The sequence below is a fragment of the Micromonospora sp. CPCC 206171 genome, from assembly GCF_036906755.1.
GTDB classification, from domain to species: domain Bacteria; phylum Actinomycetota; class Actinomycetes; order Mycobacteriales; family Micromonosporaceae; genus Micromonospora; species Micromonospora purpureochromogenes.
Genome location: NZ_JBAKHT010000033.1, coordinates 1 through 56,225, shown reverse-complemented (window position 1 = coordinate 56,225; position 56,225 = coordinate 1). Strand labels below are relative to the sequence as shown.

Here is a 56,225-nt window from a genome sequence, read left to right as displayed (position 1 = left end):
GTCGGTGACCGTCTTCAACCGGGGGGTGCACGGTGCGGTGCCGCCGGGCGTACACCGGTTGCGGGGTGACCGGACGGCGCCGGACGGCCTGGCGGCGCTAGCGGGCGGCGAGTGGGACCTGGTGGTGGACACCTGGGACGGCGCGCCGCGGGCGGTGGGGGACGCGGCCCGGGCGCTGGTCGGGTCGGTGCCGCACTACGTCTACGTCTCCAGCGGTTCCGTCTACGCCCACCCGCTGCCGGCTGGTGCCGGGGAGGAGGCACCCGTGGTGGACGCGGAGCCGGACGCGGGCGAGGGGGACTACGCGCACAACAAGGCGGGCGGGGAGCGGGCCGTACGGGAGGTGTTCGGGGACGCGGCGCTGCTCGTCCGGGCCGGGCTGATCCTCGGTCCCGGGGAGGACATCGGTCGGCTGCCCTGGTGGTTGGAGCGGGTCGCCCGGGGCGGGGACGTGCTGGCGCCGGGTCCGGAGGACCTGCCGATCCAGTACGTGGACGTGCGGGACCTGGCGGCCTGGATGCTGGACCGGGGCGCGGAGCGCGTCGGCGGGGCGTACAACGTGATCAGCCGCAGCGGGCACGCGACGATGGGGGAACTCTTGGCGGCGGTCGTCGCGGCGACCGGGTCGAACGCGCGGCTGTGCTGGACGGATCCGGAGCGGATCCTGGCGGCCGGGGTGGTGCCCTGGAACGATCTGCCGGTCTGGGTGCCGCGCGGGCACGAGTTCCGCTGGTTGCAGGAGCGGGGCGTGGAGAAGGCGTACGCGTCGGGGCTGACCTGCCGGCCGGTGGCCGAGACGGTTGCCGACACCTGGCGGTGGCTGCGGCAGGTCGGGTCGGTGCCGGCGCGGGCCGGTCGGCCGGCGCGCGCGCCGGTGGGGCTGGACCCGGAGCGGGAGGCGGCCCTGCTCGGCAGCCCCGCCTGACACCCGACGGTTCAGGCCGACACCACGGGCAGGTCGAGCACGTCGTCGACGCTGCGCCGGGGGGTGGCCGCCCCGGGCTGGCCGTAGCCGATCCGCATCACCATCTGGGGTGTGCCGAACCGGCCCAGCGACAACCGCAGCGCCTCGCGCGCTCCCTGCACCTCGATCGGCTGGGACAGCAGGGAGACGCTCAGCCCGGCGTCGGTCGCGGTGAGCAGCACCCGTTGCAGGGCCTGCCCGGCCAGGATCTGGTCGGCGGAGGTGTTGCCCGCGGAGCCGAGGACGGCGACCAGCGGCTCCGGCTCGAAGTCGCGGCCGGGGGCCCGGTTGCGGCCGCCGAAGCCGCGCATCGGCAGCAGGTCCTGCGGTTCGCCCTGCGGACCGCCGGCGGCGGCGGGCACCCCGTCGGGCGCGGGCTCGCGACGGATCCACTCCGTCCGCTCCCGCCGGTAGTCGGGGTCGCGCTCCAGCACCCGGTGGGCGCTGCGGGCGACCTCGGCGAGGGCGTTGACGGCGCTGGTGCCGATGACCAGTTCCAGCCAGCACTGCTCGGCGCGGGCCGCCTCGCCGAGGCGCCACCGGGTGTCGGCCGGCACCGGGTCGGGCCAGAACGGCGCGCGGTTGCTGAACCGGTGCGGGATCGCCCCGTGCAGGCTGCGGTCGGCGGGGGTGGCGGGCCGGGGCGCGTCCGGGGCCAGCCGGGCCAGCACGTCCGGTTCGGTCGGGTACGGCCGCAGCCGCACCGTGGCCGGGGTGCCGGCGACGGCGAGGGCGAGCCGCAGGTTGAACAGGGCCGCTCCGCAGGAGATGCGGGCACCCCAGCCGCTCGGGTCGGTGGCGGGCAGCCGGCGGGTCGGGTCGACCGACAGTTCGATGCCGCCGTCGCGGAGCCGGAACCGCCAGGGCTGGGTGTTGTGCAGGGAGGGTGCCCGGACGGCGTCCGCGGCGGCCGCTCGCAACTGCGCGACCGTGAAGCCGGTGTCCATGGTGATGCTCCTTCCGTGGCAGGTCGGGCCGCCTCCCGCTGGTTCACCTCCACCGTGCGTCACCGGCCGGGAAGCCGGGCAGGGCCGGATGTCCCGTCCGCCCGGGTCCCCCTTCCCGCCGTGACGCAGCAGGTAGGGGACCTTCGGCCCGTGCGGTGGGCGGGCGGGGCGGGTAGAAACGAGGGATGATCCGGGTGTTCCTCCTCGACGACCACGAGGTCGTCCGTCGTGGCCTTGCCGACCTGCTGCAGAGCAGCGGCGACATCGAAGTGGTCGGCGAGTCCGGCTCCGCGCAGGAGGCGGCCCGCCGCATCCCGGCGCTCCGGCCGGACGTGGCGATCCTCGACGCCCGGCTGCCCGACGGCAACGGCATCGACGTGTGCCGGGACATCCGGGCCGTGGACTCCTCGATCAAGGGTCTGATCCTCACCTCGTACGAGGACGACGAGGCGCTCTTCGCCGCGATCATGGCGGGGGCGGCCGGCTACGTGCTCAAGCAGATCCGCGGCACCGACCTGGTGGACGCGGTGCACCGGGTGGCCGCCGGCCAGTCCCTGCTCGACCCGGCGATCACCACCCGGGTGCTGGAGCGCATCCGCAGCGGCGTCGAGCAGCCCCGCGAGCTCAAGACGCTCACCGAGCAGGAGCGCCGCATCCTGGAGTACGTGGCCGAGGGGCTGACCAACCGGGAGATCGCCGGCAAGATGTTCCTGGCCGAGAAGACCGTGAAGAACTACGTCTCCAGCGTGCTGGCGAAGCTCGGTCTGGAGCGGCGGACCCAGGCGGCGGTGCTCGCCACCCGCCTGCTCGGCAAGACCCACTGAGCGCCCACGCCGCGCCGGGAACGCCTGGCGCTGGGCGCCGTGGCGCCAGGGACGCCCGGGTCAGTCCCGCAGCGGGACGCACCAGAACAGCTCGGTGCCGTGCGGCTGTGCCGGGCGTACCTGGAACTCGCCGCCGTGCCGCTCGGCGCGCTCGCGCAGGTTGACCAGCCCGCCGCGCGCGGCGGCGGGGTCGCAGCCGACGCCGTCGTCGGTGACGGTGAGCGCGACCCGCCCGGCGTCGACCCGGATGGCGACCGCGACGCGGCTGGCCTCGGCGTGCCGGACGGCGTTGGACAGCGCCTCGCGGAGCACGGCGGTGAGGTCGGGGCGGACCGATTCCGGCACGGCGCTGTCGATCGGCCCGTCCAGTTCCACGGCGGGGCGGAAGCCGAGCGACTCGGTGGCCAGGTCGATGGCCTCCCGGATCTCGGTGCGCAGCGCGGCGCTCATCGGGGTGCGCAGCTCGAAGATGGTCCGCCGGATGTCCCGGATGGTGGCGTCGAGGTCGTCGACGGCCGCGTTGATCCGCTTGGCGACCTCGGGCCGGGTGTTCATCGGGGCGGCGCTCTGTAGTTGCAGGCCGGTGGCGAAGAGCCGTTGGATCACCACGTCGTGCAGATCGCGGGCGATCCGTTCGCGGTCCTCCAGGACCACCAGCAGCTCCCGTTCCTCCTGGCCGCGGGCCCGCTCCATGGCGAGCGCGGCCTGGCCGGCGAAGCTGCCCAGCAGCCGCACGTCGTCGTCGACGGTCCGCGCGGAGTCCGGTCGGTGCGCGATCACCAGCACGCCGTGCAGGGTGTCCGCCGCGGCGAGCGGGGACACCACGGCGGGGCCGGCGACCACCGGCGCCGGCCAGGGGGCGGCCTGGGCGAGGTTGTCCACCAGCTCGTGCCGGTGCTCGGTGACCGGGCCGGCGAAGCTGGTCTCGGCGGCCGGCAGCACGGCGCCGACCAGTTGCCGGTCGGCGCCGTCGGCCGAGTCGACCACCTCGACGGTGAACTGCCCGGCGTCCTCGTCGTAGAGCAGCACCAGGGCCAGCTCCGCCTCGGCGACCTCCCGGGCCCGCCGGGCGACCAGGGTCAGCGCGTCGGTGCGGCGGACCTCGCCGAGCAGCACCGAGGTGATTTCGGCGGTGGCGGCCAGCCAGCGTTCCCGCCGGTGGGCCAGCGCGTAGAGGCGGGCGTTCTCGATCGCCACGCCGGCCGCGGCGGCGAGCGCGACCACGATCTCCTCGTCGTCCTCGGTGAACTCCGACGCGCCCTGCTTCTCGGCCAGGTAGAGGTTGCCGAAGACCTGGTCGCGGATGCGGACCGGCACGCCGAGGAAGCTGTGCATCGGCGGGTGGTGCGGCGGGAAGCCGTACGACTTCGGGTGCTGGGTGATGTCGGGCATCCGGACCGGGCGCGGTTCGTCGATGAGCAGGCCGAGCACGCCGCGCCCGTGCGGCAGGTCGCCGATCTTGGCGTGCAGTTCGTCGTCGATGCCGTGGATGATGAAGTCGTGCAGCAGCCGGTCCGGCCCGATCACGCCGAGCGCGCCGTAGCGGGCGCCGACCAGCTCGCAGGCCGACCGCACGATCCGTTGCAGGGTGCTGCGCAGGTCGAGGTCGGAGCCGATGCCCACCACCGCGTCCAGCAGGGCGCGCAGCCGCTCCCGGCTGGTGACCACCTCGCCGACCCGGTCGAGCATCTCCTGGAGCAGCTCGTCGAGGCGTACCCGGGACAGCGGGCTCAGCCCCAGCGAGGGGGCGAGCGGCTCGTTGCGGGGCGTCGGTGTGCTGGCGGCCACGCAGGCGATGCTATCGCCCGCGCGGCCGCCGGCACGAGATCGTCATCAGCGCTGGTCGCGGACCGCCGAGGTGTCGACCACCTGCTCGGTGGGGAGCCGCGGGGTGTGCGGCGGCCCCGCGTGCGCCGGGTCGGCGATCCCCAGCCGCACCACGAGGTACGGGAAGCCGAGCCCGCTGAGCAGTTGGCGCAGCGTCTGCCGGGTGCCGGGCACCTCCACCACACCGGAGAGCGGGACCACGGACACGCCGAGGCGGGTGGCGGTGAGCCAGAGCGCGGAGAGCGCCTCGCCGGCGCGCAGCCAGCTGTCCGGCTCGTCCTCGTCGCCGTTGATCAGGCCGTACACGGCGGCCTTGTCGTGGCCGGGGCCGATCGGCAGGGTGCCGGCGCGGCCGAAGTCGCGGCCGGGGACGGTGGTCTGCGGCTGCTGCTCGGGCAGCACCTCCGGCGGGAGCCCGGCGCCGCCGCCGGCCCGGCTGGTCCAGTACTCCAGCTCCTCGCGCAGCTGCGGGTCCTCCGCCTCGACCGCGCCGGCGTGCGAGGCGGCGGCGGCCAGCTCCATCACCTGGTCGGAGTCGAGGATCTGCAGGTTGGCCCCCTCGGCGGCGACCGCCCGGGTGATCTCACCGATCGCGGCGGTCGGGACCGGTTCGTCGCTGACCGGTCGACGGTCGGTGTGCCGTACCCGCATGCACTGCACCATGCGCATGGCGTCGGCGTCCGCGCCGGAGGAGTCCAGCCCGGTCAGTCGGGCCAGCAGGTCCGGCTGCGTCGGGTCGGGCAGCCGCTCCACCACGGCCGTCCAACCCTCGGCGGCCAGCGCGAGCCGGGCGTGGTGCAGCGCGGCGCCGCAGCTGATCGCCAGCAGCCGCCCCTCCGGGTCAGTGGCGGTCAGCTGGCGCTCCCGGACGATCCGTAGTTCCAGGGCGTCGGGCAGCACCAGCCAGCGCCACGGTTGCGTGTTGTGCACCGAGGGGGCGTAGCCGGCGGTCGCGGCGGCCTCCGCGAGGGCGGTGGTCAGTGGGCGGTCCTGTCCCGGCGTCTCGTGGCTCATCGTCACGACCTTTCCGTTTCTCCATCGTGCCCCACCTTGGGGTTGCGGTGGTGGGGTCACGGCTCCATCCTTCGTCATGCCCGGATCCGGCGCAGCCCACAGGCCCAGCGCGGTCACCGTTCCCGGGCGACCACGACCGGGCAGGACGAGTGCTGGAGCAGTTGCTGGCTGACCGAGCCGAGCAGCATCCCGCGCAGCCCGCCCAGGCCCCGGCTGCCCACCACCACGAGCTGGGCGACCCGGCTGGCCTCGACCAGGGCGGCGGCCGGGTTGCCGGGCGCCACCTCGATGTCGACGTCGACGTCGGGGAAGGTGTGCCGCCACGGGGCGAGGGACTCCTCGACCGCGGCCCGTTCCTCGGCGACGGCGGCCTGCTCGTCCTGGTCCGAGGGCCGCCGTGCCGGCGGCGCGAAGACCCGTACCACCCGCAGCGGCACGCTGCGCTGCCCGGCGCTCTCGACCGCGAAGCCGAGCGCCACCCGGGCGGACTCGGAGCCGTCGACGCCGACCACCACCGGACCGGCCCCGGTGGCCTGCCCGGCGCGGACCACCACCACCGGGCAGTGCGCGTGGGCGGTCACCGCAACGGCGGTCGAGCCGGCGAGCAGGCCGGTGAAGCCGCCGTGTCCGCGACTGCCCAGCACCAGCAGCCCGGCGTCGGCGGAGCGCTCCTGCAGCACCAGGGCGGGCGGCCCGTCGAACACCTCGCCGTGCACGGTGGTGCCCGGGCGCTGGGCCACGGCGTCGGCCGCGGCCTTGTGGACCAGTTCCTCGACCTGCCGTCGGGCGGTCTCGTCGGGCCAGATCCCCGGGGCCACCCCGGGCCCGATCCAGCCGGTCACGGCCAGCCACTCGAAGACGTACGCCAGGCGGACCGGCCGCCCGCTGCGCTGCGCCTCGTCCAACGCCCAGTCCAGCGCCAGGGTGGCGTCGGTGGAACCGTCGTAGCCGACCAGGATCTCGTCGCCGCTCATCGCGTTCACCTTCCCCCGCCGGCCGGCCGGTTCACTGCCCGCCGCGCAGGGCGGGGTCGGTCTCGCGGATCCAGCGCCACTCGGCGACCCGGGGATCGTCCTCGCCGTACCGGCGGGTGTAATCGCGGCAGGCCTGCCGGGCGTCGACCATCTCCTGGCGCAGGTGGGCGGCGCGCGAGGCGAGCCCGGGCACCCGGTCGATCACGTCGATGACGAGGTGGAAGCGGTCCAGGTCGTTGAGCATCACCATGTCGAAGGGCGTGGTGGTGGTGCCCTCCTCCTTGTATCCGCGTACGTGCAGGTTGTCGTGGTTGGTCCGGCGGTAGGTGAGCCGGTGGATCAGCCACGGATAGCCGTGGTACGCGAAGATGATCTGCTTGTCGCGGGTGAAGATGGTGTCGAACTCGCTGTCGGGCAGGCCGTGCGGGTGCTCCGACGGCGGTTGGAGCCGCATCAGGTCGACCACGTTGACCACCCGCACCTTCAGTGCGGGCAGGTGCTGGCGCAGCAGGTCCGCCGCGGCGAGGGTCTCCAGGGTGGGCACGTCGCCGGCGCAGGCCAGCACCACGTCCGGCTCGCTGCCGTCGTCGGTGCTGGCCCAGTCCCAGATGCCCAGGCCGCGCCGGCAGTGCTGGATCGCCTCCTCCATGGCCAGCCAGTTCGGCGCCGGCTGCTTCCCGGCGACCACCACGTTGATGTAGTGCCGGCTGCGCAGGCAGTGGTCCATGGTGGAGAGCAGCGTGTTGCCGTCCGGCGGCAGGTAGACCCGCACCACCTCGGCCTTCTTGTTCATCACGTGGTCGATGAAGCCCGGATCCTGGTGTGAGAAGCCGTTGTGGTCCTGCCGCCACACGTGGCTGGAGAGCAGGTAGTTCAGCGACGCCAGCGGCTCCCGCCAGGGGATGGCCCGGGTGACCTTGAGCCACTTGGCGTGCTGGTTGACCATCGAGTCGACGATGTGGATGAACGCTTCGTAGCTGGTGAAGATGCCGTGTCGGCCGGTGAGCAGGTAGCCCTCCAACCAGCCCTGGCATAGGTGCTCGGAGAGCACCTCCATCACCCGGCCGTCGGGGGAGAGGTGGTCGTCGCCATCGGAGGTGTCGGCGACGAACGTCCGGTCGGTGACCTCGAAGGCGGCGCCGAGCCGGTTGGAGGCGACCTCGTCGGGGCCGAAGAGGCGGAAGGTCTGCGGGTTGGCGGCGATCACGTCGCGCACCCACGGGCCCAGCGCGCCGGTCGCCCCGACCATCGGCGTACCCGGTTGCTTGACGTCGACCGCGTAGTCCCGGAAGTCCGGCAGCTCCAGCTCGCGCAGCACCCGGCCGCCGTTGGTCACCGGGTTGGCGCTCATCCGCCGGTCGCCCCGGGGCGGCAGGGCGGCCAGTTCGGCGACCGGACCGCCGGTGGCGTCGAAGAGCTCCTCCGGCCGGTAGCTGCGCAGCCAGCGCTCCAGCTCGGCGAGGTGCTCCGGGTTCGTGCGCACCTCGGAGACGGGTACCTGGTGGGCTCGATAGGTCCCCTCGACCCGCTTGCCGTCGACCTCGCGGGGGCCGGTCCAGCCCTTCGGCGTCCGGAGGATGATCATCGGCCAGCGGGGACGCTCGACGGCGCCGCCGGAGCGGGCCCGCCGCTGGATCTCGGCGATCTCGTCGACCGCCCGGTCCAGCGTGGCGGCGAGGGCCTGGTGCACGGTGGCCGGGTCGTCGCCGGCGACGACGTACGGCTGGTGGCCGTAGCCGTGCATCAGCTCCAGCAGGTCGTCGGTGGGGATCCGGTCCAGCACCGTCGGGTTGGCGATCTTGTAGCCGTTGAGGTGCAGGATGGGCAGCACCGCCCCGTCGCGGGCCGGGTTCAGGAAGACGTTGGACTGCCAGCTGCCGGCCAGCGGCCCGGTCTCCGCCTCGCCGTCGCCGATGACGCAGGCGACCAGCAGGTCCGGGTTGTCGAAGGCGGCACCGTACGCGTGGCTCAGCGCGTACCCCAGCTCACCGCCCTCGTGGATCGAACCCGGCACCTCCGGTGCCACGTGGCTCGGGATGCCGCCGGGGAAGGAGAACTGGCGGAACAGCCGGGCCATGCCCCGCTCGTCCTGGCTCACCGAGTGGTAGAGCTCGCTGTAGGTCCCCTCCAGCCAGGTGTTCGCCACCAGGGCCGGGCCGCCGTGGCCGGGGCCGGTGATGAAGATGGCCGACAGGTCACGGTTGACGATGACCCGGTTGAGGTGGGCGTAGAGCAGGTTGAGACCCGGGCTGGTGCCCCAGTGGCCGAGCAGCCGCGGCTTGACGTGCTCGGGCCGCAACGGCTCGCGGAGCAGAGGGTTGTCGAGCAGGTAGATCTGCCCGACGGTGAGATAGTTAGCCGCCCGCCAGTAGGCGTCCAGCCGGCGCAGCTCGTCTTCGGTCAGTGGGCTGTGCAGGTCGAGAGCGGTGTCCATGCTGCAATAGCCTCTCGCGCGTCGGGGACTTCTGCAGCCCGAAGGCGGATATCACCCGGGGCCTGTCCAGCTTGACCCGGCCGGGTGCGAGTGGATCAGGGCCGTTGGTCCCGGGACCGGGGGCGTCACGGCCCGTCCGGTGGCGTGGCGGTCAGACCGCGGACCACGATGACCGGCGACGGCGCGTGGTAGAGCAGGGTCTGGCTCACCGCGCCCAGCATGCCGCGCCACGGCTCGTCGCCCCGGGCGCCGACCAGCGCCAGTTGGGCCGACCGCGACTGCTCGACCAGGACGCTGCCCGGGTCGCCGCGGACGGTGTGGCACTCCGCCGCGACGCCCGGGTACCGCCGTCCGACCTCGGCCACCGCCTCGATGAGCACATCGTCGCCGTCGTCGGCCCGTCCCGGCTCGACGACCCGCACCGCGAGCAGCCGGGCCTCCCGGCGGGCGGTGCAGTCGAAGGCGAAGTCGAGCGCCGTCCGCGAGCTCGCCGACCCGTCCACCCCGACCAGCACCGGCCCGGCGACGGGCGGCTCGCGGCGGACCACCAGCACCGGGCAGCCGGCGCGGGCGGCGAGCTGCACCGCCGGCGCGTCGGCGGGTACGCAGTCCCCGCACGTGGTCATGCCGCCGTCGCCGACGGCCACCAGGAACGCCGTCTCGGAGCGGCGGATCAGCGCGTCCAGTGGGGGGCCCTCGACGATCTCGCCGCTGACCGACACCGCCGCCTCGATCTCGGCGGCGGCCGCGGCGGCCTGGGCGATCATCTCTTCGGCCTCGGCGCGGGGCTCGGCGACCGAGGGCGCCTCGAACGCCGCCTGCCAGTTGAAGGCGTGCAGCAGGACGAGGTCCCGGCGGTGCGCGGCGGCCGCCCGGGTCGCCTCCCGGACGACCTCCATGGCCTGCGGCAACACGCTGATGCCGGCGACCACCGGCGCGCCGGCGGATCCGGTCATCCGGCTCACCTCCCGGGCGCCCCGCACGGTACGGCCACGCCGACCCCACCGACGCTAGTCGCGCCGCCGCCCGGGCGGGCCGGGATCGGCACACCCGGACGCCGGGCGTCCGGCGTGCCGGTCGGCGCACCGGGCGACGGCGCGCCGGCCGGGCCGCCGGCGGCTCAGCGGAACTGGAGCCGGGCGACCGTGTCGAAGACCCGCGCGCCGAGCAGCCGGCGGGTGTGCACCATCGCCCAGGCGGCGGCGGTGACCAGGTAGCGGGTGCGGGGGCGGCGGGCGGTGACCGCCCGCTCGATCACCCGGGCCACCGTCTCGGGCGTCGCGGCCAGCATCGGGTTGGCGTAGGACTTCGCCATCGCCGCGTCGACCGAGGCGACCATCGTCCGGTACGGCCCGGCCGCGGCGGCACCCGCGCCGAGCGACTTCGCGGCCACCGCGCCGAACCCGGTCCGGATCAGACCGGGCTCGACGACCACCACGTCGATGCCGAACGGCCGCACCTCCTGGCGCAGCGCGTCGGAGATCGCCTCCACCGCGTACTTGCTGGCGTGGTAGTAGCCGCCGCCGGGGAAGACCAGCCGGCCGCCCATCGAGCTGACGTTGACGATCCGGCCCCGGCCGGCCCGGCGCATGCCGGGCAGCACGAGCTGGGTGAGCCGGCTGAGCCCGAAGACGTTGGTCTCGAACTGGGCCCGGACCCGGTCCAGCGGGGCCTGTTCGATCGGCCCGTACTCGCCGTAGCCGGCGTTGTTGACCAGCACGTCGACCTGGCCGTGCGCGGCCTCGACGGCGGCCACGGCGGCCCGCATGGACTCCTCGTCGGTGACGTCGAGGGGGAGCAGCCGGGCGCCGCTGTCGGCGAGGTCGGCGATCGCCTCGACGTTGCGGGCGGTGGCGTAGACGGTGAACTCCGGGCGGCGGGCGAGTTGGCGGACGGTGGCGCGGCCGATGCCGGAGGAGGTGCCGGTGATCAGGACGGAGGTGGTCATGCGGGGGCTCCCGGGTGGGTGAGGCCGGCGACGAGGAGCGCGACACCCTCGCGCAGCCGTCGCCGGGGCAGGTCGGGGTCGGTGAGGTCGGCCTCCAGGCCGCGGGTGAGCGCGACCAGCACGTCGGCGACCGCGCGGGCGCGCGGCCCGGCGGCCTCGGCGAGCGCCCCGGCGACCACGTCGGTCAGCTCCCGGGTGTACGCCTCAACGAGGTCGCCGGTCAGCCGGGTGCTGGTGTCGAGGAGTTCGGCGGCGTGCCGGCTCTCCCGGTGCAGCCGGAGGGTGAGTTCGAGCTTGGCGGCGAGCACGTCGTGCAGCCGCTGCCGCAGGTCGGCGTCGGGCGCGGCGGCCGCCTGGCGGGCCCGGGTGAGGGAGTCGGCGAAGAGCCGTTCGGCGAGTCGTCGGTAGGCGTCGTCCTTGTTGCGGACGTACTGGTAGACGGCGGGGCGGGACATCCCGGCGGTGGCCGCGATGTCGTCCATCGTCGTGCGCCGCACGCCGTGCCGGGTGAAGCACTCGTACGCGGCGGCGAGGATCGCCGCCAACCGGTCGTTCGACATGCTGACAATGTTTGCACAGAATGTCAGACCGTCAAGGGTGTTCGCCGTCACCGTCGGCGCGCGGCCGGACCCGGAGCACCACGGCGGTGGCGTTGTCCTCCCCGCCCTCGGCCAGGCTGCTGGTCAGCAGGCTGCGCACCGCCCGCTTCGGGTCACCGCCCGCGAGGACCTCCCGGATCCGGTGGTAGTCGACCTGGTCGCTGACCCCGTCGGTGCAGAGCAGCCAGGTGTCGCCGACCCGCAGCGGCACGGCGAGCAGGTCCGCGTCCGGGTTGTCGGGGTGGCCGACGTAGCGCAGCAGCTGGTAGCGAGCCCGGGCTGCCTCCGCGGAGCCGGCCCGGTACCAGCCGTGCAGCAGCCCCAGCCAGGCGGCCGTGTGGTCGACCGTCATCAGCTCCAGCACGCCGTCGCGCAGCCGGTACGCCCGCGAGTCGCCGAGCTGGACCACCCACGCCTGCTCGCCGTCCGGCTCGACCAGCAGGGCGGTGAGCGTACAGCCGGTCAGCTCGGTCAGCCGTGCGCCGGCGGCGCGGACCAGGGAGCGGGCGTCGGCGACCGCCGCGCGCAGCTCGCGGGGCCCGACGGCGGGCCAGTCACCGCGGACCGCCTCGACCAGGGTGGTCAAGGTCGTGGTGCCGGCCACCCGGGCGCCCTCGCCGGAGCCCATGCCGTCGACGACGGCGACGAAGGGCAGCGCCGGGTCGACGTGCAGCACGTCGAAGTTGGCCGGATAGCGGTGGCCGACCACGCTGCCGCCGGCGACCTCCAGGGCGACCCGCCCGGCGGCGAGACGGCAGGTCAGCGGCTCGGGTCGGTCGGACGGAGCGCGGCGGAACATCAGCGGACGGTAGCACCGCTGAAGCCGCTGGTCGGGGCGTCAACGCTCGTGTCGGGCGGCCGGTCCGTCCGTGGGGTCGGAGACCCCGTGTTGTCAACGAGGGTTGACAGAGTGGCGGCGTCAACGTAAGTTGACGACATGAGTCAGGCAACGGAACTCGCGGCGGCCGCCGGCAGCACCGACCCCAAGGTCGGGCTCCGGGCGGTGCTCGCCCTGCGCCGGCTCCTCGAACGGCTGGAGGTCGTCCAGGTGGACAACGCCCGTCGACAGGGCTGGTCCTGGCAGGACATCGCCGACGCGCTCGAGGTCAGCCGGCAGGCGGTCCACAAGAAGCACGCCGGGCGACCGGCGGTCCGAGGAACCTGGGAGGCGTGATGTTCGAACGGTTCACCGACCGGGCCCGTGCGGTCGTCCACCGGGCGGTCGACGAGGCGCGGGCCGAGCGGCAGCGGCCGGTCGGCACCGAGCACCTGCTGCTCGGCGTCCTCGCCGACGGCGACGCGCTGGCCAGCCGGGTGCTCACCGAGGCGGGGGTGCGCCCGGCGGACCTGCGCGCCGCCATCGCCCGGCACACCGCGCCCGGCGCCAGTGGTCTCGGCGAGGCGGACGCCGCCGCGCTGCGCGAGATCGGCATCGACCTCACCGCCATCGTCGCCCGGATCGAGGAGTCCTTCGGCCCCGACGCGCTGCGCGAGGCCGTGCCCGCGCCGCGCCGCCGCTGGGGCTTCCGGCGCTACGACGACGGGCGGTTCTCCCCCCGGGCCAGGAAGGTGCTGGAGCTCTCCCTGCGCGAGGCGCTCCGGCTGCGCCACCACCACATCGGCACCGAGCACATCCTGCTCGGGCTGCTGCGCGAGGGCGGCGGCCTCGCCGCCCTGGTGCTCACCGAGGCCGGGCTGAACCTCGACGACCTGCGCCGGCGGGTCGAGACGGCGCTGCGGACGGCGGCCTGACGCGGTGCCTCCGGGCTCTCGGTCGGCCGGAGGGTGGATCGTCCCGGCGAAGCGGGCGGCCACCCGCGCCCGGCGGGTGACCGGGAATGCCGAGGGCGCGGCCCGCGGTGCGCGGGCCGACCGGTGGTGTGGCGTTTCAAACCTGATTGCGGCCAGTGCAACGTCGCCCCGCGTCGGCTCGCTGACCGGCCCCGCTTGCTGCAGACTTGCGCCGTGGATGGTGGAGAGCAGACGCGCCCGGTGACCGCCGACGACGCCCCGCCGCGCTCGGCGGTGGTGGTCAACCCCTCGAAGGTGACCGATCTGGACCAGTTCCGCCGCACGGTGGACGACGCCCTCGCCGCCGCGGGCTGGCCCGAGCCGACCTGGTACGAGACCACGGTCGAGGACCCGGGCCGGGGCCAGACCGAGGCGGCCGTCGCCGACGGCGCCCAGGTGGTCTTCGCCTGCGGCGGCGACGGCACCGTGATGGCCTGCGTCAGCGGGCTGGTCGGCACCGACGCCGCGCTGGCCGTGCTGCCCCAGGGCACCGGCAACCTGCTCGCCGCCAACCTCGGGCTCTCCAACGACCTGGCCGCCGGCCTGCAGGTCGCCGTGGAGCGCGGGATGCGCCGGCTGGACGTCGGCGCGGTCGACAACCGGTACTTCGCCGTGATGGCCGGGATGGGCTTCGACGCCCAGATGCTCCGGGACACCTCCGAGACGACCAAGGCGCGCATCGGCTGGCCCGCGTACGTGATGGGTGCCGCGAAGCACCTGCGGGACCGGCCGATGCGGGTCTCGATCCGCATCGACGACCGGCCGCCGCTGCGCCGCCGGGCCCGCTCCGTGCTGGTCGCCAACGTCGGCCGGCTCCAGGGCGGGGTGCGCCTGCTCACCGACGCCGAGCCCGACGACGGCTGGCTCGACGTGGCCGTGCTCACCCCCCGTACGCTGGGCCACTGGCTGGCCATGGGCTGGGCGCTGGTGCGCCGGCGCGGCAGTGTGCCCCGGATGGAGGTCTTCCGGGCCCGCCGGGTGCAGATCACGAGCAACCGGGCCCAGCCCCGGGAACTCGACGGCGACCTGATCGAGCCGGGCCGGTCCCTGACGGCCGAGATCAAGCCGCAGTCGCTCTGGCTCTGCGTGCCGCGCCCCGAGCGCCACCCCGACCTGTCGAAGGACGCCGAGGCGGCGGCGGAGCGGGGCGAGCGGCTGATCGAGGAGGCGCGCCGTGAGTAGCACCAAGCTCGTCCCCGAGACCCGGCTGATGGCGGAGGACGACCTCTCCGCCGACGACGCCTGGCGCACCCTGCGCCGGCAGGGCGGCTGGTGCCTGCTGCGCGACGCCTTCATCCGGTTCCGCTACGGCGACGGCTTCAGCCACTCCCGGGCGTTCGCCCTCCAGCTCTGCCTCGCCGTGGTGCCGTTCATGATCGCGCTGACCGGTCTGATCAGTGAACTCGGCGTGGAGGAGGGCGGCCAGGTGGTCGCCGACACCGTGCTGGCCCTCACCCCCGGGCAGAGCGAGTCGGTGGTCCGCGAGCTGCTCGGCGACGGCGAGCGCACCGAGCGGGCCGGCGAGCTGGCGCTGACCCTCGGCCTGTTCACCGGCCTGGTCGCGCTGACCACCACGATGGCCCAGATCGAACGCGGCGCCAACCGGATCTACGGCGTGGAGCGGGACCGCCCGGCCCTGGCCAAGTACGCCCGGGCCGCCGTCCTCGCGGTGACCGCCGGCGTGCCGGCACTGGCCGGCTTCCTGATCCTGGTCGGCGGCGGGGCGATCGGCGACTCCGTGCAGCGGCACTACGAGTGGGGCGCGTTCGCCCACGGCGTCTGGGACGTGATCCGCTGGCCGCTGAGCCTCGGGCTGACCGTGCTCGCCGTGGCGGTGCTCTTCCGGCACTCGCCCCGCCGCAACCAGCCCGGCCTGTCCTGGCTCTTCTTCGGCGCCGGCATCGCCACCGCGCTCTGGTGGCTGGCCAGCCTGCTGCTCGCCGGGTACGTCACGTTCAGCGACGGGTTCGGCCAGACCTACGGCGCGCTGACCGGCATGATGGCCCTGCTGCTCTGGGCCAACCTCACCGGCATGGCGCTCTTCGGCGGGCTGGCCTTCGCCGCCCAGTTGGAGGCGATGCGGATCGGGGTGCAGGAGCCGGCCCAGCCGGACCTGTGGGAGCCGGAGGCCGAGCGTGAGGAGCTGTACGACACCGGTGACATGACCTCGCTGTAGACCCCCGTTCCGGCTGCCCCGGTGTACGCGGAGCGCGGATCGGGTACAGCGCCTCGCCAGGAGCGAGAGGGAGGCTGCCGTGAGCGCGGTCATCGACGTGTTACGACGACCCCTGGGTCATTTCACCGAGCGGACGCTCGCCGGCCTGGCACTCGTGCTCGGGACCGGCGTCGGGTTCGGGCTGCTGCTGGTGCTGGTTCGAGTCCACTGGACCCCGCTCTACGACGTCGACCACGGGGTGGCGGCCTGGCTCAACGATCTGGTCGCGCCGCACGGCCCGCTGGTGACCGTGCTCAACGCCCTCACCGACCTCGGTGGCCGGGCGGTGATCATCTGGCTGGTCTCGGTCGCCGTGATCGGGCTGCTGATCCGCCGACAGGGCCGGCTCGCGGTGTTCCTGATCGTGACCGGGCTCGGCGCGCTGATCCTCGACCCGGCGCTCAAGACCCTGGTCGACCGGCTGCGTCCCGAGGTGGAGGTGCCGATCGGCACCTACGCCGGGGACAGCTTTCCCAGCGGCCACGCGTTGGGCTCCTTCGTCGCGTACGGGGCGCTGCTGCTGGTGTTCCTGCCGGCCCTGTCGCCCCGCTGGCGCAAGCCGGCGATCGCCCTGGTCGCCCTGCTCGTCTTCCTCATCGGTCTGACCCGGATCGCGCTCGGCGTGCACTTCGTCTCCGACGTGCTCGGGGCCTGGCTGCTCGGTGTCGCCTGGCTCGGCGTCACCGCGTACGCCTTCCGGCTGTGGCGGCTGGAGCGGGGCCGCCGGGTGCCGGCGCTGACCGAGGGGCTGGAGCCGGAGGCCGCGCACGAGGTCGCCCCCGCACCCGACGAGGCGCACGTGCTGCCGCACCCTCGGGCCGCCGTCTTCGAGCTGCTGGTCGGCTGGGTGCTGGTGCTCGGCGCGCTCTACGGCTTCGGGATGTTCGTCAGCTACCACGCCGGCGGGACCTTCTTCGCCACCCTGGACACGGAGGTGCCGAGGTGGTTCGCCGAGCACCGCACCCCGGGCCGGGACGAGGTCAGCCACTGGTGGAGCAAGGCCGGCGACACCCACGCCATCCTGCTCATCTCGCTGGTCTTCTGCCCGCTCGTGCTGGCGGTGTGGCGGCGCTGGCGGCCGGTGCTCTTCGTGGCGCTGACCATGTTCGGCGAGTTGAGCCTCTTCCTCGCCTCCGCCGCGGCCGTGGCCCGGCCGCGCCCGCCGGTGGGGAACCTCGACGGCCCGATGCCGACCTCCTCATTCCCCTCCGGCCACATCGCGGCGACGATCTGCGTCTGGGTGGCCATCACGCTGATCGTCCTGCCGCGTACCGACCGCTGGTGGCGCTGGCTGTTCGTGGCGCTGGCCGTGATCATGCCGATCGGGGTGGCCGTCTCCCGGATGTACCGGGGCATGCACCACCCGACGGACTTCATGGGCGCGATCCTGCTCAGCGCGCTCTGGATCGGGCTGCTCTACTGGGTGGTCCGCCCCAACGCCGACGTCTACGAGGGCAACCGGCCGGCCATCGAGTCGGAGCAGGTCCGCGAGCTCGACGACGAGCTGGCCAAGGCGGCCCGGCCGCAGTGACGCCGCCCATGCTGCGGGTGATGACCTGGAACATCAGGACCGGCGGCCGGGACCGGCACGGGCCCGACCGTCGGGATCTGGTGGTCGACGTGGTCACCGCGCGGCGGCCGGACGTGCTGGCCCTGCAGGAGCTGCGCGGCTTCGACCGAGGTGGGCTGCTCGACGACGTGGCGGGCCGGGTGGGGATGCGGGCGCACCTGGCCCGCTCCTGCTTCGGGCAGCCGGTGGCCGTGCTGGTCCGCCCGCCGCTGCGAATGCTGGCCACCGGCCGGGTGCGCCGGCCGTTCCACCACGCCGCCGCCTGGGTACGGGTGGACACCGGGCAGGGGCCGTTGACGGTGTTCAGCACCCACCTCAACCCGTACTCCGGGGGCCGGCGACGGATGGAGGCGGACTGGCTGGCGGCCGCCGTGCGACGTACCGGCGGTCGGCTGGCGCTGCTCGCCGGCGACCTGAACACGCTGGAACCCACTGCGGACCACACCGACCGGCTGGCGGGCCTGCCGATGCACTACCGCCGCCGGCACCTGCGCCGCGACGCCCGTACCGTGGACACCCGGGCCGTCGCCCGGCTGCTCGACGCCGGCCTGGTCGACCTCTGGCCGGCCCGCGCCGCCGGTGCCCCGGAGGCGGACGGCTTCACCGTGCCGACCGGATACGGCGGGGCGGAGTTCGCCGGCATGCGCCTGGACTACCTGCTCGGCACCGCGCCGGTCGCCGCGCTGACCCGCGAGGTGCGGGTGGTCCGGGGCGGGGACGCCGACCGGGCCTCCGACCACTACCCGGTCGTCGCCGAGCTGGACCTGTCCCCGGCCTGACCGGCGCGGCGCCTGGCGTCCCGCCGTTGACCAACACCGGATTGCGGCGGGTCGCGGCATCCCCGCCGCCGGTCACCCCGACACGCCGCAGGTCGTGTCGATCAAGGCCGTCCGGGTCCCCACCCGGCCGGCGCCGGCCGCGGGGGCTGCGCCGGTGAACTCCCGGGTGCAACCCTTCACATCGTCACGGCCATCACCTGGGTGACAGCGCTGACGACGCGGGGGAGCGACCGATGCACGGCAGGAACGACCTCGACCTGGTACGGCCGCTCTTCCGGACGGACTGGCTGCCCGACGGGATGACCCACCGGACGTGCGCCAGCCACCGGGGGGAACGGTCCCTGATCGCCTGGGAGGGCCCGATGACCGGCCCGATGGCCGGCAGCCGGGTGCTGTCGGTGCGGGTGGGGTCCGCCGTGGACACCTCCGCCGCCCACCGCGGCTGGCGGCGCGGCCCGGACGTGTCGGTGCAGGGCCGCACGGCGGCGCTGTACGCCGACCCGGACCACGGGCACACCTCGCTGACCTGGCAGCACCGGCCCGGCACGGCGGTGACCGTCCTGGGCACCAACCTGCCGGCTCCGGAGCGGACGTTGCGGCGGATCGCCGACGGGCTGGTGTGGACGGAGGAGCCCGCCCGGGTGCCCTTCCTCGCCGTGGCCCCGGCCGACGGCGCGCGCTGGGCGACGACGGTGGTCGACTGGCGGGCCGGCCGGTGGCACCGGGCCCGGTGCGGGTACCGGGTCATCGGCGCGGCGGGACCGCACGAGGACCTCACCGTCGGTGTGGTGCGGGCCGGCACGACGGCGGCCGGACGAGCGATGGACGCGGCGCCGGGCGGCCTCGGGGCGTACCGGGTGGGTGGGCCGGGCGGGGAGTGGGCCGGCGAGGTCGTGGCACTCACCATCCGGGGGCTCGCCGCGATCGGCGGGCCGGACGGCGCCCTCGCCCTCGCCGCCGCCGTGCGGCTGGTCGACCGCCCCGGCGACGAGTCCGCCTGGCGGCTGCCCTGAGCCGTGCAACCGTTGCGGGCCCCGTGCCCATCCGTACGGTGAGGACGCCGGCGTCCGGGAACGGGGAGTGGTCGATGCATGCCGCGCAACGGCAGGAGTACGTCGAGTTCGTGGAGGCGGCGACACCGAGGCTGCGACGGACGGCGTACCTGCTGACCGGTGACCGGCACCGGGCCGACGACGTGGTGCAGCAGACGCTGACCCGGCTCTACGTGAAGTGGGGCCGGGCGCGGGGCGCCGACGACGTCGGCGCGTACGTGCACCGGATGCTGGTCAACGCGTTCCGGCAGGAGCGCCGCTCCCGGTGGTTCGGCGTGCAGCTCTTCGAGCGGGCACCCGAGCCCGAGCTTCGCGGTGGCTCGTCCGGCCCGGGCGAGTCCGTCGTGGACGCGGTGGCGGTGCGGGCCGCGCTGGCGGCGGTGCCGCCCGGCCAGCGGGTGGTGCTGGTGCTGCGCTTCTACGCCGACCTGAGCGTGGAGCAGACCGCCGAGGTGCTCGGCTGTTCGACCGGGAACGTGAAGAGCCAGACGGCGCGGGGGCTGGCCGCGCTGCGCAGGCGGCTGCCGCTGGGCGACGGGACGGAGGTGAACCGGTGAACCGGGACGACGAGGCGCTGGTCCGCTCGTTGCTGGCCCGGGCGGCGGACGACCTGCCGGCGGGTGGTGTGCCGGCGGAGACGCTGCTGGTCGCCGGGGAGCGGGCGGTGCGCCGTCGTCGCGGGATCGCCGTGGCCGCCGTCGCGGCGGTCGCCGCCGTCGTGCTGCTGGGGTCCGCCGCGGTGCTGGGCGCGCCGGGCACGTCCACCATGCCCGCCGACGGAGGCACGCCGACGCCCGATCGGAGCGTCCCGACGGCCAGCCCGAGCGGTCCCACCGCGACCCCGGACCGCTCCACGGCCGCCCCGAGCGGCCCGGTCACGACCCAGGGGGAGGCGCCGACGGTGGCGCCCGAGCGGTTCGACCCGACCAGACGCTCGCTCCGGCTCGGCTGGGTGCCGCCGGGCGCCATCCATCAGGTGAGCCGCACCGGCGTCGCGATCCAGTCGGTGGAGGCGGTCGTGCCCGACCCGCTGGTGCCGGGCGGCCCGGTGGAGCCGGGACCGATGATGGGCATCGGCGGGTGGGTCACGGTCCGGACGGGTGCGCGTGGAGTCGACATCTTCTCGCCGCAGCGCGGCTCCGGGCTCACCGGTCAGGTGCCCTCGCCGGAGACTCCCGGTGCGCCGGTCGCGCCGGTGGACGGGCATCCGGCGTATCTGCACACCGACCGGGAACAGACGCTGCTGTCGTGGCAGTACGCCCCGGGCGGCTGGGTCTCCGTCACGGTCCGGAGCCTGGAGCGGCCGGAGGAGGTCGCGCGTCAGGTCGTGGCCGGGCTGACCTGGCAGGACCAGCGCGTCACCGTGCCGTTCCGGCCGTTCGACGTCCCGCCCCGCGCGACGCTCATCGGCGTCGAGCTGCGCACCTGGGAGGGCAGGTGGCTGAACGCCACCGCGAACTACCTCGTGTCCGGCCCGACCGGGGACGAGGGGAACCGTGCGGACCTCACGATCGGCGTGAGCAACGGAATGTACGACGGGGACGGCAGCGACCTGGGCGGCTCCAGCACCCGGGTGGACGGCCGGGTCGGCGCGGCCGTGGACGGGCCTAAGGGCCTGGGCGCCTACCGGGTCGGGCAGGTGCCCGGCTGCCGCGACTGTGTCGTCGAGGTCGACACCGAGTCCTCGGCCGCCCTGAAGGCCGTGGGTGGCCGCTCCGGGGCGCTCCGCCTGGCCGCGGCCATCCGCCTGGTCGTCAATCCCACCGATCCGACGACCTGGCGCCCCCTCTGACCGGGTGTGGCAGCGGGCTCGGGAGGCGGGTCCGCGGGACCGGCTCAGATGATCACGTTGAGCAGCACCGTCAGCACGACCGAGGCGAGGATCGAAAAGAGGATCATCAGCAGGCAGCCGAGGCCGCCGCCGAGGGGTCGGACCTCCGTGTTTCCGATGCGCATGGGTCCACCTTGTCAGGGTCGGGGGCGAGCAGGGTACGGATCGCGTCGGCCACCTGCCGGGGGGCGGTGGTCACCACGTTGTGCGCGGCGCCGGGCACGGTCGCCGCGCGGGCCTGGGGGACCAGCCGGGTCACCTGGGCGCGCCAGGCCGGCGGCACCACGGTGTCCCGGGCTCCGGTGAGCACCAGGGTTGGCGCGGCGACCCGGACGAGGTCCTCCTCCACCCGGTTGTGGACGGAGTGCGACACGGTGGCGGCGACCCGCCAGGGGCGGGCGTCCCAGACGTCGCGGAGCAGGACGGGGGCCTGCAGCGGCGCCTCCGCCACGGTGTCCAGCAGCCACCGGCCGAGCAGGCCCCGGCGGGACCGGGCGGCCGGGTCGCTGGTCGGACCGGCCAGCACCAGCGCGCGGACCGCCCGGGGCCGGCGGGCCGCCAGCGCGGCGACGACCTCCGCGCCGAACGAGTGCCCCACCAGGCAGACGGGCGGCAGCCGGTACGCGGCCAGCAAGGCCGCCAGGAACGCGGCGTGCCGGCCGACGTCGTACGCCCGCCCGGGGCGCGCGGTCAGCCCGAAGCCGGGCAGGTCCGGCACGTACACCGGATGGGTGGCCGAGAGCGCGACGGCCAGCGGGGTGAGGTAGCGGTGGGAGACCGCGAGCCCGTGCACCAGCACCACCGGAGGGGCGTCGCTGCCCGGGTTCCGGGAGCGGCGGGTGTGCGTCCGCAGCCCGTCCACCAGCCGCCACTCGCTGGTGAGGCCGGCGGCTGGGCGGGGTGCGGCCAGGGCGAGCCGCAGCTCGGACGCCCCGAAGCGCCCGGGCGCGGTGAGCCGGGGTCTCACAGCTGGCGCAGCCGGGGGAGCAGTTCCTCCTGCGCCCAGTCCAGGAACATCGGCTGGGTCTCGCCGCCCACCTGCACGATCGCCACGTGCGTGAAGCCCGCGTCGACGAACTGCTTGAACGCCTCGACGTGCCGGTCGACGTCGGGGCCGCAGGAGATGCCCTCGGCGACGTCCTCCTCGCGGACGTACTGGGTGGCGGCGGCGAACGCCTCGGGCCCGGGCAGGTCGGCGTTGACCTTCCAGCCCATGCCGAACCAGCGGAACTGGTCGTGCACGAGCTTGCGGCACTCGGCCTCGTCCGGGCCGTAGCAGATGGCCACCTGGCCGTAGCGGGGCTGGCCGGCGCCGCCCGCGTCGTCGTAGAGCTGGATGATCCGGCGGTCGGGTTCGGTGGCGACGATGCCGTCGGCGTACTCGGCGGCGAGCGCGGCCGACGACGGCCCGGAGGCGGCGACGGCCATTCCGACGGGCTGGTCCGGCCGGTCCCACAGGTACGCCTCGGGGACGTCGAAATGGTTGCCGGAGAAGGTCAGCGTCTCGCCGTTGAGCAGCGGCCGGATGATCTGCAGCGCCTCCTCGAACATCTCGTGCCGCTGCTGCACGTGTGGCCAGCCGCCGACCACGTGCTCGTTGAGGTTCTCGCCGGCGCCGAGGCCGAGGGTGAACCGGCCGTCGGAGAGCGCGCCGACGGTGCTGGCCTTCTGCGCCACGACGGCGGGGTGGTAGCGCAGGATCGGGCAGGTCACGAAGGACATCAGCTCGGCCCGGCTGGTGGCGTGCGCGACCGCGCCGAGCACCGACCAGGCGTACGGGGAGTGGCCCTGGGAATCCAGCCACGGGTAGTAGTGGTCGGAGATCACCAGCTGGTCGAAGCCGGCCGCCTCCGCCCGCACCGCGTAGTCGACCAGTTGCTTCGGGCCGGCCTGCTCGCACATCAGGGTGTAGCCGACGGTGACCATCCTGGTTTCTCCTTCCGCCCCACGATCGTCACGGGATACCCCGCCCGGTGCCGGTCAACCCCACCTGTCCCGTTCCGGCGCGGCCGTCACCCGTGGCGGTGACCCTCGCCAGTCCGACGACGGCCGCCCTTGACGGGGGCGCGAGGCGGGGCCTAGGTCCGACTTAACCGGTTCAGAGCCGGTGGCGACACATCCTGTGGTGGGGTGACCGCCCCTGTGGCGGCCCACGGTCGGCGTGGGCCGCCACAGGCCGTCCCGCCGAACGGGCCGCTCACTTAACCGGTTGCTTTCCCGATCGCATCGTCCTACGCTGATCCCTGCGCACGATCAGGGAGTCGAGCGGCGGCTGCCGGGCTACAGCCGCCACGACCGTCACCAACCACCGCAACCCCGCCAGGGCAACGGGGTCGACACTTCCTGAGGAAAGCCGTGAGAAAGCGACTCTCCGTCGCCGGCGCCGCCCTGCTCACCGTCCTCGCCGCCGTCTTCGTGTTCGTCCAGCCGGCCCACGCCGCCGCCGGGTTCTCGGTCGCCAACGGCCGGCTCTACGACGCGAACGGCACCGAGTTCGTCATGCGCGGCGTCAACCACGCCCACGCCTGGTACCCGCAGCAGACCAGCTCCTTCGCCAACGTGAAGGCGCTCGGCGCGAACACCGTCCGGGTGGTGCTGGCCACCGGCGACCGCTGGGCCGAGAACAGCGCCGCCGACCTCAGCAACGTCATCTCGCTCTGCAAGGCCAACCGGCTGATCTGTGTGCTGGAGGTGCACGACACCACCGGCTACGGCGAGCAGAGCGGCGCGATCACCCTGGACCGGGCGGTCGACTACTGGCTGAGCATCGCCGACGCGCTCAACGGCCAGGAGAAGTACGTCATCGTCAACATCGGCAACGAGCCGTACGGCAACCAGGGCTACGCCACCTGGGCCACCGACAGCGCCAACGCGATCAAGCGGCTGCGCGCCGGCGGCCTCGCGCACACGATCAAGGCCACCGCCAGGGAAGCCTCGGTCTACTCCGGCAGCACGCCGACGCCGACGACCCCCACCCCGACCACGCCGCCGCCCACGACGCCCCCGTCCGGCGGCTGCACGGCCAGCTACACCATCGTCAACCAGTGGCAGGGCGGCTTCCAGGGCGAGGTCACGGTGACCGCCGGCTCGGCCGCCATCACCGGCTGGACGACGAAGTGGACCTTCACCGGGGGCCAGGCGGTCAGCCAGTCCTGGAACACCGCGCTGAGCAGTTCCGGTGCGGCGTACACCGCCCGCAACGTCGACTACAACGGCCGGCTCGGCGCCGGCGCCAGCACCAGCTTCGGCTTCATCGCCAGCTGGAATGGCACCAACCCCGCGCCCGCGGTGACCTGCACCGCGAGCTGACCGAGTCGTACCACCGGTGGCCGGGCCCGCACGGACCCGGCCACCTCCCCTGCCGACTACGCGATGAGTGTGTACGGCGCCCTCTTTCAGAGAAAGGGTGGCCATTCCGGCTTCCAAGGCCACTCTTTCTCCGAAAGTGCACCCGGCAGGCGCGTCCGCGCGCTTCCGCCGTCCGCGTTCGGGGATTCGGTCGACGTGGTCGACGCGATCGTCGCGGGCGCCGGCATGGCGAGCCGCCGTTGCGCCTGGTGTAGGGGCGACGCGATCGACGGCATCCGGGACGCGCTCGAATCCCGGCTGGCCGAGTGGAGAGGTCAGCCCAGCGCGGCCGCCTTGCGCAGCAGCACCGAGCGTTCGCGCTGGTTGGCGCAGAGCCGGGCCGCCAGCTCCAGCTCGGCGCGCGCCTCCGGTCGCCGCCCGAGACGCGCCAGCAGCTCCCCGCGTACGGTTGGCACCAGATGCGAACCGGGGAGCCGGTCCAAGGCGATCAGCTCGTCCACGATGGCCAGGGCTTGCGCCGGACCCGAGGCCATGGCGACGGCGACGGCCCGATTGAGTTCGACCACCGGCGAGGGCGCGACCCGGCCGAGCGCCTCGTAGAGCACCACGATCCGGTCCCAGTCGGTCGCCTCGACCGAGGGCGCCGACGCGTGGGCGGCGGCGATCGCGGCCTGCAGGCCGTAGGGGCCGAGGCCGCGAGCCGATGCCTTGACCAGCGCGGCCAGCCCACGGCGAATCGCCGAGAAGTCCCACCGCCGCCGGTCCTGGTCCGCCAGCAGGACCGGCGAACCGTCCGGGCCGGTCCGGGCCGGGAAGCGCGCGGCCGTCAGCTCGCACAACGCCAGCAGGCCGTGCACCTCCGGCTCGTCCGGCTGCAGCGCGGCCAGCGTGCGGGCCAGCCGGATCGCCTCGTACGCGACGTCGGGGCGCAGCAGCCGGTCGCCCGACGTGGCCGTAGACCCCTCGGTGAAGATCACGTAGAGGACGCTGAGCACGCCGCCCAGCCGGTCTCGGCGCTCGCCGGCCGGCGGCAGCTCGAACGGCACCCCGGCCGCCGCGATCGTCTTCTTGGCCCGGGTGATGCGGGCCTGCACGGTCGGCACCGGCACGAGGAACGCGCGGGCGATCTCCTCGCTGGACAGGCCGCCGACCACGCGCAGGGTCAGCGCCACCCGGGCCTCGGGGGAGAGCACCGGGTGGCAGCTGACGAACATCAGGGCCAGGATGTCATCGTCGATCTTGTCGGGGTCGATTTCGTCGTCGACCGCCGGGTCGGCCGCCAGCAGGGCGTACCGGTCCTGCAGGGCGATCCGGCGGCGGATCGCGTCGATCGCCCGCCGCCGGGCCGTGGCCATCAGCCAGCCGGCCGGATTGGCCGGAGCGGCAAGCGGCCACGACACCAGCGCCTCAGCCACCGCCTCCTGGGCTGCATCCTCGGCCAGCCCGAAATCGCCGGTGAACCGGGTCAGCGCGGCGACGATCCGCGCCGACTCGATCCGCCAGACGGCCTCGACGTCGGCCGTACCCATCAGATCTGGCCGCTGCTCTCGCGCAAGGCCCCTTCCCTGACGAACTTCCCGCTGTCCTGCGGGACCTCGTCCTCCCCGGGCACCCGCCGGATCTCGATCTTGGAACCGGGGACCGACGGGACCCGCTTGGCCCACTCGACCGCCTCCTGTTTCGAGGCGACATCGAGCAGGAAGAAGCCCCCGAACAATTCCTTGGTCTCTCCGTACGGCCCGTCCGTGACCACCGGGGCCTCGTCGCTGAAGTGCACCACGACGCCCTGGCCCGGATCGTCCAGCCCTTCGGCCGCGACGTAAACGCCGGCCTTGGCCGTCTCCTCGATGAACCGGCGGGTCGCGGCCATCATCTCGTCGACGTTGGCCATCATGGCCGCGTTCGACTCATCGGTGCCCCGCATGATCAGCATGTACTGCGGCATCGCGTTCTCCTCATCCGGCGGGGCCGCCTCTCGGCCCTCGCACCCCCACGTCGAACGAGCGGCCCCCGGATCGACACGGCCCCGGAGAAACCTCTCGCCGCGACGCAGCCATCTCGGGGGAAACAGCATCGCGCGGGGGCGGCAGGCGGTGGACCGGAACCACGCTACGGCTGGAAGTACTCCGACATCACGCGGCTGACCCATTCCGGCTGCTTGATGTCGACCGGGAGGAACTCCACCATCGTCGGCTTCAGGTCGATGACCGGGGTGCCCGAGACCGCATCGAGGCCCAGCACCGTCAATTCGCGGCCGTGGACGGATTCGATGGCGCAGCACGTCACCCCGATGCGGTTCGGTCTGCGGGGGCCGCGGCCGGCGAACACACCAACGGGCGGGAGGTCGGAGCGGCCGCGGTAGGGGCGGGGCTCGCGGTAGTCGCCGTGCTCCGGGAACTGGTCGAAGATGAAGAGGACGTCCACGTGGGAGAAGCCCTCCAGGCCCTGGAGGCACGCCTCGCCGAAGCGCTCGTCGATGGTGATCGTGCTGCGAACGGCACCCCAGTTGTCCGTGTGCTGGATGTCCGTCCGGTCGTTCCGGACCGTACCTATCGGCGTGATCTCGAAGCTCGGCATGGCCAGAGGCTATCCGCGCGCCGCCGACCTACTCGCCCACTGACAGCCGGGCCGCCCGCATCCGCAGGTAGTGCTGCTCGGGCAGGCTGGTCGTGCCGCCGGCCGCCGCCCGGTAGTGCGTGACGGCCCGGTCCCGGTCGCCGGCCATCTCGTACAGGTGGGCCCGGGCCGCGTCGAGCCGGTGGTGCCCGGCCAGCCGGGGGTCGGCGGCGAGGGCGGCGAGCGCGGCGAGGCCGGCCTCCGGACCCTCCACCATGGCCGTCGCCACCGCCCGGTTGAGCGCCACCACCGGATTGCCGGAGAGCCGTTCGAGCACCTGGTAGAGGGCCAGGATCTGCGGCCAGTCGGTGGCCTCGGCGGTCGGCGCCTCGTCGTGCAGCGCGGCGATGGCGGCCTGGAGCTGGTACGGCCCGACCGGCCCCCGGGTCATCGCCCGGGTGACCAGCGCGGTGCCCTCGGCGATCGCGGTCGCGTCCCAGCGGGACCGGTCCTGGTCGGCCAGCGAGATCAGCTCGCCGGACGGGCCGGTGCGGGCGGCGGCCCGGGCGTCGGTGAGCAGCATCAGCGCGAGCAGCCCGGCGACCTCGCTGTCGTCGGGCAGCAGCGCGTGCATGGCCCGGGTCAGCCGGACCGCCTCCTCCGACAGGTCGATCCGGCGCAGGTCGGGGCCGAGGGTGGCGGTGTGCCCCTCGGTGAAGATCAGGTAGAGCACGTGCAGCACGGCGGCCAGCCGCTCCTGCCGCTCCCGCTGGTCGGGCAGCCGGAACGGCACCCCGGAGTCCCGGATGCGCTGCTTGGCGCGGCTGATCCGCTGGGCCATGGTGGCCTCGGGCACCAGGAACGCCCGGGCGATCTCGGCGGTGCTGAGACCCCCGACGGCGCGCAGGGTCAGCGCGATCGCCGACGCGGTCGACAGCGTGGGATGGCAGCAGAGAAAGAGCAGCACCAGGGTGTCGTCCCGGTCGGTGGCCAGCGACTCGTCCGCCGCCGGGGCGGCCCCGCGCCGGTCGGGCTCGCGCCGGGCGGCGCGGTCCTCCCGCTCGCGCCGGGCCGTCTCGGCCCGGACCAGCTCGATCATCCGGCGGTACGCGACCTGCACCAGCCAGCCGCGCGGGTTGTCCGGCAGGCCCTCGGTGGGCCACTGGGTGGCCGCGTCGAGCAGCGCCTCCTGGACGGCGTCCTCGGCGGTGGCGAAGTCACCGAAGCGGCGGGCGAGCACGCCGAGGACCTGCGGCGCCAGCTCGCGCAGCAGGTCCTCGACGGTGCGGTTCGTGGTGTCCAGTCGTCACATCTCCTGGGTCGGTGCCGACATCACCGGGTGGACCTCGATCGGCATGTTGAGCGGCCGGCCGCCGGGGCCGGGCGCGGTGGAGATGTGCGCGGCGATCTCGACGGCCCGCTGCGGGGTCTCGCAGTCGACGATCCACCAGCCGGCGAGGAACTCCTTGGTCTCGGCGAAGGGCCCCTCGGTGACCACCGGGGCGCCGCCCGCGCCGGCCCGGACGATGCGCGCCTGCTGCGGCCCGCCCAGCCCCTCGCCCTGGACCCACTCGCCGTCGGCGGCGAGCTTCTCGTTCACCTCGTGCATGAACCCGATGTGCGCGGCGATCTCCTCCCGCGACCAGGTGTCGATCGGGGGGAAGTCGGTCCCGGCGGCGCTGAACTGCATCAGCAGCATGTACTTCACGGCTGGCTCCTCACGTCCGAGCACCGATTCTCGGTGCTTGCACCCGTAGGTAGAAGCCGCCGCCCCGGTTCTCGACATCCGTCGGGAAAGAATTCCGAACTTTCTCAGCCGACCGCGGTGACCTCCAGCAGCAGCGCCTGTTCCGGGTGCAGCGCCGGCAGTTGCACCCCGACCGTGCCCAGCACCGCCCCGCTCAGTGTGACCCCCTTCGGCAGCCAGCCCGGCTCGGTCAGCTGCAGCACCGCCGGCTCCGGCAGGCCCGCCGGCGGGCGTACCGCGTAGCGACGGGCCGGGTCCAGGCCCGGCAGGCGTACCGCCCCGGGTACCTGCGCGGCGGAGGTGGTCAGCCGGGACACGGCGTACACCGCCTGGGAGCCGTCGTGGGCGATGACGCCGTGAGCCTGCACGGCCGGGTCGGGGTGGTCGACCCGGACCACCCGGCCGGAGTGCAGCAGCGGGCGGAGCCGCTTGTGCAGCGCGACCCAGGCAGCCAGCTCGGTGCGCTGCGCGGCGTCGACCGACCCGATGTCCCACTCGATGCCGTGGTGGCCGAAGAGCGCGGTGACGGCCCGGAAGCCCAGGTCGTGCACCCGGTGGGTGGTGTGCGAGCGTTCCGGTCCGAGGTGGGTGCCGACCAGCTCGGGCGGGAGCAGCAGCCCGGTCCAGCGTTGGATGGCGAGCCGTTCCAGGGCGTCGTTGCAGTCGCTGGCCCAGACCCGGTCGGTGCGGCGCAGGATCTCCAGGTCGACCCGCGCTCCGCCGGAGGAGCAGCTCTCGATCTCCACGCCGGGATGCCGGCGCCGCAGCTCGTCGAGCAGCCGGTAGACCGCCACGGTCTGCGCGTGCACCCCCGGCCGGCCCCGGTGCCCGGCCTCGGTCAGGTCGCGGTTGTGGTCCCACTTCAGGTACGCGATGCCCGGGTGCTCGGTGAGCAGCGCGTCGAGCCGGCCGAGCAGGTGCGCGTACGCCTCCGGGTTGGCCAGGTCGAGCACCTGCTGGTGGCGCCACTCCAGCGGCAGGCGGCCCGGTGTGGCGAGCACCCAGTCCGGGTGGGCGCGGAACAGGTCGGAGTCGGGATTGACCATCTCCGGCTCGACCCAGAGGCCGAACTGCATCCCCTGCCCCCGTACGTGGTCGATCAGCGGTTGCAGCCCGTCCGGCCAGACCCCGTCGTCGACGTACCAGTCGCCCAGGCCGGCCCGGTCGTGCCGGCGGCCCCGGAACCAGCCGTCGTCGAGCACGAACCGCTCCACGCCCACCTCGGCGGCCCGGTCGGCCAGCGCGGTGAGCCGGGCCAGGTCGTGGTCGAAGTAGACGGCCTCCCAGACGTTCAGGGTGACCGGTCGGGGCGTGCCCGGGTGCTCGGGCCGGGCCCGCAGGTGGCGGTGCAGCACGTCGCTGAGCCCGTCCAGGCCGGCGGCGGAGTGCACCGCGTACAGCAGGGGAGTGTGGTACTCCTCGCCGGGGGCGAGCACGATCTCGCCGGGGGCGAGGAGTTCACCGCCGCCCAGGGTGGACTCGCCGGTGGGCCGGCGCTCGGCGACGGTGACGTGGTCGCCGCTCCAGGCGGTGTGCACCGCCCACACCTCGCCGTGGCCGAAGCCGAAGCCGGGCGTGCCGGCCACCAGCAGCAGCGTGGCGTCGTGCCCGGTCCGCCCGTGCCGGCCCTCCCGCACCCAGGCGCCCATCGGCCACGGGTGCCGCTGCGGCGCGCGTTCCCGGCACCAGCGTCCGGTGAGGTCGAGCAGTTCGGTGGCGACCGCCGGCACCGGCAGCATCGGGGTCAGCTCACGCAGCTCGTAGGGAGCGTCGCCGTCGTTGCGCAGCCGGTGCCGCAGCGTCAGCAGGCCATGCGCGTCCAGCGTGATCTCGATGGTCAGCGACAGTGCCGCGCCGGGGTCCGACGCCCGCACGGTCACCCGCGCCGCGCCGGACTCGTCGGGCTTGCTGTCTTCTTCGGATACGACCACCGAATCGCCACCCAGCGCCACGCGGCCCGGGTCGGGGCCACCGTCCGACACGTCGAGCCCGTCGAGGCGGAAGGCGGTCGACCAGTCCCGTCCGTTGCGGTGTCCGGTCAGCCCCGGACGGCCGCTCCAGCCGGCACTGGCTTCGGGCAGCAGGGACAGCACGGTGGGCGCGTCGAAGCTGCTCGGCACGACCGGCGGGACGGTCGCGTCGACCAGGGCGGGCAGGTCGTCGGCGGGCAGCGGGCCCAGGTCGGCACCCCAGTGCACGACCCGGGGCAGGCCCGGGCCGCGCCCGTCGAGCACCAGGCTGGTCGCCGCCCGGCGCAGGTGGATGACGGACGGGTTTGTCATGACCGCTCATTTCTCCGTGCGGGCACGCCGGGCCCCGTGACGACGCCCGGCGGCCGGCGAGGTCAGCCCTTCGAGGCGCCGAGGGTCAGCCCCCGGACGAACTGCTTCTGGAGCAGGAAGAAGATCGCCAACGTGGGGATGGCGACCAGCACCGAGCCGGCCGAGACCAGGTTGTTGTCGGTGAAGAACTCCCCGCGCAGGTTGTTCAGCGAACTGGTCACCGGGAACTTGTCGCCGCTGCGCATCAGCACGGTGGCCCAGAAGAACTCGTTGTAGATCCAGGTCACCTCCAAGGTGGCCAGCGCCGCCAGGGCCGGCCGGCACAGCGGCATGGTCACCTGCCAGTACTGCCGCCAGACGCTCGCGCCGTCGACCATCGCCGCCTCGTACAGGTCGCGGGGGAGCGCCTTCATGTAGTTGCTCAGCACGAAGACGCAGAAGCCGCACTGAAAGGCGACGTTGACCAGGATCAGCCCCCAGTAGCTGTCGTAGAGCAGCTCCGAGTCGCTCATGAACTCCGGCAGCGGCACCTCGGTGAAGAGCCGGAACAGCGGGATCAGCAGCGCCTGCTGGGGCAGCAGGTTGGCCGCGGTGAAGAGCCCGAGCAGGACGATGTTGAGTTTCCAGCTGAACCGGGCGATCACGAACGCCACGCAGGAGGCCAGGAAGAGCGTCAGCAGCACCGCCGGGACGGTGATCCAGACCGAGTTGAGGAAGTGCTTGCCGAACTCGGCGGTCTGCCAGGCGGTGACGTAGTTGTCGAAGGTCCAGCCGCCGAGCGAGGCGTACCCGTTCGCGGCGGTGTAGTCGTACGACCGCAGCGAGGTCAGCACCGCCCAGATGATCGGGAAGAGCCAGCCGATCGCTACCGCACCGAGGAACAGGTGCAGGGCCACCCGGGCCGGACGCAGCGGCGCGCGGCGCTTCGCCGGGGCGTCGGCCGCCGGCTCGCGGGTCATGGTCGACGCGCTCATCGCCGGTCCTCCCTCATCACGGTGGCCAGGTAGATGGTGATGAAGACCAGGGAGACGACCAGCATGATCGTCGCCAGTGCGGAGCCGAAGCCGATCCGGCTGGCCTCGCCCACCACGTTCTGGGTGACCAGCGCGGAGAGCAGTTCCAGTCCGTTGCGGCCCTTGTTGATGACCCAGACCAGGTCGAACGCGCGCAGCGACTCGATCACCGTCACCACCAGCACGATGATGTTGATGGGCCGCATCACCGGGAAGACCACCCGGAAGAAGGTGCTGGTCTCCGAGGCGCCGTCGACGGCGGCGGCCTCGCGCAGCGACGGGTCGACGCCCTTCAGGCCGGCCAGGTAGAGCAGCATGATGTAGCCGACGTGCCGCCAGCCGGCGGCGATCAGCACCGCCCAGATGTTGACGTTCGGGTCGCCGTACCAGTCGGTGTCGCCGCCGAGCACGGCGTTGAGCAGGCCCTGGTCCCGGGAGTAGATGAGCTGCCAGACGAAGCCGATCAGCGCCAGCGAGAGCACCACCGGCAGGTAGAGCGCGGTCTGGTAGAACCGGCTGCCGCGGATCTCCTTGTCCAGCAGCACGGCGAGGAACATCCCGAACGGGGTGGCGACCACGAAGAGCGCCGCCAGCCAGAGCAGGTTGTTCTGCACCGCCGGCACGAACGGCGGGTAGATGTTGACCACGTCGGAGTAGTTGCGACCGCCCACCCACTCGATCTCGCTGAGCGGGCCGATGCCGTCCCAGTCGGTGCCGGAGAGGGCCACGGTGGCCACCGCCGGCAGCCAGACCAGCGCGACGACGAGCAGCAGCGGTACGAGCACCATCAGCGTGATCACCACGCGGTCGGTGCGGGACAGGAGCCGTAGCCGGCGGCCGCGACCACCCGTGGAGGTGGTGGTCGCGGCCGGCGACGGCACGGCGCGATCCGCTTGGATCAGGGGCAGGTCGGACACGAGGTCCTCCCCCTCTCGCCGTCAGCTGGTGAAGATCGACTTCTTCTGGTTCTCGATGCTGGTCAGCAGCCCGTCGATGTCCTTCGGGTTCTTGATGAACTGCTGGAGCGCCGGGATGATCACGGTGGAGGCGAAGTCCGGCCGGGTGTCGCGGTCGAGGAACTGGGCGATCTCGGTGGCCGAGCCGACCAGCTCGGCGGCCTTCTTCTGCAGGGCGGTGTAGCCGCTGGTGTCGGCGCCGCCGTTGGCCACCAGGGTGCTCGGGTCGTTCTTCACGGTGATGTCCGCGGCGGCCTTCGAGCCGACGTACTCCAGCAGCTTCTTGGCGTTCGCCTCGGACTTCGGCTTGCGGGCCATCATGTAGCCGTCGATCGGCGCGTCCAGGGCCTTCGCCCCGATCGTCGAGTCGACCTCCGGGAAGGTGAAGAAGTCCAGGTCGTCCTGCTCCTCGTTGCTGAACTGCTGGGCGACGAAGAGGCCGAGCAGGTACATGCCGCTCTTCTTCTGCTGCAACGACTGGGCGGCCTCCTGCCAGGTGCGGCCCAGGCTGTCGGCCTGGTGCAGCGGCAGCAGCCCGTTCCAGGCGTCGAAGACCTTCTTCACCTTGTCGGAGGTCCAGGCCTCCTTGCCGGCCATCAGGTCGACGTGGAACTGGTAGCCGTTGATCCGCAGGTTGAGGATGTCGAAGGTGCCCATCGCCGGCCAGCCGTCCTTGTCGGCGAAGGCGATCGGGGTGAGGCCGTCCTTCTTCATCTGCGCGCCGAGGGCGTTGAGGTCGTCGAGCGTCTTGGGCACCTGGTACCCGCGCTGCTGCCAGACCGACTTGCGGTAGAAGACGGCCCACGGGTAGTACGACGACGGCACGAAGTACTGCTTGCCGTCGTCGCCGGTGGAGGCCTTCTTGAACGCGTCGGAGTAGCCGGAGAGCTTGCCCCAGACGTCGCTGAGGTCGCCGGCCAGCCCCTTGGCCGCGAAGAACCGCATCCGGTAGCCGGCGAACCACATGAACACGTCGTCCGGCTTGCCCTGCAGGTAGTTGTTGATGTTCTCCTGGAACGTGTTGTGGTCGACCGTGTTGACCTTCGGCTCGATGCCGGACGCCGTCTGGAAGCCGGTCATCACCTTGGCGATGACCTCCTTCGGCTTCGGGTCCGACTGGTTCGAGCCGATCGACACGGTCTTGCTGTCCGAGCCGGAGTCCGAGTCGGAGCCGCAGCCGGCCAGCAGGCCGGTGCCGAGCAGCGCGCCCGCGCCCGCGCCGGCGAGCAGCGAGCGCCGACCGATGCCGGCGACGGAGGGCGGTACGAGCCGGGCGAGGTACTCGGCTTCGGTACGGGGACGGGACATGGTGCCTCCTGCGGATGAAGAGGTGCGGCGCCCAAGGTGGTCAGTGGTGGAGGTGCCGGCGGGTCCGCGAATGCCAACACAGAATCACCGAGATCCAACATTGGCGAACAAGAACAGCCGGTGGCGCTTGAAGCTACCCCTCCGTGGGGCCGTGTCAAGAGGGCTGCTCGGGATCGATACCGCAGTGTTGACAAGGGATCCCGTTGGTAAACGTTGGAAACGAGTCGATGTTGGAAAGTGTTGACTTGCGCGGTCATCGGGGGCACTCTCTGCACTCATGCGGCAGCACGGCACCTGGCAGGGCGACGGCATCTTCTACGGCGCGGACTACAACCCGGAGCAGTGGCCGGAGGAGGTCTGGGCCGAGGACGTGGCGCTGATGCGCCGCGCCGGCGTCGACCTGGTCTCGGTCGGCATCTTCTCCTGGGCCCTGCTCGAACCGACTCCCGGCCGGTACGACTTCGGCTGGCTGGACCGGGCCCTCGACGTCCTGCACGACGGCGGCATCAACGTCGACCTGGCCACCGCCACCGCCAGCCCGCCACCGTGGCTGGCCCACCGGCACCCGGAGACGCTGCCCCGTACCGCCGATGGCACGGTGCTGTGGCCCGGCGGGCGGCAGGCGTACTGCCCCAGCTCGCCGATCTTCCGGGAGCGTTCGCTGGCCCTGGTCGAGGCGGTCGCCGGCCGGTACGCCGAGCACCCGGCCGTGGTGATGTGGCACATCTCCAACGAGCTGGGCTGCCACAACGTGCACTGCTACTGCGACGTCAGCGCCGAGGCGTTCCGCCGCTGGCTGCGCGAGCGCTACGGCGACGTGGACACCCTCAACGCGGCCTGGGGCACCACCTTCTGGAGCCAGCGGTACGGCGACTGGGCCGAGATCAACCCGCCCCGCAGCGCGCCGACCTTCGCCAACCCCACCCAGCAGCTGGACTTCCTGCGCTTCTCCTCCGACGAGCAGCGGGCCCAGCTGCGCGCCGAGCGGGAGGTGCTCGCCCGGTTGGTCCGGCAGCCGGTCACCACGAACTTCATGATCGGCACCGGGATCAAGTACCTGGACTACCACTCCTGGGCGTCCGACGTGGACGTGGTCTCCAACGACCACTACCTGACCGCCGCCGACCCGCTGTCGCACCTCGGGCTGGCGCTCGCCGCCGACCACACCCGCGGCGTCGCCGGCGGCGACCCCTGGCTGCTGATGGAGCACTCCACCAGCGCGGTCAACTGGCAGCCGCGCAACATCGCCAAGACCCCCGGCCAGCTGCGCCGCAACAGCCTCGCGCACGTCGCGCGCGGCGCCGACGGGGTGCTGTTCTTCCAGTGGCGGGCCTCCCGGGCCGGGGCGGAGAAGTTCCACTCCGCGCTGGTGCCGCACGCCGGCCCGGACACCAAGGTGTTCCGCGAGGTATGCCAGCTCGGCGCCGACCGGAAGGCCCTCGCCGAGGTGCGCGGCAGCCGGGTCGACGCCCAGGTGGCGATCCTGTTCGACTGGGAGGCCTGGTGGGGGGCCGAGCTCGACTCGCACCCCAGCGTCGACGTCAGCTACGTCGACCGGCTCCAGGCGCTGTACGGCGCGCTCTGGCGGGCCGGCGTCACCACCGACGTGGTGCACCCCTCGGCCGACCTCAGCGGCTACCAGCTGGTCCTCGTGCCGACCCTCTACCTGGTCCGCGACGCCGACGCCGAGGCCCTGCGCCGCTACGTCGACGGCGGCGGCACCGCCCTGGTCACCTACTTCAGCGGCATCGTCGACGAGCACGACCACATCCGCCTCGGCGGGTACCCGGGGGCGTTCCGCGACCTGCTCGGCGTCCGCACCGAGGAGTTCTTCCCGCTGCGCGAGGGCGAGAGGGTACGCCTCGACGACGGCGCCACCGCCGACGTGTGGACCGAGTGGCTGCACCCGGAGGGCGCCGAGGTGCTCGCCTCGTACGCCGACGGGCCGTTGCCCGGGGTCGCCGCCGTCACCCGGCACCGGGTGGGCCGGGGCACCGCCTGGTACGTCGGCACCCGGCTGGACGAGGCGGCCACCGACCGGCTGGTGGCCCGACTGCTCGCCGAGGCGGGGGCGCGTCCCCCGGTGGCCGCGCCGACCGGCGTCGAGGTGGTCCGCCGCCGCGACGGCGACCGGTCCTGGCTCTTCGTGGTCAACCACACCGACGCCGAGGTCCGGCTCGACGTCACCGGCACCGAGCTGCTCGGCGGCGCACGCTGCACCGGTGAACTGCGCGTGCCGGCCGGCGAGGTGGCGGTGGTCCGGGAGGAACACGCTGGTCCAGTCGCGGTCGGCGCGCCGACGGCGACGGCCTGACCTGCGTACCGTTTCCCCGTCCGCCCGGTTAGGAGGCTCGATGCTCGCCCAGCAACGGCAGACCGCCATCCTGGAACTGATCCGGCAGCGCGGCGGCGTGCGGGTCAGCCACCTGGTGAGCAGGTTCGGGGTCTCCGACATGACCATCCGACGGGACCTGGAGGTGCTCGCCGAGCGGGGGCTGATCGACAAGGTGCACGGCGGGGCGACCCTGGCCGGGCCCGGCTCAGCCGAGGAGCCCGGCTTCGCCGCCAAGTCGATCCGTCAGCAGGGGGAGAAGCGCGCCATCGCCGGGCACGCCGCCGGCATGGTGGAGCCCGGCATGGCGATCGCCCTCTCCGCCGGTACGACCACCGCCGCGCTGGCCACCATGCTCGCCGACGTACGCGGGCTGACCGTGGTGACCAACTCGATCCCGGTCGCCGACGCGCTCTACCAGAACCCGCGCGCCGACCAGACCGTGGTGCTCACCGGCGGCATCCGCACCCCGTCGGACGCGCTGACCGGGCCGGTCGCCGAGGCGGCGATCGGTTCCCTCAACGTCGATCTGCTCTTCCTCGGCGTGCACGGGATGAGCCCGCGTACCGGTTTCACCACGCCCAACCTGCTGGAGGCGGCGGTCAACCGGCGGCTGATCAGCGCCGCCCGGCGACTGGTCGTGCTGGCCGACCACACCAAGTGGGAGACCATCGGCATCGCCACCATCGCCCCGCTGGACAAGGCCGACGTACTGATCACCGACGCGAAGCTGCCGGCGGAAGGGCGCCGCCAGATCGGCGAGCAGGTCGGCGAGCTGGTCGTCGTCGAGGCCGACTGACCGGCGGTCCCCATCAGCGTGGAGCGCCGTCCGGCGCGGGCGCGAGCAGTAACGCCATTGGTCGTGCCACCCTGCGTGGTTGACGGAATCGGTCAGTAGGCCCATCCTCCTCGCCTCCCTGCTCGCCACGGTCGCGCTGGTGTCGACGCTGGAGAACGCGAGCTTCCTGGCCGACCTGGTCAGCGCCGTCATCACCACGGTCGCCCTGCTGGCTGTGTACCGGCGCGAGCGCGCCGACCCGGAACGGCCGCCGACGGGGCGGTCCAGCCGGCCGGTTTCGCGAGCCTCTTCATCGGCCGGCAGTGGCTCATGGTCGCTGTCGGCGTGGTGGCCTGGGCGTCATCGGGGCGTCCGCGTCGCTGTCCGGGCAGGACGACCGGGGAAGCGACCCGCGCCTCGAACGGCAGCCCGCTGACCCCGACGACCGCCTCCACCACCCCGTCGATCGAGCTGACCTATCCCACGCCGACCGACACGGCCGACCCGACGGAGACCCTGGAGCCGACCGGCAGCCCGACCCCCGCCCGAGCGACACCAGCGAGCCCAGCATCCCCGCGGACGACCCCCAGCTGCTGGTGCCGATCGTCTACCTAGACGCCCTGCGACCGGCCTAGGAGCAGGCCGAGCAGGACAGCCGGGCATCACGATCGAGATCTTCGGGTACTCTTCGAGCCGTCAGCTGCCGCAGCACGCTCGCCGGCCGGCTGCCGTCGTGCCGTACCAGCACGGCCGAGCCACCTCTACCACCGCTGAGCGTCGCTGGCGGCACAGGCCACCGTACCGCCGCCAGAGTTCCGCCGCCGCAATCCGCGCCCCCACGCAGCCCGTCGACGACTTCGGCGGCGACGCCGGCGGGTTGGTGACCGCAGGGCCCAGAGCGGCCTGAGGCGCTCCTAGACGCGGGTCAGGGTCAGCGTGCCTTGCCGGCCGCGGAAGTTGAAGTAGCGGCCGGTCAGCTGTCCGGTCCTGGTATCGATGACCACTTCGGCGGTCCCGTCGTGGTCGTTCATGTCCGCCTCGGCGACGCCGGGCCGGGTCTGATTGCGGTAGGTGTAAGTCAGCCGGGCGTGGTGGTGGCCGACATCGGCGAGCGCGGCCGTGATCGAGTACGAGGTGGACGACGTCGGCGGAAGCACATCGAAACGGACCGCAATCTTCGTCCAAGACTGGTCGATGCAGATGCGCACCGGCAGCGTGGTCTGCTGGTAGGAGGAGATCAGTTGGCCGTCGTAGACGCCAGCCAGCACGGGGACCTGGATGACGCCGAGGCGGTGCAGCGGTGCCCAGCGCCAGGCGCGGGTGTCCATTGCGTGGTAGAGCAGCCCGAAGGACGCGGCGACCGCGGGCGGGCTGAACAGCCAGGCCGGGCCTATGCCGAGCGCTTGGAACGCCACGTTCGCGCCGATCGCCAGCAACACCGCGCCTACGGCGATCGCGCCCAGCGCAGAGGTGCGGTTGTCGCTGCTGCTGTAGACGTGCACCGCCGTCGCCCTTAGAGCAGGCGCCAGAGCTGGTCGATGATCCGGACGGCCCCGTACTGGTCGTGATCGCCCGGGTCGTCAACGAACAGGCGGTGCACCTCGTCGCAGGCCATGAACTCGGTGGCCATTTTTTCGGCGCTCTGGCCGTGCAACCAGGCCATCACCTGCACGAGCCGGGAGGCGTCGTCGTAGGCGAACAGCCGGTTCGGCACGTTGTAGGTCATGCACTCGAGCAGGTATCCCGGCGCCAGCCCCTTGGCGATCAGCCCAGCCTCGACCGCCTTGCGGCGCAACCGCTTGATCTGACGCACTGTCGGCTTGTACCTGTCGCTGCAAAGGCCGTTCTTGCGCGCGCCGTTCTTGCGGTGCTCCTTCGGGAAGTTGACGATCCGGGTGCCCTCCAGCGGCTGGATCGAGGTGCCCTCGATGAAGGACGGCGAGCCGTAGGACGGGTACGAGGTGTAGAGCCGAACCTGCTCGGCCGGCACCACGTCCGCATCGACGTACCCGGCGCTCTTGTCCACGCGCAGGCACTTGTTCTTCGGATGCACCCGAGAAACGCCGTAGTAGTCAACGAGCGCCTGCTCCACCAGCTTGCGGAACCCGAGCGAGGTCATGGTCGCCGGGCTGCCAGACGCCCGCTCTCGATCCCTGTCCGCGCTGCTCAGCCGCCGCGTGTCGGGGAAGTACGTCGAGGTGGACATGACCACCACATCGACGTCGGAGTCACCACGGGTGTTCGTGGCGTTCGCGTACGAGCCTTGAAGGAAGATATCAACCTTGCCGACCAGGTCCGGGGACCGCTCGATCGCCCGCTTCACCGAGGCGTACGTCGCCTGCGCGGCGTCCTGCGCTCCCTGTTGAGTCCACTGCCGCCGCTCGGCATCCGACGTCGCCATGACCAACTCCTTTTGTTGTCCTGCACCAACGTAGTCGCTGAGAGTGATCTTCGGTGGTGCGCCTCCCCGTGCCGGCACCTGCCGACGACCGGCTCACCGCCTGGATCCGCCACCGGGGCGCCGAGCCGGGACCGCTGTGGACCGGCCGGCGGCCGGCTCACCACCTCCGGCGTCACCCAGGTTCTCTTCGCCGTCGGCTCCGACGCCGGGATGCCGGCCTACGCCCGCATCGGCTGCGCCACACCTACGCCATTCGGCTGCGCCAGGTCGGCGCCGACCAGGCCAAGGTCGAAGCCCTGCTCGGCCACGCCTCCCCGGACACCACGGCCCCCTACTTCCGCGCTGGCGCCGCCGAGCAGGCCGCCGTTGCCGAGCGCGTCTTCGAGTAGGGGATGTAGGTATGCGCGCTGACCCACATCGCCCCACGCCGGGCCGTCAACCCAAGAAATGGCCGGCCGCGAAGACCGCAATCATCAGGTGGCTGGCCGCCAAGATTGCGATCACCGCAAGCGCCGCCAGGAGGCGGATATGGTCGCGGGTCGGTCTGGTGCGCTGCCGGCGTCGGCCGCGGTACCGCCACCGGCGCCACTCGGACGGCTCGAAACACTCGAGGTTCTGCTTGGCCCGGAGGGGCTCGTCAGCTTCGGCGGCCAGGTCATAGCCGGCGACGATCTGCTCGAACGCCGTTTGCATGTCCGAGGGCTGTGGGGCGTCCCGGGGGGAGACGACCTGGGCCTTACGCAACTCCGTGGACTCAGTCTCGGCCCGCATGAAGGCGTCCAGCAGGTAGTCGGTGTCTGCGCTGACGGCCGCGCCGATCATCGCCAGGATCGGGTAGGGCGGCAGTTCCTGCGCGGCGAAGGTCCGTTCGACCACCTCCAGCAAAACCCCGGCCTCCTGTGCGATCGCGGCGACTTGGTGCCCGCCGAGTTCCGCCCGAGCGCGTAGGTAGGACGACACCGCCCGCAGCGCCGGCGGGGCGGCGGACGTCGGCGCGACGCCCACCGACTGCGCGCTGCTGGGCAGCGCGCTGGTAGCAACCCGAGCGTTGAGGAAGATCTCTTGGGATTCCACGAACGCCACGAGCCGGGCCAGCCGTTCGCGCAGCTCGGCCAGTTCGGCTCGGTCTCGAATGCTGGAGGAGAGCGCGTCCTCGTGCTTGCTGCGGAACAGCTCCACCCGGGCGGACAACTCGGCGACCTGCCGGACCGCATCGGCCAGCTTCTGCTCCTGCTCGGTGGCCCGGGTCGTAAGGTTGCCGGCCGCTCGCAACGCGATCGCCTGGTCGTTGGCGAGGGTCTGCAGGTCCTGGCGGGCCTTCGCGGCGTCCTGCTCCGCCGTCCGCAGCGCGGCCCGCAGCGCGGTTACCTCCGCGCTGTCGCCGCTGCGGGTGACCAGATCACCGGACACCTCACTGGGCTGGTGACCGCGGGCGGCACCGAACAGGGCCCGCATCCGGGCGATCTCCGCAGGGCGTTGGTTGTCGGTGACGCAGTGGCGCAGCACCGCCTCGATGGTCCTCCAGTCGGGACCTCGCACTGCCCGGTTGCCGAGCTGCTCGGACAGCCGCTTGGCGATATTCCGGCTCGTCTTCGACGGGTCGGTGCTCTCCGATTCGGAGCGGATCAGCCTGGCGAGCTGGTGGAGGCAGCCCTGTTCGCCGAAGCGGGCGACCAGGAGCCGGCGGATGGCAATCAGCACCGCCGCAGCTTCGGGGGTGTGGCTGTCCCGGATGGACTGCTCGCTGCGCAGAGTCCGGGCCTGCCTGGGGGAGCGGGAAGGGTTCGCCTCGTCGGCCGGGGTGGCCATGCCTCTCCTTACGTCTCTGGATCTCCAATGGCCGACGAAGGGGGGCCGGATGGCCGTCGGTCAATCTGCCTGTGCCTACGCATTGTGACCGACGGCGGCGACGTCTAGGCGCGACTTTCCATTTCGGAGGTGTCCGGGGAGTTGACCGGGTTGACCGGGTTGACCGGGCAGGCCTCTACGCTGCGGCAACGCGGCGGATGACCGGTGGCGTAGGTCACCACCGGTCAACGTTGGCCGAATTCCCGGTCAACCGGCCAACCGCGGACATTCATGACCGTAGGCCGTCCCGGTCACCTTGATGTTGACTGTGGGGTAGCCGGTCATAGCTCTCAGTAGTGACTCTCGATCTACAGACACCCGCCCGGGCGGAGACGGCAACCGAGTCGCTCCTTGCCGGGAACCGAGATCGAGGAGAAGTTCTTCATGCCTACCCACGAGCCTGCACCGACCACGTCGTTATGGCGCCGCCGGATCGCTACCACCGCCCAGCGGCTGAGCCTGGCCTGCGAGGTCGCCGCGCTGGTCAGTGGCGAGGGTCCGACCGAAGTGGTCGCCCGTGGGTGCGCGGTCGGCCTGCGGGTGATCGCCTGCTTGCTGGACCGGCCCACCGGGCGCGACCACAGCGGTCAGTCGGCCGGGTAGTAAAGGAACTCGGCTACGTGAGCCGCCAGCCGCAGATGATGGCGGGTGTCGTAGCGTCCGGGTGGGCGCGGACTGGGGTCGGCTGACGCCGAGGCTGCGTGTGTGACTGGACCTGCGACACGCACGGGCGGATCCAGCCGCGTACCGACGGGCCACCCCAGGCACTGCGCCGGACCGGAGCGCCATCCGCTGAGCGCGGGGGAGGTGTTCGTTGGGTGGATGCCCTCTCCGTGCCCGCCGCCGGACACCCACCCCGGCCACCCCACGTGGACCTGCCGCCGGTGCTCGTCGCAACGGTTGCGGGTCCGGCTCGGTCAGCCGGAGGTACACCACCCCGCTGGGCGTTTCGACCGTCCCGCTGCGCTTCCCAGGCACTTCACAGCCGTTCCGATTAGGGTGCCCTGGGTAACAGTCCGCGCTCCATCTCGGAGCGCTTCGTGTGCTGCGGGAGTTCCGATGGTCTTCAAGAAGATGCTGAGCGCGTTCGGCGTGGGTGGGCCCAGCGTCGACACGGTCCTGGCCAACCCGAACACCCGGCCGGGCCTGACCCTCGACGGGCAGGTCAACCTCGTCGGCGGCGACGCCCCGGCGAACATCGAGCAGATCACCGTCGGGCTGGTCACCCGGGTGGAGATCGAGGGCGGCGACACCGAGTACGCCGGCATCATGGAGTTCCAGCGGATGGCGGTCAGCGGGCCGTTGCAGCTGGCGCCGAAGCAGCAGCTGTCGATCCCGTTCCAGCTGCCGGTGCCGTGGGAGGCCCCGATCACCGACGTCTACGGCCAGCGCCTGCACGGCATGACGATGGGTCTGCGTACCGAGCTGGCGATCGCCCGGGCGGTCGACAAGAGCGACCTGGACCAGGTCAACATCCACCCGCTGCCGGTGCACGAGCGGATCCTGGCGGCCTTCCAGCGGCTGGGCTTCCGGTTCAAGCACGCCGACCTGGAGCGCGGGCACCTCCGCGGCACCCAGCAGACGCTGCCGTTCTACCAGGAGATCGAGTTCTTCGCCGCGCCGCAGTACGCCCAGGCGGTCACCGAGGTCGAGCTGACCTTCGTGACCAGCCCGCACGGCGTCGAGGTGATCCTCGAGTGCGACAAGCGCGGTGGCTTCCTCAGCGCCGGCCACGACGCCTTCGGCCGGTACACCGTCTCGCACGCCGACGCCGACCGGGTCGACTGGGCGCAGGTCGTCGACGGCTGGCTGCGCGACACCACCTCCCGCTACGGCAGCCTGCGCGCCGCCGGCTTCGGCGCCCACCAGGGGTACGGCCGCCGGGGTCACGGCATGGGCGGCATGGTGGCCGGGGCGGCCCTCGGCGTCGCCGGTGGCCTGGTCGCTGGGGAGATGATCGAGGACGCCTTCGAGGGTGACTTCGGCGGCGGCGACTTCGGCGGCGACTTCGAGTGAGCCGACGCGACGATGGCCCTCGGGACGAGTCCCGGGGGCCATCGTTCTCACGGCGTTGATCTGGTGGGTCAGTGACGGGCCTTGCGCTCTTCACTGCTGCGGAAGTTGCTGCCGGCCTTGGCCAGGCCCCGGCTGCCCAGATAACCGATGGTCAGCAGGGTGATGAAGAACCAGGCCTGCGGGGCGCGGAAGATGTCCACCCCGACCGAGTTCTTACCGACCAGGAATGACGCGGCCAGTATGCCGATCACGCCGGCGATGTAGACCCAGAACTCCGTCGTACGCAGCGACGGCTTGGTCTCCGTGCCGGGTGCCTGCATTACCTGCTCGCGGCGCCCGTCGCCCATCATCGGCATCGGACGGGTCGGAGCCTCGTTCATCGCCGCCCGGTTGGGCGCGTCCTGCATCGGCCGGTTGATGGGCCTGGTGGATGCAGCCTGCGTGCTCATCTGGTCCTCCTCAGGATTTGATGAGTACCTGCACTCCCTCGCCCCGCTACCGCGTTTCGGCCACGGCACGGTTCGCGTTCATGGCGCGGGCAACCTCCGTCTACCCGACGCCCCCGAGAGGTAACACCGGCTCACCAGCGGATTGCGGCCGCCGGTGGCGCCCTGCGGGGAGAGCGCCACCGGCGTGGTACGTCAGCGCAGGCCGTTGCGCACGGCCACCCGGACGAGCAGCTCCGGGTCGTCGGTGATGATGCCGTCCACCCCCAGGTCGATCACCCGCTGCATGACCGCGGGGTCGTTGACCGTGTACGGCACGACCGTGAGCCCGTACCGCCGCTGCAGGTCCGGCACCGTCGGGCCGTGGAAGTAGGCCGGGTTCTCCCGCAGGTACCAGTCGGCCGAGGCGACAGTGCCCTGGCCCGGGTCGTGCACCTGCCAGTTGGCGGAGACCGTCGTCGCGCCGGAGGCGCGGACCAGCTTGCCCAGGTCCTGGTGCTGCCACCAGTCCAGGCCGCCGGTCCACGGGCTCTTCACCGCGGGGTCGCCGTAGACGGCACGCAGCGAGCACTCGTCGGCGAGGGCGGCGCACTCGGCCGGGCCGTACTGCCAGACCAGGGCGACCGTCTCGATCCGCGGGTCCAGCCGGTGGGTGTAGCGGATGGTGCGCCAGTCGAACGACTGGATCGTGGTCCGGCGGGTGAAGCCGGCCCGCTGGATCGCGCCGACCAGCCTGCGGGTGAAGCTCGGGTACGGCTCGGTGTCGTCGACCAGCGGGCTGATCTTGGTCTCCACGTTCAGCCGCACGTCGTCGCGGCCGCTGGCGCGCACCAGGGCGAAGACCTCGTCGAGGGTGGGAATCCGGGCACCGGGGGCGGCAATCTGGGCCGGGAACTCCGGCAACGTCCGCGAGCCGCAGTCGACGGTCTTCAGCTGGGCCAGGGTCAGCTCGTGCACCGGCCTGCCGACGTAGGGGAACTCCGGGTCGCCCGGGCGGGCCGGCGCGGTGTCGACGCAGTGCGAGCCGTTGACGGTCCGGTCGTGCAGCACCACCAGGTGCCCGTCGGCCGTGACGCCGGTGTCCAGTTCCAGGGTGGAGATCGCCCGGTTCTCCAGCGCGTGCGCGAAGGCGGGCAGGGTGTTCTCCGGGCGGGTGGCCCGGCCGCCGCGGTGCGCCTGGACGTCGAAGGGCGAGGCGTACGCCGCGGGCAGTTGCCGGCCGCGGGTGGCCAGCAGGTCGCGGAGCCGGTCCGGGTAGTCGGTGATGAGGCCGTCCACCCCGTCGTCGAGCAGCTTCGCCATGGTCGGCACGTCGTCGACCGTCCACGGGATCACCTTGATCCCGTTGCGGTGCGCGTGCTCCACCAGGTCCCTGGTGACGTACGGCCGGTAGCCGGGGTCGGCGACGGTGCCGTTCTGCGGGAAGCCGTGCACCGGGGAGAACGCGCTCGCGCCGAAGCTGCGCACGGCCCGGATCGGGTCCCCGGCGAAGTCGTCGATGTCGAGGCCACCGAGCCAGGGCGACGCGCCGGGTCGGCCGACCTGGAGGAAGTCGTAGTTGGTCAGGGCGACCAGGGACAGCCGCGGCTCGACCTGGCGCATCCGCATCAGTGCGCCCCAGTCGAAGCTCTGGACGGTGACCTGCTTGAGCAGCCCGGCGGCCCGGACCTCCCGGGCGGTCACCTGGACGAACTGCTCGCGCGGCGCGGTCTCGGTGGGCGCGCCGGCCTCCACCTTGGTCTCCACGTTGAGCGTCACGTCGTCGGCCCGGTACCGCTTGACCAGGTCGAAGACCTCCCGCAGCAGGGGCATCCGGGCGCCGGGCACGGCCAGCTGGCCGGGCTTGTCCGGCAGGGTCCGGGAGCCGCAGTCGAGGGTGCGCACCTGGGCCAGGGTGAGCGTGTTGACGTATCTGCCGACGTACGGGAACTCCGGGTCTCCGGGGCGTACCGGGGCGGTGTCCACGCACTTGGCCCCGCTGACCCTGCGGTCGTGGGTCACCACGGCCTGGCCGTCCTCGGTGATCTGCACGTCCAGTTCCAGCGTGTCCACGCCGAGCTGGAGGGCGTTGCCGAACGAGGCGAGGGTGTTCTCCACCCGCAGCCCGAGGCCGCCGCGGTGAGCCTGGAGGTCGAAGGTCCGCTCCGGTCCCGGTCGCGCCTGCGCGGGCGCGGCCAGACCGGACGTCACGGTCGCCACCACCAGGGCGGCGATGGCGGTACGGCGCATTCTGCGCACGCTGTCTCTCCTACGGGGGCGGGCGGTTCCCGCCAACCCGCCGGTCAGCATGGGCAGCGGGAACGGCCGGCAGGCGAGCGGCGGGCGGCCGGCCGGTGAACCGGCGCGGACCGGTTTGGTCGCGGCCTGGCCGGGCAGGCAGTGGATTACCGCCAGATCTGCGAGGTGATGGACGTGCGTGACAACGACATGATGCGGGAGTCCGCCCGCGTGGCCGAGAACCGCCTCACCGCCGGCGCCTACGGCGAGGGCGCCCTGGACGAGGTGACCGTGCCGCAGACGGACGTGCTGCGGGTGATCCAGGAGCAGGATCCGGACGATCCGGCCGACGCCCCGGTCGACCCGAACGTGCTGCGCGACGGCGGCCCGACCCGGGGGCAGGGCGCGGTCACCACCACCGGCGGCACCGCCGGCCCGGCCAGCGTGCGCCGGTTGGCCCGCCAGCCGGAGCGGCACCGCGGCAAGGTCGCCCCGACCACCACCGGCGACGCCACCACGGGCGGCCTGAGCACGCCCGCCGGTGGCTCGACGAGCGACAAGTCCTCGACCGGCTCCCAGGTGGGCAACTTCACCAACGATCGCGCGAATCCCGGCTGAGCGCGGTCCCGCGACGATCGCGAACAGAACGGCAGTGGCCTCACCCGCACGGGTGAGGCCACTGCTGTCCACATCGCTGCGCGCCGGCGAGCCGGGCGCAGGGGTCAGGACGTGGGCCGGAGAACGCCGAGTCGCTGGGTGGCCCGGGTCAGCGCCACGTAGAGGTCGCTGCGCCCGCGCGGGGACTCGGCGACGATGGCGTCCGGGTCGACCACCAGGACGGAGTCGAACTCCAGGCCCTTGGCCTGACCCACCGTCAGCACCACCACCCGGCTCTCCAGCTCCGGCTGCTCGCCGACCGCCGCCTCCGGCAGCGCGGCCACCACCGCGGCGGCCAGCTCGTCGGCCCGGCCCGCCGGCACGATCACCCCGAGCCGCCCGTCGTCCAGCCCGGCGGCCTCCCGGGTGGTCGCCGCCACCAGCTCCCCGGCCAGGTCGGCCGCCTCCACCGCGCGGTCCCACGGCGGTACGCCGCCGGCGCGTACCGAACGGGGTGGGCGCAGCGCGGGGTCGATCTCGGCGAGCACCTCGGCGGCCACCGCCATGATCTCGGCGGGGGTGCGGTAGCTGACGGTCAGCTCCTCCTGCCGCCAGCGCTGCGCCACGTACGGCTCCAGCGCGTCGGCCCAGGACGGGGTGCCGGCCAGCGCGCCGGTCTGCGCCACGTCACCGACGATGGTCATCGACCGGCTCGGGCAGCGGCGCATCAGCAGCCGCCAGGCCATCGGCGACAGCTCCTGCGCCTCGTCGACGATCACGTGCCCGAACGCCCAGCTCCGGTCGGCGGCGGCCCGCTGCGCGGTGGTCAGTCGGTCGGCCTCCTCCTGCCGCTCCAGCAGCCGGTCGGCGTCGATCAGGTCGGTGACGCCGAGGATCTCGCCACCGTCGGCCTCGTCCTCGACGTCGATCGAGCGGGAGCCCTTCCAGATCTCCAGCACGCCCTCGGCGTACTCGCGCTGGAAGGAGCGGATCCGCTCGCGGCGGGCGGCGGCGGCCCGCTCGTCCTCGCCGAGCAGTTCGGCGGCCTCGTCCAGCAGCGGCACGTCGGCCGGCGTCCAGCCGCCCGGCTCCCGGTGCAGCAGCGCGCGTTCGGCGTCGGTGAGCATCGGCGCGGCGGCGGCGATCCGGTCGGCCGAGGCGTACAGGTCGGCGAGCAGACGCTGCGGGGTGAGCACCGGCCACAGCTCGTCGAGCGCGGCCCGGATGCCCGGCTCCTCACGCAGCTCGCGACGGATCTCGGCGCGGTCGGCCTCCTCCAGCAGGTTCTCCCCGCCCAGCGGGTCGGCGCCGATCCGCTCGGCGAACTGCGCGGCGAGCGCGTGGACGACCTCGACGTCGAACAGGGCGCGGGCCAGGTTGTGCGGGCGGCCGGAGCGGCGGGCCCGGTCGCGGGCCGCGCGGACCATCTCCGGGTCGAGCCGCACGGTGTCCCGCTCGATCTCGATCTCCAGCGGCTCGTCGGGCACCCACTGCCGGTCGCGGACCGCGGCGGCCAGCACCTCGGTCATCATCGTCCGCCCCTTGAGCGCCGCCGTCTCGGCCGGTTCGGCGCGCCGCGCGCTGACGCCGGGGAAGAGGTCGCCGGGGGTACGCAGCAGCACGCCCGTCTCGGCCAGCGTGGGCAGCACCTGCGAGATGTAGCGCAGGAAGGTCGCGTTCGGGCCGACCAGCAGCACGCCCCGGCTGGAGAGTTCCCGCCGGTGGGTGTAAAGCAGGTACGCCGCGCGGTGCAGCGCGACGGCGGTCTTGCCGGTGCCGGGGCCGCCCTGCACCACCAGTACGCCCGGCAGGTCGGCCCGGATCACCCGGTCCTGCTCGGCCTGGATGGTCTCCACGATGTCGCGCATCCGTCCGGTCCGGCCGGCGTTGAGCGCGGCGAGCAGGGACGCCTCGCCGGTCAGCTCCTCGTGGGCGGTGGGGGAGGCGGTGGCGAGGTCGAGCACCTCGTCGTTGAGCCCGGTCACCTTCCGCTGCCGGGTACGCAGGTGCCGGCGCCGCTTGACGCCCTGCGGGTTGGCGGCGGTGGCGAGGTAGAACGGCCGGGCGGCGGGAGCCCGCCAGTCCATCAGCAGCGGGTCGTAGTCGCCGGTGGTGTCGAAGATGCCGATCCGGCCGATGTAGTGCCGGGTCCCGTCGGTGTCGTCGAGCCGGCCGAAGCAGAGTCCGTTCTCCACGGCGGAGAACTGCTCGACCTGGTCGGCGTACATCTGGACCGCGCTGTCGCGCTGGGACCGGGCCTGCAACGTGCCCCCGGTGGTCCGCAGTTCCTCGGTGAGCCGCTGGGCGGCCTGCTCACGCATGTCGTCCAGCCGGCCGTAGAGCAGCGAGACGTACTCCTGCTCGCGGCCGATCTCGTCGTCGTGCCGGTGCGCGACGGAACCGTCGGATTGCGTTGACAAGCCGTCTCCTCGTCATTTAAAATAGCCGCAGGAATGGCCGTCGTCGCCATTCCTTTTTTGTTTCTCCGAACGGAGAAAGATACCGCGCCCCGCCCCGCCGCACCAACCATCCCGGCCGCGCGACCCCCCACGTCACACCCCCGCCCCCCTGCTCGCCCACCCCTCCGAGGCGACACCTCGCGCTGACCCCGCTCCGGCCCCGCCGGCGCACTTTCAGAGAAAGAGTGCCTTTGCGGCGTCGAATGGCCACGCTTTCTCGGAAAGAGGCCCCACCGGGCGGGCGGGGTGGGGTGGGGCGGGGTCGGCGGGGCCGGCGGGGTGGGTGGGGCAGGGGAGTCAGCGGCGGCGGGTGCAGACCTCGGGGGCGCGGGCGACGGTGTCGGTGGACCAGGCGACCGCGACGGTGAAGCAGTAGTCGTTGGTGCGGTCCAGGCCGTAGACGACGAAGCTGTTGGTGCCGGCGGGCAACTCCCGGAAGGCGCGCGGGTCCTGCCCGGCGCGGCCGCCGGAGATGACCACCGGCCCCTCCGCGCCCGCGGGGTACTCCCAGTCCAGCGCGATGTTGTCGCGCCGGTCACGCAGGGTGACCCGGCCGGGTGGGGTGCCGGGCGGGGCGGCGACGCCGGCACTGGGTGGCGCGGACGACGCGGTGGGGCTCGGCGGGCCGGTGGGCGCTGCGGCGGGCGCCGGCGGGTCGTCGCCACCGCCGTCGACCTGGGACACCCCGGCGACCACCGCGACGGTGCCCAGCACCACCACGGTCAACCCGGCCACCACGGCCGGGGTCGCCCGGTTGCGGCGCGGCGGCGGCGCGTGGTGCCGGGGCACCACCACCGGCAGCAGTCGGGACTCCGCCGGGTGGCGCTGACCCACCCGGTGTACCCCGTCGGCCTCCTCGGCGTACCCGTTGGCCAGCCCGACCACGGACGGGGGGACCGGCTCGTGGGCGGCCGGCTCCGGCTCGGCGGCCCGCTCCGGCTCGGCGACCGGCTCCGGCGGCCACCAGTCGGCGTACGGGTCGTCGGCCTCCGAGGTGTCGGCGTCCTCGGTGGGCAGCCGCTGGCCGGGCACCGTCGGCGGGTACGCCTGATCGGTCGCCGCCGGCCCCACCGGCCAGGCGGGCGGCTCGGGCGGCCCCTCGTCGGCCGGGGCGGTGCGGGCGGCCGGCACCACCGGGGTGTCCCGTTCCGGGGGCGGCTCGTCGTCGCAGACGTGGTCCGGGTCGGCGGCCGCCCGCGCCAGGGCCGCGACCTGCCGGGCCAGCGGGTCGTCGGCGGGCAGGTGCTGCCGGGCCAGTTCGCGGGCGAGCGCCAGGTTGTCGTGCGCCTCGGTGAACCGGCCGCAGTCGCGCTGCATCGCGCCGAGCCGGGCCAGCATCTTGATGCCGCTGGGGTTGCCGTCGCCGTAGACCTCGCGGTGCAGCTCCCAGGCGTCCTGAAGGCGTTCCCGGGCCTGCGCGCACTGGCCCCGGGCGTACTCCACGGTGGCCAGGTCGGCGTGCGCGGCGAGCACCCGCAGCGACTCCGGCCCGTCGTGGGCGGTCAGTTCCAGGATCACGTCGGAGTAGAGCCGCGCGGCGCGGGCGTCGCTGCCGACCCGGTGCAGCACGGCGGCCAGCGTCGCGCCCGCCGAGATCGTCCGCTCGTCCGAGCGCCCGTAGAGCCGGGTGGCGGCCGCGTACGCGAAGGCCGCCCAGCCGCGCGCGGAGTGCGGCTCGCCGAGCGCGACCAGGACCCGCGCCTGGAGCCCGGCGGCGTCGGCCAGCTCGGGGGAGGCGTGGTCGGGCCGGGGGTCGGCGTCGGTCAGCGCGTCGGCGAGCAGTCGCTGCGCGCCGGCCAGGTCGCCGGCGGACACCAGGTGGTGCGCCTGGAGGGTCAGTTCACCGAAGCCGGAGGGCACGCCCCATCGTGCTCGTCCGGCCACGGGTTGTACAAGCCCCGACGGTGATCGGAGTCGTCAACCGGTCAGGTGGGCGACCAGTGTCTCGCTGATCCGGCGCAACTGGTCGACCTGGGCCGGGCTGAGCGCGTCGAAGAGGTGCCGGCGTACCCCCTCGACGTGGCCGGGCGCGGCCGCGGCGAGCACCGCGAAGCCGTCGTCGGTGAGGACGGCGACCTGGCCGCGGCGGTCGGTCTGGCAGTCCTCGCGCCGGAGCCACCCGGTCGCCTCCAGCCGAGCGGCGGCGTGCGAGAGCCGGCTGCGCGAGGAGCCGGTCAGATCGGCCAGCTCGCTCATCCGCAGTTGCCGCCCGGGGGCCTCGGAGAGCCGGGCCAGGATCTCGTAGTAGGCGTGCGGCATCCCCGCGTCGCGTTGCAGCTCGCGGTCGAGGGTGTCCATCAGCGCCCGGGAGGCGGTCAGGTAGGCCCGCCAGGTGCGCTGCTCGTCGGGGTCCAACCACCGGGTCATGGGGTTCATCATAGCGACAATGGTTGAGCGCTCAACCAAACCGCGCTAGCGTGGGGTGCATGGGAATCCACCGCCTCAACCACGCCGTCCTCTACGTCAGCAACCTCGAGCGCAGCGTCGCCTTCTACCGCGACGTGCTGGGCTTCCGGCCGGTGGCGATGACCCCGGACGGCTTCCGTGGCGCCGCCTTCCTTCAGGCGCCCGACTCCACCAACGACCACGACCTCGGCCTGTTCGAGATCGGCGCGGCGGCCGGCCGCTCGCAGGCCGGGCGCGCCACCGTCGGCCTTTACCACCTGGCCTGGGAGCTGGACACCCTCGACGAGCTGGGCGCCACCGCCGAGCGGCTGGCCGCCGCGGGCGCGCTGGTCGGCACCTCCGACCACGGCACCACCAAGAGCCTCTACGGGCAGGACCCGGACGGCCTGGAGTTCGAGATCGTCTGGATCGTCCCGGCCGACCTGCTCGACGACGAGGCGCTGGCGGCGCGCAAGCGGATCGGCCGGCTGGACCTCGACCGGGAGCGGCGGCGCTACGGCGGGCAGACCCGGGGCGGCGTGGGCATCTCCATCCCGGCCTGAGGCCGCCGTACGGTACAACGATGGCCACCGACACCGTCCTGCGGGAACTGCTCGTCCGGCAGCTCGACCACTGGCTGCCGGGGGCACTGCACCGTTCCCGGCGGGCCACCCTCGCCCTGTCGTACCCCGATCCCGGGGCCGCCGAGGCGGCGCTGCGGGTGGTGGCCGAGTTCGCCGACCGGCTGCGCGGGCGACGGCTGACCGTCCTGGTGCTCGCCGGCGGTGGGCCCGACCTGCCGGCCCGGCTCGGGCCGGTCGAGGCGACGCTGCCGGCCGACGTGGCCGTCCACCTGGTCCCGGGGGACGCGTCCCGGCTGCCGGTGGTGCTCAAGGCGGCCGGCGCGGCCGGCGCGCCGCTGCTGACCATGGTGGACGCCGCAGCCGCCGAGCCGGCGCTGCTGGCCGCCGCGGCGACCGGTCGCCCGGCCGAGCTGCTGCTCTCCGCTCCCGCGCCGGCGTCGCTGCGGCCGGCCCTGACCGGCGCCGGCTTTGCGCTGGTCACCGAGGTCGAGCTGGTGCCGGCCGACGGCTCACCGGCCCGGCGGGTCGCGTTCGGCACCGGGCTGGAGAAGAGCCTGGAGGCGTTCAAGGACGCGCTGTGGGAGGTCGACGAGTTCGCCGGGGTGCGCTACCGCGACCCCGAAGACCCGGCCGGCGGGCTGCTCGACATCGCCCTGCACCCCGAGCCGGGGCCGCTGCGCCGCGAACTGCTGGCCGAGCTGGCCCGCTCCGGTCCCCGTACGGTCACCGAGCTGCGCCGGCACACGCTGACCGCGACCGTCTACCGGGCCGCGGACACCGTCGGCGCGCTCACCAGCCTGCTGCACTCCGGCGCGGTACGCCGCGACCCCGAGCACGGCCGGCTCGGCGGCGACGTGCTGATCACCGCCGCCCCGGCCGCAGCCGCCCGGTCAACTGCTTGACCAGCACCGACACGCCGGTCGCCACCACCCCGATGCTGAACACCAGCTGCCCGCAGACCACCACCCGGGCGACCTGCCCCTGGGCGCTCACGTCGCCGTAGCCGACGGTGGTCAGGGTGGCCAGCGCGAAGTAGAGCGCGTCGACGCGGGTCTGGAGGCCGGCGAACTGTCCGGGGCTGCTCCACGCCACCACGTAGTCGGCGAGGGCGAAGGTGAGCAGACCCGCGACCAGCGCGACGCCGAGCCGGATCAGCGCCGGGATTCTCTGGTCGCCGGTGGGTGCCCGGCCGGCGAGCTGCCGGCGTACCTGGCCGGTGACGAGCAGGGCGACGATCAGGACCAGCAGCAGGGTGCCGGCCGAGCGCAGGGCCAGCCGCAGCCCGTTCGGGTCGGGGGCCACCGGCACCAGGAAGTAGGCGAGCACCAGCAGCAGGCAGGCGCCCACCGCCCGCCGCAGCTCCCGCCGGTGGGACCCGTCGCCGCTCATGCGGCGATTCTGCGCCCCGGACGCCGCCGCCAACGGCGGAAACGGCGAAGCCGCCGCCCGGGCCGGGCGCTGCGGGCCGCGGGTACGGGTTGCCGAACGCCGAGCGGGGTGCCGGTGATTCACCGGCACCCCGCTCGACGTCGGGACGTCACGCCCGGTTCTTGTCCTGCTTCCAGGAGAGCGGCCCCGGCAGGTCGACGCGGTGCGCCTTGGCCTTGGAGTTCCAGGACCAGCGACCGATCTTGATGCTCCACGAGGAGAAGCCGTTCTCGGTGAAGTTCAGGATGATCGGCCCGTACTTCTTGCGCTTGCGGAACATCAGACCCATCGTGGGCTCCCTTCGCCGTTCCCTGTCCTGCCCTGCTCTGACGCCACCGAACATGCCCGAACCGGCGATTTGCGAAACCCGGCCGCGAATCCGCTGTGGACGGTCACCACAATCTCTACTCAGCAGGTAGGTGTTGCGGGACGGTAAACGCAGCTCGGCAAGGGATGCAACAAAGTCAGCGACGCGCATCTCATGTTCTGGAAGGGCGTTGACCGGGCTCGTCGCGGCCCGGCAGCATGGGCTCATGTCGCAGCGGGACGAGCTTCTCCTCACCGCTCGCGTGCACGTCGACCTGGTCCGGCACGCGAGCGCGCTCTGTTGAGCTGACGCCCACCGCCGTCCGCACCATCCCTTCACCGCCACACCGCACGGCCCGGCCCACGACGGCCCGGCGCCGCGCGCCGGCGTACCCCCGCGCCACCGGGCGCGGTCCTCCTCGTGCTCAGATCAGGAGACGTCCATGTCACCGTTCCGTCGTACCCTCGCCGCCGTCGCGGCCCTGCTCGCCCTGACCAGCGCCACCGCCTGCGGCGGCGACGCCGAGGCGTCCGGCCAGACGAAGGAGCTGCGCTACCAGGGCTCCGTCGGCCAGGTCACCCTCCCCGAACTCGCCGCCGACCTCGGCTACCTCGGTGACGTGAAGCTGAAGTGGATCGGCAACGTCACCGGCGGCCCCCAGGACATCCAGGCCACCGCCACCGGGCAGAGCGACTTCGGCGGCGCGTTCAACGGCGCCATCGTCAAGCTCGCCACCGCCAACGCCCCGATCACCGCCGTGGTCAGCTACTACGGCTCCGACGCGCAGACCTTCCAGGGCTACTACGTCCTCGACGACAGCCCGATCCGCACCGCCCGGGACCTGATCGGCAGGAAGGTCGGCATGAACACCCTCGGCGCGCACGCCGAGGCGGTGCTGAAGATCTGGCTGGCCCGCAACGGGCTCAGCCCGGCCGAGATCGCCCAGGTCGAGCTGGTCGCCATCCCGCCGGTGAACTCCGAGCAGTCGCTGCGGCAGCGGCAGATCGACGTTGCGGTGCTCGGCGGCGTGATCCGCGACAAGGCGGTCGCCGGCGGCGGCGTCCGCACCATCTTCACCGACTACGAACTGCTCGGGGCGTTCAGCGGCGGCTCCTACGTCTTCCGCGACGACTTCCTCAAGCGCAACCCGGACACGGTGAAGACCTTCGTCAGCGGGGTCGGCCGGGCCATCGAGTGGGCCCGCAGCCAGCCCCGGGAGACCGTGGTGGCCCGGCTGGAGGCGATCATCGCCAAGCGCGGCCGCAACGAGGACCCGGCGCTGGTGCGCTACTGGAAGAGCAGCGGCGTCGCCGGCAAGGGCGGCCTCATCACCGACCGGGAGTTCACGACCTGGATCGACTGGCTCGCCGACACCGGCGAACTCAAGGGCGACAAGCCGAAGCCGGGCGACATCTACACCAACAGGTACAACTCCTTCGCCTCCGGCGGGGGTGCGGCGTGAGCGACGACAAGGTCCTGTTCGACCGGGTCACCAAGACCTTCGGCGTCCGCGCCGGGCGGCGCGCGTCCGCCGGCGCGGTCACCGCCCTGGACCAGCTCACCCTCGGGGTACGCCCCGGCGAGTTCCTGGTCGTCGTCGGCCCCAGCGGCTGCGGCAAGTCCACCCTGCTCGACCTGCTCGGCGGGCTGTCCCGACCCACCTCCGGCGAAGTGCTGGTCGACGGCCGCCCGGTCACCGGGCCCGGCCTCGACCGGGGCATCGTCTTCCAGCAGTACGCACTGCTGCCCTGGCGTACCGCCGCCGGCAACGTCGCGTTCGGACTGGAGGCCAAGGGCGTGCCCCGCGCCGAGCGGGCCGAGCTGGTCGCCCACCACCTGGACCTGGTCGGGCTCGGCGGGTTCGCCGAGCGCTACCCGCACGAACTGTCCGGCGGCATGAAGCAGCGGGTGGCGATCGCCCGCAGCCTCGCGTACGACCCGGACATTCTGCTGATGGACGAGCCGTTCGCCGCCCTGGACGCGCAGACCCGCGACTCGTTGCAGGACGAGCTGGTGGGGATCTGGCAGCGCACCGGCAAGACGATCGTGTTCATCACCCACGGCATCGACGAGGCGGTCTACCTCGGCCAGCGGGTCGCCGTGATGACCTCCCGCCCCGGGCGGATCAAGCAGGTCATCGAGATCGGCCTCGGTGATCGGGGCGTCACCGAGGACGTCCGCTCCTCCGACGCCTTCCGGCACCACCGGCACGAGATCTGGACGCTGCTGCGCGACGAGGTGCGCGCCGCGCAGTCCGCCGAACGCCCCGCCGTCCGCGCCCCGAGGGCCGGCCGCCCCGCCGGCACCGGAGCCGACGGTGGTCGTACCCCCGCCGTCGCCGCGGCCGCCGCGGACCGCGCGGCGCCGGCGGCGACCCGAACCGAGGAGGCCCGCGTTGGTTGACATCGCCGAACGACCCACCCGGCCGGCGCTCCCCGCCGCCGTGCCCCCGGCGGCGCCGGCCGCCGCCGCGCCCGCGCTGCCCGG

At 73.2% G+C, this 56,225-nt stretch carries 52 protein-coding genes and 2 pseudogenes (1 of these 54 running past the window's edge); 24 read left to right on the top strand and 30 right to left on the bottom strand.

The window, feature by feature from the left end; translation table 11 throughout:
- Positions 1-925 carry the 3' portion of an NAD-dependent epimerase/dehydratase family protein gene (locus V6U89_RS26750; protein ID WP_334574807.1) on the top strand. Its footprint begins 74 nt before the window's first position, so the window shows 925 of its 999 coding nt (coding positions 75-999); the start codon falls outside the window, past its left edge; the stop codon is at positions 923-925.
- 11 nt (positions 926-936) lie between these two features.
- Here the strand turns inward: V6U89_RS26750 and V6U89_RS26745 are convergent, their stop codons facing one another.
- Positions 937-1,911, bottom strand: coding sequence for an Acg family FMN-binding oxidoreductase (locus V6U89_RS26745; protein ID WP_334574805.1), 975 nt, complete (start codon positions 1,909-1,911; stop codon positions 937-939).
- Between the two features lie 185 nt (positions 1,912-2,096).
- Between V6U89_RS26745 and V6U89_RS26740 the strand changes: the two genes are divergently transcribed.
- A complete protein-coding gene (locus tag V6U89_RS26740) occupies positions 2,097-2,735 on the top strand; it encodes a response regulator (RefSeq protein ID WP_154942955.1) in 639 nt (212 codons plus the stop codon).
- Positions 2,736-2,795: 60 nt separating this feature from the next.
- Here V6U89_RS26740 and V6U89_RS26735 read toward each other — a convergent pair whose 3' ends face one another.
- From V6U89_RS26735 to V6U89_RS26700, 8 genes are all read right to left on the bottom strand, one after another.
- Positions 2,796-4,469, bottom strand: coding sequence for a GAF domain-containing sensor histidine kinase (locus V6U89_RS26735; RefSeq protein ID WP_334574818.1), 1,674 nt, complete (start codon positions 4,467-4,469; stop codon positions 2,796-2,798).
- A 99-nt stretch (positions 4,470-4,568) separates the two neighbouring features.
- Complete coding sequence (locus tag V6U89_RS26730; RefSeq protein ID WP_334574801.1) at positions 4,569-5,576, bottom strand: Acg family FMN-binding oxidoreductase; 1,008 nt, start codon at positions 5,574-5,576, stop codon at positions 4,569-4,571.
- Between the two features lie 113 nt (positions 5,577-5,689).
- Complete coding sequence (locus V6U89_RS26725; RefSeq protein ID WP_334574799.1) at positions 5,690-6,550, bottom strand: universal stress protein; 861 nt, start codon at positions 6,548-6,550, stop codon at positions 5,690-5,692.
- Positions 6,551-6,581: 31 nt separating this feature from the next.
- Positions 6,582-8,984, bottom strand: coding sequence for a phosphoketolase family protein (locus V6U89_RS26720; protein WP_334574798.1), 2,403 nt, complete (start codon positions 8,982-8,984; stop codon positions 6,582-6,584).
- A 125-nt stretch (positions 8,985-9,109) separates the two neighbouring features.
- On the bottom strand, positions 9,110-9,940 hold the full coding sequence (locus tag V6U89_RS26715) for a universal stress protein (protein ID WP_334574796.1): 831 nt from the start codon (positions 9,938-9,940) through the stop codon (positions 9,110-9,112).
- A 164-nt stretch (positions 9,941-10,104) separates the two neighbouring features.
- The gene (locus tag V6U89_RS26710) at positions 10,105-10,932 is read right to left on the bottom strand and encodes an oxidoreductase (protein ID WP_334574794.1); all 828 of its coding nucleotides are present in this window, start codon (positions 10,930-10,932) and stop codon (positions 10,105-10,107) included.
- The gene (locus tag V6U89_RS26705) at positions 10,929-11,492 is read right to left on the bottom strand and encodes a TetR/AcrR family transcriptional regulator (RefSeq protein ID WP_334574792.1); all 564 of its coding nucleotides are present in this window, start codon (positions 11,490-11,492) and stop codon (positions 10,929-10,931) included. Before V6U89_RS26705 ends, V6U89_RS26710 begins: the two co-directional genes overlap by 4 nt.
- A gap of 31 nt (positions 11,493-11,523) precedes the next feature.
- Positions 11,524-12,330 (bottom strand): PP2C family protein-serine/threonine phosphatase, encoded by an 807-nt coding sequence (locus V6U89_RS26700; protein WP_334574790.1) that lies wholly within the window; start codon positions 12,328-12,330, stop codon positions 11,524-11,526.
- A gap of 138 nt (positions 12,331-12,468) precedes the next feature.
- Here V6U89_RS26700 and V6U89_RS26695 point away from each other — a divergent pair, with 138 nt between their 5' ends.
- The 10 genes and pseudogenes from V6U89_RS26695 to V6U89_RS26655 all read left to right on the top strand — a co-directional run bounded on the left by V6U89_RS26695 (position 12,469) and on the right by V6U89_RS26655 (position 20,730).
- Complete coding sequence (locus tag V6U89_RS26695; protein ID WP_088963234.1) at positions 12,469-12,705, top strand: helix-turn-helix domain-containing protein; 237 nt, start codon at positions 12,469-12,471, stop codon at positions 12,703-12,705.
- Positions 12,705-12,890, top strand: a pseudogene (locus tag V6U89_RS30295) (Clp protease N-terminal domain-containing protein); the annotation flags it as partial. The gene V6U89_RS26695 and the pseudogene V6U89_RS30295, both read left to right, overlap by 1 nt.
- Positions 12,891-13,079: 189 nt before the next feature.
- A pseudogene (locus V6U89_RS30290) lies at positions 13,080-13,256 on the top strand (Clp protease N-terminal domain-containing protein); the annotation flags it as partial.
- A gap of 240 nt (positions 13,257-13,496) precedes the next feature.
- Positions 13,497-14,504 (top strand): diacylglycerol/lipid kinase family protein, encoded by a 1,008-nt coding sequence (locus tag V6U89_RS26685; protein WP_334574787.1) that lies wholly within the window; start codon positions 13,497-13,499, stop codon positions 14,502-14,504.
- A complete protein-coding gene (locus V6U89_RS26680) occupies positions 14,497-15,498 on the top strand; it encodes a YihY/virulence factor BrkB family protein (protein WP_334574785.1) in 1,002 nt (333 codons plus the stop codon). Before V6U89_RS26685 ends, V6U89_RS26680 begins: the two co-directional genes overlap by 8 nt.
- A gap of 79 nt (positions 15,499-15,577) precedes the next feature.
- Entirely contained in the window at positions 15,578-17,068 is a 1,491-nt protein-coding gene (locus V6U89_RS26675) for a phosphatase PAP2 family protein (protein ID WP_334574783.1), read from the top strand.
- Positions 17,069-17,076: 8 nt separating this feature from the next.
- Entirely contained in the window at positions 17,077-17,886 is an 810-nt protein-coding gene (locus V6U89_RS26670; RefSeq protein WP_334574817.1) for an endonuclease/exonuclease/phosphatase family protein, read from the top strand.
- Positions 17,887-18,119: 233 nt separating this feature from the next.
- The gene (locus V6U89_RS26665) at positions 18,120-18,899 is read left to right on the top strand and encodes a hypothetical protein (RefSeq protein ID WP_334574781.1); all 780 of its coding nucleotides are present in this window, start codon (positions 18,120-18,122) and stop codon (positions 18,897-18,899) included.
- A gap of 74 nt (positions 18,900-18,973) precedes the next feature.
- Positions 18,974-19,495 carry a SigE family RNA polymerase sigma factor gene (locus V6U89_RS26660; protein WP_334574779.1) on the top strand — a complete coding sequence of 174 codons (522 nt, stop codon included), beginning with the start codon at positions 18,974-18,976 and terminating at the stop codon, positions 19,493-19,495.
- Positions 19,492-20,730 (top strand): hypothetical protein, encoded by a 1,239-nt coding sequence (locus V6U89_RS26655; protein ID WP_334574777.1) that lies wholly within the window; start codon positions 19,492-19,494, stop codon positions 20,728-20,730. The genes V6U89_RS26660 and V6U89_RS26655 overlap by 4 nt, the downstream gene beginning before the upstream one ends.
- 106 nt (positions 20,731-20,836) lie before the next feature.
- Here the strand turns inward: V6U89_RS26655 and V6U89_RS26650 are convergent, their stop codons facing one another.
- Together V6U89_RS26650 and V6U89_RS26645 are read right to left on the bottom strand one after the other, a co-directional pair.
- Positions 20,837-21,736, bottom strand: coding sequence for an alpha/beta fold hydrolase (locus V6U89_RS26650; protein WP_334574775.1), 900 nt, complete (start codon positions 21,734-21,736; stop codon positions 20,837-20,839).
- Entirely contained in the window at positions 21,733-22,695 is a 963-nt protein-coding gene (locus tag V6U89_RS26645; RefSeq protein ID WP_334574773.1) for a TIGR03557 family F420-dependent LLM class oxidoreductase, read from the bottom strand. Before V6U89_RS26645 ends, V6U89_RS26650 begins: the two co-directional genes overlap by 4 nt.
- Before the next feature lie 429 nt (positions 22,696-23,124).
- Here V6U89_RS26645 and V6U89_RS26640 point away from each other — a divergent pair, with 429 nt between their 5' ends.
- The gene (locus V6U89_RS26640; protein ID WP_334574771.1) at positions 23,125-24,078 is read left to right on the top strand and encodes a cellulose binding domain-containing protein; all 954 of its coding nucleotides are present in this window, start codon (positions 23,125-23,127) and stop codon (positions 24,076-24,078) included.
- Positions 24,079-24,392: 314 nt separating this feature from the next.
- On the opposite strand, the gene V6U89_RS26635 is transcribed toward V6U89_RS26640, so the two are convergent.
- From V6U89_RS26635 to V6U89_RS26595, 9 genes are all read right to left on the bottom strand, one after another.
- Complete coding sequence (locus V6U89_RS26635) at positions 24,393-25,607, bottom strand: RNA polymerase sigma factor (RefSeq protein WP_334574769.1); 1,215 nt, start codon at positions 25,605-25,607, stop codon at positions 24,393-24,395.
- Positions 25,607-26,023 carry a YciI family protein gene (locus tag V6U89_RS26630; RefSeq protein WP_334574767.1) on the bottom strand — a complete coding sequence of 139 codons (417 nt, stop codon included), beginning with the start codon at positions 26,021-26,023 and terminating at the stop codon, positions 25,607-25,609. Before V6U89_RS26630 ends, V6U89_RS26635 begins: the two co-directional genes overlap by 1 nt.
- Before the next feature lie 164 nt (positions 26,024-26,187).
- Positions 26,188-26,655, bottom strand: a complete 468-nt coding sequence (locus tag V6U89_RS26625; RefSeq protein ID WP_334574765.1) for an SAM-dependent methyltransferase — start codon at positions 26,653-26,655, stop codon at positions 26,188-26,190.
- 28 nt (positions 26,656-26,683) lie between these two features.
- Positions 26,684-27,937 (bottom strand): RNA polymerase sigma factor, encoded by a 1,254-nt coding sequence (locus V6U89_RS26620; protein ID WP_334574815.1) that lies wholly within the window; start codon positions 27,935-27,937, stop codon positions 26,684-26,686.
- A 3-nt stretch (positions 27,938-27,940) separates the two neighbouring features.
- Complete coding sequence (locus V6U89_RS26615; protein WP_334574813.1) at positions 27,941-28,333, bottom strand: YciI family protein; 393 nt, start codon at positions 28,331-28,333, stop codon at positions 27,941-27,943.
- A gap of 113 nt (positions 28,334-28,446) precedes the next feature.
- A complete protein-coding gene (locus tag V6U89_RS26610; RefSeq protein ID WP_334574764.1) occupies positions 28,447-30,663 on the bottom strand; it encodes an alpha-galactosidase in 2,217 nt (738 codons plus the stop codon).
- A 62-nt stretch (positions 30,664-30,725) separates the two neighbouring features.
- Positions 30,726-31,637, bottom strand: coding sequence for a carbohydrate ABC transporter permease (locus V6U89_RS26605; RefSeq protein WP_334574762.1), 912 nt, complete (start codon positions 31,635-31,637; stop codon positions 30,726-30,728).
- Complete coding sequence (locus tag V6U89_RS26600; protein WP_334574760.1) at positions 31,634-32,593, bottom strand: carbohydrate ABC transporter permease; 960 nt, start codon at positions 32,591-32,593, stop codon at positions 31,634-31,636. Before V6U89_RS26600 ends, V6U89_RS26605 begins: the two co-directional genes overlap by 4 nt.
- Before the next feature lie 21 nt (positions 32,594-32,614).
- A complete protein-coding gene (locus tag V6U89_RS26595; protein ID WP_334574758.1) occupies positions 32,615-33,940 on the bottom strand; it encodes an ABC transporter substrate-binding protein in 1,326 nt (441 codons plus the stop codon).
- Between the two features lie 277 nt (positions 33,941-34,217).
- Between V6U89_RS26595 and V6U89_RS26590 the strand changes: the two genes are divergently transcribed.
- Positions 34,218-36,254: a beta-galactosidase gene (locus V6U89_RS26590; protein WP_334574756.1), complete on the top strand. Its 2,037-nt coding sequence runs from the start codon at positions 34,218-34,220 to the stop codon at positions 36,252-36,254.
- A gap of 40 nt (positions 36,255-36,294) precedes the next feature.
- Entirely contained in the window at positions 36,295-37,071 is a 777-nt protein-coding gene (locus V6U89_RS26585) for a DeoR/GlpR family DNA-binding transcription regulator (RefSeq protein ID WP_334574754.1), read from the top strand.
- 893 nt (positions 37,072-37,964) lie between these two features.
- On the opposite strand, the gene V6U89_RS26580 is transcribed toward V6U89_RS26585, so the two are convergent.
- Positions 37,965-38,552 carry a hypothetical protein gene (locus V6U89_RS26580; RefSeq protein ID WP_334574752.1) on the bottom strand — a complete coding sequence of 196 codons (588 nt, stop codon included), beginning with the start codon at positions 38,550-38,552 and terminating at the stop codon, positions 37,965-37,967.
- 11 nt (positions 38,553-38,563) lie between these two features.
- Positions 38,564-39,451, bottom strand: coding sequence for a nucleotidyltransferase domain-containing protein (locus tag V6U89_RS26575; protein ID WP_334574750.1), 888 nt, complete (start codon positions 39,449-39,451; stop codon positions 38,564-38,566).
- A 53-nt stretch (positions 39,452-39,504) separates the two neighbouring features.
- Here V6U89_RS26575 and V6U89_RS26570 point away from each other — a divergent pair, with 53 nt between their 5' ends.
- Positions 39,505-39,840, top strand: coding sequence for a site-specific integrase (locus tag V6U89_RS26570; RefSeq protein WP_334574748.1), 336 nt, complete (start codon positions 39,505-39,507; stop codon positions 39,838-39,840).
- Positions 39,841-39,886: 46 nt separating this feature from the next.
- Here V6U89_RS26570 and V6U89_RS26565 read toward each other — a convergent pair whose 3' ends face one another.
- A complete protein-coding gene (locus V6U89_RS26565) occupies positions 39,887-41,260 on the bottom strand; it encodes a hypothetical protein (protein WP_334574746.1) in 1,374 nt (457 codons plus the stop codon).
- Between the two features lie 390 nt (positions 41,261-41,650).
- Here V6U89_RS26565 and V6U89_RS26560 point away from each other — a divergent pair, with 390 nt between their 5' ends.
- Together V6U89_RS26560 and V6U89_RS26555 are read left to right on the top strand one after the other, a co-directional pair.
- Positions 41,651-41,902 carry a hypothetical protein gene (locus V6U89_RS26560; protein WP_334574744.1) on the top strand — a complete coding sequence of 84 codons (252 nt, stop codon included), beginning with the start codon at positions 41,651-41,653 and terminating at the stop codon, positions 41,900-41,902.
- Between the two features lie 456 nt (positions 41,903-42,358).
- Positions 42,359-43,315 carry a sporulation protein gene (locus V6U89_RS26555; protein ID WP_334574742.1) on the top strand — a complete coding sequence of 319 codons (957 nt, stop codon included), beginning with the start codon at positions 42,359-42,361 and terminating at the stop codon, positions 43,313-43,315.
- Between the two features lie 68 nt (positions 43,316-43,383).
- Here V6U89_RS26555 and V6U89_RS26550 read toward each other — a convergent pair whose 3' ends face one another.
- Together V6U89_RS26550 and V6U89_RS26545 are read right to left on the bottom strand one after the other, a co-directional pair.
- Positions 43,384-43,764: a hypothetical protein gene (locus V6U89_RS26550; protein ID WP_334574741.1), complete on the bottom strand. Its 381-nt coding sequence runs from the start codon at positions 43,762-43,764 to the stop codon at positions 43,384-43,386.
- A gap of 192 nt (positions 43,765-43,956) precedes the next feature.
- The gene (locus V6U89_RS26545; protein WP_334574811.1) at positions 43,957-45,990 is read right to left on the bottom strand and encodes a glycerophosphodiester phosphodiesterase family protein; all 2,034 of its coding nucleotides are present in this window, start codon (positions 45,988-45,990) and stop codon (positions 43,957-43,959) included.
- Between the two features lie 183 nt (positions 45,991-46,173).
- Between V6U89_RS26545 and V6U89_RS26540 the strand changes: the two genes are divergently transcribed.
- Positions 46,174-46,596, top strand: coding sequence for a hypothetical protein (locus tag V6U89_RS26540; protein ID WP_334574740.1), 423 nt, complete (start codon positions 46,174-46,176; stop codon positions 46,594-46,596).
- Between the two features lie 104 nt (positions 46,597-46,700).
- On the opposite strand, the gene V6U89_RS26535 is transcribed toward V6U89_RS26540, so the two are convergent.
- The 3 genes from V6U89_RS26535 to V6U89_RS26525 form a co-directional block, all read right to left on the bottom strand.
- Positions 46,701-48,995: a HelD family protein gene (locus V6U89_RS26535; RefSeq protein WP_334574739.1), complete on the bottom strand. Its 2,295-nt coding sequence runs from the start codon at positions 48,993-48,995 to the stop codon at positions 46,701-46,703.
- 336 nt (positions 48,996-49,331) lie between these two features.
- The gene (locus V6U89_RS26530) at positions 49,332-50,894 is read right to left on the bottom strand and encodes a tetratricopeptide repeat protein (RefSeq protein ID WP_334574738.1); all 1,563 of its coding nucleotides are present in this window, start codon (positions 50,892-50,894) and stop codon (positions 49,332-49,334) included.
- A 57-nt stretch (positions 50,895-50,951) separates the two neighbouring features.
- Positions 50,952-51,410 (bottom strand): MarR family winged helix-turn-helix transcriptional regulator, encoded by a 459-nt coding sequence (locus tag V6U89_RS26525; protein ID WP_334574809.1) that lies wholly within the window; start codon positions 51,408-51,410, stop codon positions 50,952-50,954.
- Positions 51,411-51,460: 50 nt separating this feature from the next.
- Between V6U89_RS26525 and V6U89_RS26520 the strand changes: the two genes are divergently transcribed.
- Positions 51,461-51,982: a VOC family protein gene (locus V6U89_RS26520; RefSeq protein ID WP_334574734.1), complete on the top strand. Its 522-nt coding sequence runs from the start codon at positions 51,461-51,463 to the stop codon at positions 51,980-51,982.
- 20 nt (positions 51,983-52,002) lie between these two features.
- Positions 52,003-52,905, top strand: coding sequence for a hypothetical protein (locus tag V6U89_RS26515; RefSeq protein WP_334574731.1), 903 nt, complete (start codon positions 52,003-52,005; stop codon positions 52,903-52,905).
- On the opposite strand, the gene V6U89_RS26510 is transcribed toward V6U89_RS26515, so the two are convergent.
- Both V6U89_RS26510 and V6U89_RS26505 read right to left on the bottom strand, forming a co-directional pair.
- A complete protein-coding gene (locus tag V6U89_RS26510; RefSeq protein ID WP_334574729.1) occupies positions 52,865-53,392 on the bottom strand; it encodes a potassium channel family protein in 528 nt (175 codons plus the stop codon). The two genes, V6U89_RS26515 and V6U89_RS26510, sit on opposite strands and share 41 nt — an antisense overlap.
- Before the next feature lie 148 nt (positions 53,393-53,540).
- On the bottom strand, positions 53,541-53,720 hold the full coding sequence (locus V6U89_RS26505) for a DUF4236 domain-containing protein (protein WP_334574726.1): 180 nt from the start codon (positions 53,718-53,720) through the stop codon (positions 53,541-53,543).
- A gap of 244 nt (positions 53,721-53,964) precedes the next feature.
- Here V6U89_RS26505 and V6U89_RS30285 point away from each other — a divergent pair, with 244 nt between their 5' ends.
- The 3 genes from V6U89_RS30285 (at position 53,965) to V6U89_RS26495 (ending at position 56,141) form a co-directional block, all read left to right on the top strand.
- Positions 53,965-54,042: a putative leader peptide gene (locus V6U89_RS30285; protein ID WP_349881247.1), complete on the top strand. Its 78-nt coding sequence runs from the start codon at positions 53,965-53,967 to the stop codon at positions 54,040-54,042.
- 138 nt (positions 54,043-54,180) lie between these two features.
- Positions 54,181-55,200, top strand: coding sequence for an ABC transporter substrate-binding protein (locus tag V6U89_RS26500; RefSeq protein ID WP_334574724.1), 1,020 nt, complete (start codon positions 54,181-54,183; stop codon positions 55,198-55,200).
- Complete coding sequence (locus tag V6U89_RS26495; protein ID WP_334574722.1) at positions 55,197-56,141, top strand: ABC transporter ATP-binding protein; 945 nt, start codon at positions 55,197-55,199, stop codon at positions 56,139-56,141. Before V6U89_RS26500 ends, V6U89_RS26495 begins: the two co-directional genes overlap by 4 nt.
- Positions 56,142-56,225: the final 84 nt, after the last annotated feature.

Excerpts from the sequence above, each read along its gene's own strand:
- V6U89_RS26635 (WP_334574769.1), bottom strand. The coding sequence starts at position 25,607 with ATGGGTACGGCCGACGTCGAGGCCGTCTGGCGGATCGAGTCGGCGCGG.
- V6U89_RS26575 (WP_334574750.1), bottom strand. The coding sequence starts at position 39,451 with ATGGCGACGTCGGATGCCGAGCGGCGGCAGTGGACTCAACAGGGAGCG.
- V6U89_RS26730 (WP_334574801.1), bottom strand. The coding sequence starts at position 5,576 with ATGAGCCACGAGACGCCGGGACAGGACCGCCCACTGACCACCGCCCTC.
- V6U89_RS26710 (WP_334574794.1), bottom strand. The coding sequence starts at position 10,932 with ATGACCACCTCCGTCCTGATCACCGGCACCTCCTCCGGCATCGGCCGC.
- V6U89_RS26515 (WP_334574731.1), top strand. The coding sequence starts at position 52,003 with ATGGCCACCGACACCGTCCTGCGGGAACTGCTCGTCCGGCAGCTCGAC.
- V6U89_RS26615 (WP_334574813.1), bottom strand. The coding sequence starts at position 28,333 with ATGCTGCTGATGCAGTTCAGCGCCGCCGGGACCGACTTCCCCCCGATC.
- V6U89_RS26715 (WP_334574796.1), bottom strand. The coding sequence starts at position 9,940 with ATGACCGGATCCGCCGGCGCGCCGGTGGTCGCCGGCATCAGCGTGTTG.
- V6U89_RS26610 (WP_334574764.1), bottom strand. The coding sequence starts at position 30,663 with ATGACAAACCCGTCCGTCATCCACCTGCGCCGGGCGGCGACCAGCCTG.
- V6U89_RS26630 (WP_334574767.1), bottom strand. The coding sequence starts at position 26,023 with ATGCCGCAGTACATGCTGATCATGCGGGGCACCGATGAGTCGAACGCG.
- V6U89_RS26665 (WP_334574781.1), top strand. The coding sequence starts at position 18,120 with ATGCACGGCAGGAACGACCTCGACCTGGTACGGCCGCTCTTCCGGACG.
- V6U89_RS26725 (WP_334574799.1), bottom strand. The coding sequence starts at position 6,550 with ATGAGCGGCGACGAGATCCTGGTCGGCTACGACGGTTCCACCGACGCC.
- V6U89_RS26605 (WP_334574762.1), bottom strand. The coding sequence starts at position 31,637 with ATGAGCGCGTCGACCATGACCCGCGAGCCGGCGGCCGACGCCCCGGCG.
- V6U89_RS30285 (WP_349881247.1), top strand. The coding sequence starts at position 53,965 with ATGTCGCAGCGGGACGAGCTTCTCCTCACCGCTCGCGTGCACGTCGAC.
- V6U89_RS26695 (WP_088963234.1), top strand. The coding sequence starts at position 12,469 with ATGAGTCAGGCAACGGAACTCGCGGCGGCCGCCGGCAGCACCGACCCC.
- V6U89_RS26645 (WP_334574773.1), bottom strand. The coding sequence starts at position 22,695 with ATGGTCACCGTCGGCTACACCCTGATGTGCGAGCAGGCCGGCCCGAAG.
- V6U89_RS26700 (WP_334574790.1), bottom strand. The coding sequence starts at position 12,330 with ATGTTCCGCCGCGCTCCGTCCGACCGACCCGAGCCGCTGACCTGCCGT.
- V6U89_RS26625 (WP_334574765.1), bottom strand. The coding sequence starts at position 26,655 with ATGCCGAGCTTCGAGATCACGCCGATAGGTACGGTCCGGAACGACCGG.
- V6U89_RS26505 (WP_334574726.1), bottom strand. The coding sequence starts at position 53,720 with ATGGGTCTGATGTTCCGCAAGCGCAAGAAGTACGGGCCGATCATCCTG.
- V6U89_RS26545 (WP_334574811.1), bottom strand. The coding sequence starts at position 45,990 with ATGCGCCGTACCGCCATCGCCGCCCTGGTGGTGGCGACCGTGACGTCC.
- V6U89_RS26525 (WP_334574809.1), bottom strand. The coding sequence starts at position 51,410 with ATGAACCCCATGACCCGGTGGTTGGACCCCGACGAGCAGCGCACCTGG.
- V6U89_RS26590 (WP_334574756.1), top strand. The coding sequence starts at position 34,218 with ATGCGGCAGCACGGCACCTGGCAGGGCGACGGCATCTTCTACGGCGCG.
- V6U89_RS26670 (WP_334574817.1), top strand. The coding sequence starts at position 17,077 with ATGCTGCGGGTGATGACCTGGAACATCAGGACCGGCGGCCGGGACCGG.
- V6U89_RS26720 (WP_334574798.1), bottom strand. The coding sequence starts at position 8,984 with ATGGACACCGCTCTCGACCTGCACAGCCCACTGACCGAAGACGAGCTG.
- V6U89_RS26660 (WP_334574779.1), top strand. The coding sequence starts at position 18,974 with ATGCATGCCGCGCAACGGCAGGAGTACGTCGAGTTCGTGGAGGCGGCG.
- V6U89_RS26595 (WP_334574758.1), bottom strand. The coding sequence starts at position 33,940 with ATGTCCCGTCCCCGTACCGAAGCCGAGTACCTCGCCCGGCTCGTACCG.
- V6U89_RS26565 (WP_334574746.1), bottom strand. The coding sequence starts at position 41,260 with ATGGCCACCCCGGCCGACGAGGCGAACCCTTCCCGCTCCCCCAGGCAG.
- V6U89_RS26550 (WP_334574741.1), bottom strand. The coding sequence starts at position 43,764 with ATGAGCACGCAGGCTGCATCCACCAGGCCCATCAACCGGCCGATGCAG.
- V6U89_RS26740 (WP_154942955.1), top strand. The coding sequence starts at position 2,097 with ATGATCCGGGTGTTCCTCCTCGACGACCACGAGGTCGTCCGTCGTGGC.
- V6U89_RS26705 (WP_334574792.1), bottom strand. The coding sequence starts at position 11,492 with ATGTCGAACGACCGGTTGGCGGCGATCCTCGCCGCCGCGTACGAGTGC.
- V6U89_RS26520 (WP_334574734.1), top strand. The coding sequence starts at position 51,461 with ATGGGAATCCACCGCCTCAACCACGCCGTCCTCTACGTCAGCAACCTC.
- V6U89_RS26585 (WP_334574754.1), top strand. The coding sequence starts at position 36,295 with ATGCTCGCCCAGCAACGGCAGACCGCCATCCTGGAACTGATCCGGCAG.
- V6U89_RS26500 (WP_334574724.1), top strand. The coding sequence starts at position 54,181 with ATGTCACCGTTCCGTCGTACCCTCGCCGCCGTCGCGGCCCTGCTCGCC.
- V6U89_RS26555 (WP_334574742.1), top strand. The coding sequence starts at position 42,359 with ATGGTCTTCAAGAAGATGCTGAGCGCGTTCGGCGTGGGTGGGCCCAGC.
- V6U89_RS26510 (WP_334574729.1), bottom strand. The coding sequence starts at position 53,392 with ATGAGCGGCGACGGGTCCCACCGGCGGGAGCTGCGGCGGGCGGTGGGC.
- V6U89_RS26745 (WP_334574805.1), bottom strand. The coding sequence starts at position 1,911 with ATGGACACCGGCTTCACGGTCGCGCAGTTGCGAGCGGCCGCCGCGGAC.